At 38.6% G+C, this 51,515-nt stretch carries 51 protein-coding genes; 38 read left to right on the top strand and 13 right to left on the bottom strand.

Features of this window, described 5'->3' with window-relative positions:
- The first annotated feature begins 186 nt into the window (after nt 1-186).
- From F3H01_RS03005 to F3H01_RS02990, 4 genes are all read left to right on the top strand, one after another.
- Nucleotides 187-981 carry an HrcA family transcriptional regulator gene (locus F3H01_RS03005; protein ID WP_149724785.1) on the top strand — a complete coding sequence of 265 codons (795 nt, stop codon included), beginning with the start codon at nt 187-189 and terminating at the stop codon, nt 979-981.
- Complete coding sequence (gene grpE / locus F3H01_RS03000; protein ID WP_149724784.1) at nt 978-1,520, top strand: nucleotide exchange factor GrpE; 543 nt, start codon at nt 978-980, stop codon at nt 1,518-1,520. The genes F3H01_RS03005 and grpE overlap by 4 nt, the downstream gene beginning before the upstream one ends.
- 35 nt (nt 1,521-1,555) lie before the next feature.
- A complete protein-coding gene (dnaK, locus tag F3H01_RS02995; protein WP_087578979.1) occupies nt 1,556-3,430 on the top strand; it encodes a molecular chaperone DnaK in 1,875 nt (624 codons plus the stop codon).
- Nucleotides 3,431-3,556: 126 nt separating this feature from the next.
- Entirely contained in the window at nt 3,557-3,988 is a 432-nt protein-coding gene (locus F3H01_RS02990) for a trehalose-6-phosphate synthase (protein WP_103600624.1), read from the top strand.
- A gap of 50 nt (nt 3,989-4,038) precedes the next feature.
- Here the strand turns inward: F3H01_RS02990 and ppk2 are convergent, their stop codons facing one another.
- Nucleotides 4,039-4,848 (bottom strand): polyphosphate kinase 2, encoded by an 810-nt coding sequence (ppk2, locus tag F3H01_RS02985; RefSeq protein WP_021091543.1) that lies wholly within the window; start codon nt 4,846-4,848, stop codon nt 4,039-4,041.
- A gap of 105 nt (nt 4,849-4,953) precedes the next feature.
- Between ppk2 and dsbD the strand changes: the two genes are divergently transcribed.
- On the top strand, nt 4,954-6,684 hold the full coding sequence (dsbD, locus tag F3H01_RS02980; RefSeq protein WP_149724783.1) for a protein-disulfide reductase DsbD: 1,731 nt from the start codon (nt 4,954-4,956) through the stop codon (nt 6,682-6,684).
- Here the strand turns inward: dsbD and nth are convergent.
- Nucleotides 6,677-7,309: an endonuclease III gene (gene nth / locus F3H01_RS02975; protein WP_149724782.1), complete on the bottom strand. Its 633-nt coding sequence runs from the start codon at nt 7,307-7,309 to the stop codon at nt 6,677-6,679. The genes dsbD and nth overlap by 8 nt on opposite strands.
- 95 nt (nt 7,310-7,404) lie before the next feature.
- Between nth and F3H01_RS02970 the strand changes: the two genes are divergently transcribed.
- The 7 genes from F3H01_RS02970 (at nt 7,405) to F3H01_RS02940 (ending at nt 14,682) form a co-directional block, all read left to right on the top strand.
- Nucleotides 7,405-8,223: a peptidylprolyl isomerase gene (locus tag F3H01_RS02970; RefSeq protein WP_087577699.1), complete on the top strand. Its 819-nt coding sequence runs from the start codon at nt 7,405-7,407 to the stop codon at nt 8,221-8,223.
- 15 nt (nt 8,224-8,238) lie between these two features.
- Complete coding sequence (gene fbaA, locus F3H01_RS02965; RefSeq protein ID WP_149724781.1) at nt 8,239-9,303, top strand: class II fructose-bisphosphate aldolase; 1,065 nt, start codon at nt 8,239-8,241, stop codon at nt 9,301-9,303.
- Between the two features lie 4 nt (nt 9,304-9,307).
- Nucleotides 9,308-10,621, top strand: a complete 1,314-nt coding sequence (locus tag F3H01_RS02960) for a MotA/TolQ/ExbB proton channel family protein (protein ID WP_149724780.1) — start codon at nt 9,308-9,310, stop codon at nt 10,619-10,621.
- Between the two features lie 2 nt (nt 10,622-10,623).
- A complete protein-coding gene (locus tag F3H01_RS02955; RefSeq protein WP_410470349.1) occupies nt 10,624-11,709 on the top strand; it encodes an OmpA family protein in 1,086 nt (361 codons plus the stop codon).
- Entirely contained in the window at nt 11,702-12,553 is an 852-nt protein-coding gene (locus tag F3H01_RS02950; RefSeq protein WP_107686926.1) for a pyridoxal-phosphate dependent enzyme, read from the top strand. Before F3H01_RS02955 ends, F3H01_RS02950 begins: the two co-directional genes overlap by 8 nt.
- A complete protein-coding gene (gene hisD, locus F3H01_RS02945; protein ID WP_149724778.1) occupies nt 12,550-13,842 on the top strand; it encodes a histidinol dehydrogenase in 1,293 nt (430 codons plus the stop codon). The genes F3H01_RS02950 and hisD overlap by 4 nt, the downstream gene beginning before the upstream one ends.
- Before the next feature lie 84 nt (nt 13,843-13,926).
- Nucleotides 13,927-14,682, top strand: coding sequence for a flagellin (locus tag F3H01_RS02940; protein ID WP_084109339.1), 756 nt, complete (start codon nt 13,927-13,929; stop codon nt 14,680-14,682).
- 282 nt (nt 14,683-14,964) lie between these two features.
- On the opposite strand, the gene F3H01_RS02935 is transcribed toward F3H01_RS02940, so the two are convergent.
- Nucleotides 14,965-15,699: a HugZ family heme oxygenase gene (locus F3H01_RS02935; RefSeq protein ID WP_180378700.1), complete on the bottom strand. Its 735-nt coding sequence runs from the start codon at nt 15,697-15,699 to the stop codon at nt 14,965-14,967.
- A 234-nt stretch (nt 15,700-15,933) separates the two neighbouring features.
- Between F3H01_RS02935 and F3H01_RS02930 the strand changes: the two genes are divergently transcribed.
- Genes F3H01_RS02930 through F3H01_RS02910 form a run of 5 tightly spaced genes read left to right on the top strand, consistent with a single transcriptional unit; the run spans nt 15,934 to nt 20,251 of the window.
- Complete coding sequence (locus tag F3H01_RS02930; protein ID WP_084109337.1) at nt 15,934-16,917, top strand: FecCD family ABC transporter permease; 984 nt, start codon at nt 15,934-15,936, stop codon at nt 16,915-16,917.
- A complete protein-coding gene (locus tag F3H01_RS02925) occupies nt 16,914-17,681 on the top strand; it encodes an ABC transporter ATP-binding protein (protein WP_084109336.1) in 768 nt (255 codons plus the stop codon). Before F3H01_RS02930 ends, F3H01_RS02925 begins: the two co-directional genes overlap by 4 nt.
- 19 nt (nt 17,682-17,700) lie before the next feature.
- Entirely contained in the window at nt 17,701-18,510 is an 810-nt protein-coding gene (locus F3H01_RS02920) for an ABC transporter substrate-binding protein (protein ID WP_084109335.1), read from the top strand.
- An 8-nt stretch (nt 18,511-18,518) separates the two neighbouring features.
- Nucleotides 18,519-19,736 (top strand): radical SAM protein, encoded by a 1,218-nt coding sequence (locus F3H01_RS02915; RefSeq protein WP_084109334.1) that lies wholly within the window; start codon nt 18,519-18,521, stop codon nt 19,734-19,736.
- Entirely contained in the window at nt 19,733-20,251 is a 519-nt protein-coding gene (locus F3H01_RS02910) for a flavodoxin family protein (protein ID WP_084109333.1), read from the top strand. Before F3H01_RS02915 ends, F3H01_RS02910 begins: the two co-directional genes overlap by 4 nt.
- Before the next feature lie 275 nt (nt 20,252-20,526).
- Here F3H01_RS02910 and rpoD read toward each other — a convergent pair whose 3' ends face one another.
- On the bottom strand, nt 20,527-22,383 hold the full coding sequence (gene rpoD / locus F3H01_RS02905; RefSeq protein ID WP_021091519.1) for an RNA polymerase sigma factor RpoD: 1,857 nt from the start codon (nt 22,381-22,383) through the stop codon (nt 20,527-20,529).
- A 152-nt stretch (nt 22,384-22,535) separates the two neighbouring features.
- Nucleotides 22,536-25,475, bottom strand: a complete 2,940-nt coding sequence (locus F3H01_RS02900) for a TonB-dependent receptor domain-containing protein (protein WP_084109332.1) — start codon at nt 25,473-25,475, stop codon at nt 22,536-22,538.
- Nucleotides 25,476-25,664: 189 nt separating this feature from the next.
- On the opposite strand from F3H01_RS02900, the gene F3H01_RS02895 reads away from it, so the two are divergent.
- A complete protein-coding gene (locus F3H01_RS02895; RefSeq protein ID WP_084109331.1) occupies nt 25,665-26,474 on the top strand; it encodes a flagellar hook-basal body protein in 810 nt (269 codons plus the stop codon).
- Between the two features lie 15 nt (nt 26,475-26,489).
- Nucleotides 26,490-27,278, top strand: coding sequence for a flagellar basal-body rod protein FlgG (flgG, locus tag F3H01_RS02890; RefSeq protein WP_021091447.1), 789 nt, complete (start codon nt 26,490-26,492; stop codon nt 27,276-27,278).
- A 229-nt stretch (nt 27,279-27,507) separates the two neighbouring features.
- Here the strand turns inward: flgG and F3H01_RS02885 are convergent, their stop codons facing one another.
- Entirely contained in the window at nt 27,508-27,954 is a 447-nt protein-coding gene (locus F3H01_RS02885; RefSeq protein ID WP_149724777.1) for a tetratricopeptide repeat protein, read from the bottom strand.
- A gap of 103 nt (nt 27,955-28,057) precedes the next feature.
- Here F3H01_RS02885 and F3H01_RS02880 point away from each other — a divergent pair, with 103 nt between their 5' ends.
- The 7 genes from F3H01_RS02880 (at nt 28,058) to F3H01_RS02850 (ending at nt 33,262) form a co-directional block, all read left to right on the top strand.
- On the top strand, nt 28,058-28,720 hold the full coding sequence (locus tag F3H01_RS02880) for an AzlC family ABC transporter permease (RefSeq protein WP_149724776.1): 663 nt from the start codon (nt 28,058-28,060) through the stop codon (nt 28,718-28,720).
- On the top strand, nt 28,717-29,052 hold the full coding sequence (locus F3H01_RS02875; protein WP_149724775.1) for a branched-chain amino acid transporter permease: 336 nt from the start codon (nt 28,717-28,719) through the stop codon (nt 29,050-29,052). Before F3H01_RS02880 ends, F3H01_RS02875 begins: the two co-directional genes overlap by 4 nt.
- A gap of 85 nt (nt 29,053-29,137) precedes the next feature.
- Nucleotides 29,138-30,184, top strand: coding sequence for a type II asparaginase (locus tag F3H01_RS02870; protein WP_149724774.1), 1,047 nt, complete (start codon nt 29,138-29,140; stop codon nt 30,182-30,184).
- 109 nt (nt 30,185-30,293) lie between these two features.
- Nucleotides 30,294-30,893, top strand: coding sequence for a LysE family translocator (locus F3H01_RS02865; RefSeq protein WP_149724773.1), 600 nt, complete (start codon nt 30,294-30,296; stop codon nt 30,891-30,893).
- A 74-nt stretch (nt 30,894-30,967) separates the two neighbouring features.
- Nucleotides 30,968-31,327 (top strand): DsrE/DsrF/TusD sulfur relay family protein, encoded by a 360-nt coding sequence (locus tag F3H01_RS02860; protein WP_072594648.1) that lies wholly within the window; start codon nt 30,968-30,970, stop codon nt 31,325-31,327.
- A 19-nt stretch (nt 31,328-31,346) separates the two neighbouring features.
- The gene (locus F3H01_RS02855; RefSeq protein ID WP_149724772.1) at nt 31,347-32,243 is read left to right on the top strand and encodes a DUF4299 family protein; all 897 of its coding nucleotides are present in this window, start codon (nt 31,347-31,349) and stop codon (nt 32,241-32,243) included.
- A 167-nt stretch (nt 32,244-32,410) separates the two neighbouring features.
- Nucleotides 32,411-33,262 carry a hypothetical protein gene (locus F3H01_RS02850; RefSeq protein ID WP_149724771.1) on the top strand — a complete coding sequence of 284 codons (852 nt, stop codon included), beginning with the start codon at nt 32,411-32,413 and terminating at the stop codon, nt 33,260-33,262.
- Between the two features lie 20 nt (nt 33,263-33,282).
- Here the strand turns inward: F3H01_RS02850 and F3H01_RS02845 are convergent, their stop codons facing one another.
- The gene (locus F3H01_RS02845) at nt 33,283-34,242 is read right to left on the bottom strand and encodes an SLAC1 anion channel family protein (RefSeq protein WP_149724770.1); all 960 of its coding nucleotides are present in this window, start codon (nt 34,240-34,242) and stop codon (nt 33,283-33,285) included.
- An 83-nt stretch (nt 34,243-34,325) separates the two neighbouring features.
- Here F3H01_RS02845 and F3H01_RS02840 point away from each other — a divergent pair, with 83 nt between their 5' ends.
- The 12 genes from F3H01_RS02840 (at nt 34,326) to glyS (ending at nt 44,353) form a co-directional block, all read left to right on the top strand.
- Nucleotides 34,326-34,970 (top strand): Crp/Fnr family transcriptional regulator, encoded by a 645-nt coding sequence (locus F3H01_RS02840; RefSeq protein WP_103560655.1) that lies wholly within the window; start codon nt 34,326-34,328, stop codon nt 34,968-34,970.
- Between the two features lie 84 nt (nt 34,971-35,054).
- On the top strand, nt 35,055-36,392 hold the full coding sequence (locus F3H01_RS02835) for an NAD(P)/FAD-dependent oxidoreductase (RefSeq protein ID WP_149724769.1): 1,338 nt from the start codon (nt 35,055-35,057) through the stop codon (nt 36,390-36,392).
- A 10-nt stretch (nt 36,393-36,402) separates the two neighbouring features.
- Nucleotides 36,403-36,564, top strand: a complete 162-nt coding sequence (locus F3H01_RS02830) for a YgaP family membrane protein (protein WP_021091464.1) — start codon at nt 36,403-36,405, stop codon at nt 36,562-36,564.
- 4 nt (nt 36,565-36,568) lie between these two features.
- The gene (locus tag F3H01_RS02825) at nt 36,569-36,751 is read left to right on the top strand and encodes a YgaP family membrane protein (protein ID WP_107691679.1); all 183 of its coding nucleotides are present in this window, start codon (nt 36,569-36,571) and stop codon (nt 36,749-36,751) included.
- Between the two features lie 124 nt (nt 36,752-36,875).
- Nucleotides 36,876-37,355, top strand: a complete 480-nt coding sequence (locus F3H01_RS02820) for a 3-isopropylmalate dehydratase small subunit (protein WP_149724768.1) — start codon at nt 36,876-36,878, stop codon at nt 37,353-37,355.
- A gap of 3 nt (nt 37,356-37,358) precedes the next feature.
- Nucleotides 37,359-38,426 carry a 3-isopropylmalate dehydrogenase gene (leuB, locus tag F3H01_RS02815; protein ID WP_149724767.1) on the top strand — a complete coding sequence of 356 codons (1,068 nt, stop codon included), beginning with the start codon at nt 37,359-37,361 and terminating at the stop codon, nt 38,424-38,426.
- Nucleotides 38,423-38,668, top strand: coding sequence for a hypothetical protein (locus F3H01_RS02810; RefSeq protein ID WP_021091490.1), 246 nt, complete (start codon nt 38,423-38,425; stop codon nt 38,666-38,668). The genes leuB and F3H01_RS02810 overlap by 4 nt, the downstream gene beginning before the upstream one ends.
- A complete protein-coding gene (locus tag F3H01_RS02805; RefSeq protein ID WP_149724766.1) occupies nt 38,665-39,081 on the top strand; it encodes a CiaD-like domain-containing protein in 417 nt (138 codons plus the stop codon). Before F3H01_RS02810 ends, F3H01_RS02805 begins: the two co-directional genes overlap by 4 nt.
- Nucleotides 39,041-40,228 carry a tRNA nucleotidyltransferase/poly(A) polymerase-related protein gene (locus tag F3H01_RS02800; protein WP_149724765.1) on the top strand — a complete coding sequence of 396 codons (1,188 nt, stop codon included), beginning with the start codon at nt 39,041-39,043 and terminating at the stop codon, nt 40,226-40,228. The genes F3H01_RS02805 and F3H01_RS02800 overlap by 41 nt, the downstream gene beginning before the upstream one ends.
- A gap of 74 nt (nt 40,229-40,302) precedes the next feature.
- Nucleotides 40,303-40,782, top strand: coding sequence for a tRNA (cytidine(34)-2'-O)-methyltransferase (locus tag F3H01_RS02795; RefSeq protein ID WP_149724764.1), 480 nt, complete (start codon nt 40,303-40,305; stop codon nt 40,780-40,782).
- The gene (locus F3H01_RS02790; protein ID WP_149724763.1) at nt 40,779-42,182 is read left to right on the top strand and encodes an endonuclease/exonuclease/phosphatase family protein; all 1,404 of its coding nucleotides are present in this window, start codon (nt 40,779-40,781) and stop codon (nt 42,180-42,182) included. Before F3H01_RS02795 ends, F3H01_RS02790 begins: the two co-directional genes overlap by 4 nt.
- Nucleotides 42,183-42,334: 152 nt before the next feature.
- Complete coding sequence (gene glyS / locus F3H01_RS02785; protein WP_149724762.1) at nt 42,335-44,353, top strand: glycine--tRNA ligase subunit beta; 2,019 nt, start codon at nt 42,335-42,337, stop codon at nt 44,351-44,353.
- Nucleotides 44,354-44,398: 45 nt separating this feature from the next.
- Here the strand turns inward: glyS and F3H01_RS02780 are convergent, their stop codons facing one another.
- The 6 genes from F3H01_RS02780 to alaS all read right to left on the bottom strand — a co-directional run bounded on the left by F3H01_RS02780 (nt 44,399) and on the right by alaS (nt 51,479).
- Complete coding sequence (locus tag F3H01_RS02780; protein WP_223155342.1) at nt 44,399-45,526, bottom strand: phosphoethanolamine transferase; 1,128 nt, start codon at nt 45,524-45,526, stop codon at nt 44,399-44,401.
- 130 nt (nt 45,527-45,656) lie between these two features.
- Entirely contained in the window at nt 45,657-45,950 is a 294-nt protein-coding gene (locus F3H01_RS02775) for a ComEA family DNA-binding protein (protein ID WP_149724761.1), read from the bottom strand.
- A gap of 9 nt (nt 45,951-45,959) precedes the next feature.
- Nucleotides 45,960-47,888, bottom strand: coding sequence for a transglycosylase domain-containing protein (locus tag F3H01_RS02770; protein WP_149724760.1), 1,929 nt, complete (start codon nt 47,886-47,888; stop codon nt 45,960-45,962).
- Nucleotides 47,885-48,427, bottom strand: a complete 543-nt coding sequence (maf, locus tag F3H01_RS02765) for a septum formation inhibitor Maf (protein WP_149724759.1) — start codon at nt 48,425-48,427, stop codon at nt 47,885-47,887. Before maf ends, F3H01_RS02770 begins: the two co-directional genes overlap by 4 nt.
- Nucleotides 48,424-48,924 carry a 3-isopropylmalate dehydratase gene (locus F3H01_RS02760; protein ID WP_084042051.1) on the bottom strand — a complete coding sequence of 167 codons (501 nt, stop codon included), beginning with the start codon at nt 48,922-48,924 and terminating at the stop codon, nt 48,424-48,426. The genes maf and F3H01_RS02760 overlap by 4 nt, the downstream gene beginning before the upstream one ends.
- Entirely contained in the window at nt 48,921-51,479 is a 2,559-nt protein-coding gene (gene alaS / locus F3H01_RS02755; RefSeq protein WP_149724758.1) for an alanine--tRNA ligase, read from the bottom strand. The genes F3H01_RS02760 and alaS overlap by 4 nt, the downstream gene beginning before the upstream one ends.
- Nucleotides 51,480-51,515: the final 36 nt, after the last annotated feature.

Genomic DNA, 51,515 nt, shown 5'->3' with positions numbered 1-51,515 from the left:
GACTTTTAAGTTTATTTAATTGTTTATTATAATTTTATTTTCGGAAAGGCTTATATAATTAATATTAAATAAGCTTAGTTATATAGACTAAAAATACATAAATAAATTATTTTAACTTAAATACTTGACATTGATAAACTAAAGTTGTATAATCCGCTTAGCAATTAAAAAGAAAGAGTGCTAAAAGTGAGTAAAACAAATAAACGTGATTTGATACTAAATTCTATCATCGAGGCTTATTTGCAGGACAATATGCCTATTGGTTCAAATGAGCTTGGCTCTCGTATGAGCGCGGCTATTCCAGCTTCTACGATACGCGTTTATTTCAAAAAGCTTTCAGATGAGGGCGAGATCACAAAGCTTCACATTAGTGGCGGTAGGATCCCAACAATTGCTGCGATGAGAAGATATTGGAGTGAAATTTTTGCTATAAGTGATATAAATTTAGAGATAAATGATGCCGAAGGGCTGCAAAAACTATGTGATGAATTTGAGCTTTATTGTATGATTTTTGGCACAATCGATAATGAGTTGCTAGAAATTTTAAATTTAAATAATAGATATATGATCTTAAATTTTGGCGAAGATGAGATCGTTATCAAATTTGATGCTAGGATGTATAAATTTTTAAGTAATCTTGCTGGAGTTAGTTTAAACAAACTTGAGCTTATCTGCTCTCAAGTTGGTTTAAGCGAACTAAAAAGTAAAATAAGAGAGCTTAAAAGGACTAAAATTTACTTCCAAGAAAATGAAATTTTAGCCTTTGATATGTTTAAGGATAGACGTTTTAAGATGGTTTTTGACCCAAGTTTTAGTCTGCAAATGGATGAGAAACTTACATTTTCTCCTATGTTTGATGAAAATTTTATGGGGCTTAAATTTAGTACAAACTATCTTGGCAACGAAGCACAGATGATCTGTGCTGGCAGTATTTATACTGACTATGTGAAATTTATAAATTTAATAAAGGAGGCTGCGTGAGCGAAGAGGTAAAAGAGCAAAACCTAGCTGAGGTTGAGCCTGTGCAAGAACTAGCTAATGATAGTGTAAATTTGGACGCACTTGGCGATATTTCAAAGGTTGAAAAACTTGAAAAAGAGCTCGGGGAGATAACTGATAAATATTATAGAGCAAATGCTGAGTTTGAAAATATCAAAAAGCGTTATGAAAAAGAGAAGACGGACGTTGCAAACTATGCAAATGAGAAATTTGCTAGGGATTTGCTACCAGTCATCGATGCTCTTGAAATCGCTGCGAATTTTGATCCAGAGGATGATGAATTTGCCAAAAAGATCAAAGAGGGTATTTTGATAACTATAAATCAGTTTAAAAAATGCTTTGAAAAGCATGGCGTAAGTGAGATACCAACTGATACTGAGTTTGATCCAAGCGTGCATAATGCAGTTTTAAAGGTCGATAGCGAGGAGAAGCAGAGTGGTCAAATCGTGCAAGCTTTGCAAAAAGGCTATATGATAAATGGTAGGGTTTTACGCCCAGCTATGGTCAGTGTAGCAAACTAAATTTATAAAAATAAAATCTAATAAAAAGGAAAAATATGTCAAAAGTTATAGGTATAGACTTAGGTACAACAAACTCTTGTGTGAGCGTTTTTGAGCGCGGCGAGAGCAAGGTTATCCCAAACAAAGAGGGTAAAAATACAACTCCATCTGTTGTCGCTTTTACAGACAAAGGTGAAATTCTAGTAGGTGACGTTGCAAAACGTCAAGCAGTTACAAACCCTGAAAAAACGATATATTCTATCAAACGTATCATGGGTTTGATGAGCAATGAAAAAAATGCTGAAGAGGCAAAAAGCCGCTTGCCATATCATGTCGTAGATAGAAACGGCGCTTGCGCAGTTGAGATCGCTGGTAAGGTTTATACTCCACAAGAAATTTCAGCAAAAATTCTTATCAAACTAAAAGAAGACGCTGAAGCATATCTTGGCGAGAAGGTAACAGATGCGGTTATCACAGTGCCAGCATACTTTAACGATAGCCAAAGAAAGGCTACAAAAGAGGCTGGAACGATTGCAGGACTAAACGTACTTCGTATCATCAACGAGCCAACAGCTGCAGCGCTCGCTTATGGTCTTGATAAAAAAGAGGCTGAAAAAATTTTAGTTTACGACTTAGGTGGTGGTACATTTGACGTTACAGTGCTAGAGACTGGTGATAATATCGTTGAAGTTTTGGCAACTGGCGGTAACGCATTCTTGGGCGGCGATGACTTTGATAACAAGATAATTGACTGGCTAGTAAGTGAGTTTAAAAACGAAAATGGTATCGATCTAAAAGGCGATATCATGGCACTTCAACGCTTAAAAGAAGCTGCTGAAAATGCTAAAAAAGAGCTAAGCTCAGCTCAAGAGACTGAGATAAATTTACCATTTATCACAGCTGATGCGACTGGTCCAAAACACCTTGTCAAAAAGCTAACTCGTGCTAAATTTGAGGGTATGATCGACTCACTTGTAGGCGAGACTATCACTAAGATAAATGAGGTAACAAAAGACGCTGGTTTAAATAAAAGCGACATCAAAGAGGTCGTAATGGTCGGTGGTTCAACTCGTGTGCCACTCGTTCAGGAAGAAGTTAAAAAGGCATTTGGCAAAGAGCTAAATAAGAGCGTAAACCCAGATGAAGTCGTAGCTATAGGTGCTGCGATCCAAGGTGCGGTTATAAAAGGCGACGTTAAGGATGTGCTACTTCTTGACGTAACTCCGCTTAGCCTTGGTATCGAAACACTTGGCGGCGTGATGACAAAGATCATCGAAAAAGGTACAACCATACCAACTAAGAAAAGCCAAGTTTTCTCAACTGCTGAAGATAACCAAAGTGCCGTTACTATCATGGTTTTACAAGGTGAGCGTGAGTTTGCAAGGGATAATAAATCACTTGGAAATTTCAACCTCGAAGGCATCCCAGCAGCTCCAAGAGGCGTACCTCAAATAGAAGTTGAGTTTGACATCGACGCGAACGGAATTTTAACTGTTTCAGCAAAAGATAAAGCAACTGGTAAAGCTCAAAACATCACTATCTCTGGATCAAGCGGTCTAAGCGAAGAAGAGATAAACAACATGGTAAAAGATGCTGAACTTCACAAAGAAGAGGACAAAAAGCGCAAAGATGCAGTTGAGGCTAGAAATCAAGCAGATGCACTAGTTCACCAAACTGAAAAGAGTATGAGCGAGCTTGGCGAGAAAGTCCCAGCTGAAGATAGAAGTAACATCGAAGCTGCGCTAAACGATCTAAAAGAGGTCTTAAAAGATGAAAATTCTTCAAAAGAGCAGATCGATGCAAAAGTAGAAGCTCTAAGCAAAGCTAGCCACAAACTAGCAGAAGCTATGTATAAAAAAGATGAAAACGCTGGAGCAAACGGCGGAAACAACAAAAAAGACGACGACGTTATAGACGCTGAAGTCGAGTAAAACTCCTAGAGCAGGGCGCTTGCCTTGCTCTTTTATAAATTTATCTTCATAAATTCTTAAAATTGATTCAAAATAAGTAATTTAAATAGTTAAAATTTATATAATGCCAAACAAAAAGGCGAAAAAATGTACTTATTTTTTTTGATTACTCATTTAATTTGTGCCATTGTATTTATAGGATACGTATTTTTCGATGTTTGCATATATCCGTTTGCTAAAAAAACGGTTGATACTAAAACCCTTGAAATAGTTAAAAAAGCCTACACAAAAGGCAGCGCAAAGGTTTTTGGCACGGCATTTTTATTGCTTTTAATAAGTGGCGCTTATATGGCAAAAGACTATTTTGGAGGCGAGCTTGGCTGGTGGCAAAGCAACTTTCAAAAGCTACTACTTGTAAAAATTTTTGTTTTACTCATAATGTGCCTTGTAACTTTTATCTCTGTTTTTAATGTAGTTATTTTAAAAAAGCCTGATCCATTTGGTAAATTTTCACATTTAATAGCTCTAGTGCTTTGCCTAATAATGGTCATTTTAGCAAAAGTAATGTGGTGGGCTTAAAGTTTAGCTAGCAAATCTAAGCAAATCGCCAGCTAGAAGTTAAAAATTCTTTAATCGATACTCTTTAACTTATCTTTATTTAGCCCTTCTTCTATGCGCTTTATCTCTTCACTTCCATCTCTTACGACGTTTTTGTCAAATTCTAAGTAGTCATTTATCTTTTTTGGATATTCAACGTGACTTAGGATAAATTTAAAGACATTTAGCCTAGCTTCTTTTTTGTTATCGCTTGAGACGATGACCCATGGTGAAATGCTATTGTGAGAGGCAAGAAGCATCGAATATTTAGCGATAGAGTATTGATCCCAAAGTTCTTGTGCTTTTTGATCAACGGGTGAAATTTTAAACTGCTTTAGCGGATCATTTTGTCTCTCTTTGAAGCGTTTTTTCTGCTCATCTTTTGTGATTGAAAGATAAATTTTAAAGAAAATTATGCCGGAGTTTATGATCATCTCTTCAAATTTTGGCACTTCACGTAAAAATTCTTTATGCTCTTCTTGCGTGCAAAAGCCCATCACTGGCTCAACACCAGCTCTATTGTACCAGCTTCTATCAAAGATCACGATCTCTCCAGCACTTGGTAGATGAGTCACATATCTTTGAAAATACCACTGCGTTTTTTCGACATCACTTGGCTTAGCAAGCGCTACTATACGGCAACCTCTTGGATTTAGATGCTCAGTTAGGCGTTTTATCGTTCCTCCTTTGCCGGCCGCGTCGCGCCCTTCCATTAGCATAAGTACTCTAAGGCCTTTTTCTTTTACGTAATTTTGAAATTTTAAAAGTTCAATTTGAAGTAGTCTAAGCTCTTCTTCATAGCCAAGTTTCTCGCTTTTTTGGTGTTTTTTGTCTTTTGACATCTTTGCTCCTTTAAAATTTCACATATTTTCACGATTTTACAATAAAATAGAATAAATTTAGGAATTTAGACTAAAATCATCTTTTTAAATTTAGCAAGGATTAGTATGTTTTTAAAATTTCTTTTTTCGATTATTTTATTTGTAGGCTCGCTTTTTGCCGAGGTTTTAGATGTTAGCAAAGCCTTTGTTTTAACTCCAAGCGTTGATAGTCAAAATGTTGAAGTGAAGTTTAATTTTGGTGAAAATATCTATCTTTATAAAGAGAGTTTTGAGATTAAGCTAGCTGGCAAAAAGATAAATGAGCTATTAAATTTGCCAAGTAGTGAAAATACGGGAGAATACGAAATTTATCCAAAAGATTTTTCGATTTTTATCCCATTAAATTTAGTAAAAGAAAATCTTTCAAATGGCAAAGCGATACTTGACATTAACTATCAAGGCTGTGCTAAAAACGGCATTTGCTATCGTCCACAAAGCAGAATTTATGAGATAACTGACCAAGCTGGAAAATTTAGCATCGCCACTTTTAAAAAAGAGCAAAAAAGCGATACCGACATTCTTACTGAAGAATTTTCTAGCGAGCAAGATATTGCAAATGGGCTTGGAGATAAAAATTTCTTTATCTCACTTCTTACTTTTTTTGGTTATGGTCTCTTGCTTTCACTAACACCTTGTGTCTTTCCAATGATACCGATACTTTCAAGCATAATCGTCTCAAAAGGTGCTAATTTAAATGCAAAAAAAGGCTTTTTACTATCATTTATCTATGTTGTCGCGATGAGCCTAGCTTATGCACTAGCTGGAGTGGCAGCTAGCCTACTTGGCTTTGGTATCGCAGGAGCTTTGCAAAATATCTATGTGCTTGGCGCTTTTGCAGCCATTTTTGTCATTTTAAGCTTTAGTATGTTTGGATTTTATGATATAAAATTGCCAGCAAAATTTGAAAATTTGATAAGTAAAAAATCGCAAAATAGTTCAGGCTATGTTGGAATTTTTATTATGGGTTTTGCTTCAGCTCTCATCGTATCGCCTTGCGTTGCAGCACCATTAGCGGGCGCGCTTCTTTATATCGCTCAAAGCGGAAATATCTTTTATGGTGGCATTATGCTTTTTGCCATGGGGCTTGGTATGGGTGTGCCACTACTTATTATTGGGCTAAGCTCTGGAAAGCTCTTACCAAAACCTGGTAGTTGGATGGATGAAGTGAAAAAATTCTTTGGTTTTTTAATGCTCATAATGGCGATTTGGATCCTTTCGCGTGTGCTCGGAGAATTTTTTGAGCTATTAGGATATGGCATTATAGGCGTTTTTATGGCAGTTTATTTTGGGACATTTGAAGTAGCAGAGCAAAGCTGGGCTAAGTTTAAAAAAGCGTTTTTTATCCTAGTTTTTATATATTCAGTTATGCTAATAGTTGGTTCATTTTTAGGCTCAAAGGAGGTTTTTTCTCCACTTTCTGGACTAAATTTGGCAAAAAGCGATAGTGCGTTAAAATTTAATTCCGTTAAAAATTTAGATGAACTAAATGAGATAATAAAAAACTCAACCAAACCCGTTCTAGTAGATTTTTATGCTGATTGGTGTGTAAGCTGCAAAGAGATAGAAAAGATCACTTTTAAAGATAGTGATGTTATGGATGCTTTGGCAAATTTTGCACTTATTCGTATCGATGTAACAAATGGTGGATCACAAAATGATGAGATGCTAAGAAATTTTGGGCTTATTGATCCGCCTGCACTCTTGCTATTTAGTGGTGGCGATGAGCTAAAATTTCTTAGAACTATCGGCTTTATAGATGCTAAAAATTTTCTAGCAAAGCTTGAGAAAATTAAATAACCTTGTCCTTGCTGTTACAAAGATCATTTAAAATACACTCATGGCAAAGCGGTTTTTTGGCTTTACAGGTGTAACGTCCAAAGAGCACCATGGCTTGATGAAGCTTGCCAAGATCTGTTTTAAAGGCATGGCTAAGATCAGCTTCAGTAGCTTCTGGCGTCTTTGCATGGCTAAGATCAAGTCTGTGTGCCACTCTAAAAACGTGTGTATCAACAGCCATAACATTTGCATTTGTAGCTTCTAAAAGTACGACATGAGCGGTCTTTTGTCCAACTCCAGCAAGCGCTTTTAGCTTCTCTTCATCAAGCGGAATTTCTCCATTATAAAGCTCAACCACGCTGTTTGCCATTTTGATTAAATTTACCGCCTTGTTATTAAAAAAGCTGCACGAGTTTATCATGAGTTTTAGGCTTGCTAAATTTGCGCTAGCTAGCTCATAGACATCTTTATACGCTTCAAATAAAGCTGGAGTTATTAAATTTACTCTTTTATCAGTGCACTGGGCTGAGAGCATGACACAGACAAGTAGCTCATATAAATTTCTAAATTTAAGCTCACTTTTGGCGTCTTTAAACTCTTCTAAAAGTCTTATTTTTATCTCTAAAATATCTTTTTTTGTTCTCATTTTCGTATTTTACCTTATTTTCTTAAGTTAAATGAAAAGTTATCGCTTTATTTGATATAATCTTACCCATAAAATCAATTTTTTAAAGGATTTATATGAAAAAATTTTTGTTTCCAGCAGTTTTAAGTTTAGCAGCAGCTGTTACTCTAAATGCAGCAGTAGTTGCAACAGTTGATGGTGATGCTATAAGCGATAGCGATATTTCAAGCCTTTTGTCAGCAGCTATGCCAGGATTTGACGCTAGTAAGCTTCAACCAAATGAGAAAAAACGTATTATCGACGATCTAATAAACAGAAAACTTCTTTTAAAAGATGCTAAGTCAAGCGGTATCGAAAAAGATGTAGAGTACATCAAAGCTGTAAAAGCAGCGCAAGAAGGCATCGCAGTTGAGCTTTATATGAGAAAGCTTTTTGATGGCATAAAAGTAAGTGATAACGAGCTAAAAGATTTTTACAATAAAAATAAAGCAAGTATGAATGAGCCAGCTCAAGCAAAAGCTAGACATATCCTAGTTGAAGATGAAAAAACAGCAAACGATATTATTGCTCAGCTTAAAAATTTAAAAGGCGAGGCTCTAACTAAGAAATTTGCAGAGCTAGCAAGCCAAAAATCAATCGACAAAGGCTCAGCAGCACACGGTGGCGAGCTTGGCTGGTTTGGTCAAAGCCAAATGGTAAAACCTTTTGCAGACGCAGCATTTTCAATGGCTAATGGCACAGTTTCAACTAAGCCAGTTAAAACTCAGTTTGGCTACCACGTTATCTTAAAAGAAGATGGCAAAGCTGCTGGCACTGTAAGCTTTGAGCAAGCAAAACCAGAGATCGAGCAAGCTGTAAAAATGGAGAAATTCCAAGCTGCTGTTAGACAAAAAAGTGAAGCTCTACGCCAAAAAGCAAAGATAGAATATAAGTAAAATTTGGAGGATAAAATGGGCGTTTTAGATATCGTAAAACCTGGTGTTTTAAGCGGAGATGATGTAACAAAACTTTATGCTTATGCCAAAGAGCAAGGTTTTGCAATACCTGCTGTAAATGTCGTAGGCAGCGACTCGGTAAATGCTGTTTTAGAAGCGGCAAAGGTTGCTAACTCGCCTGTTATCGTTCAGTTTAGTAATGGCGGTGCAGGTTTTTACGCTGGTAAAGCCTGCGAAAACGCTGCCGTTCTTGGTGCGATCGCTGGAGCAAAACATGTTCATTTGCTAGCCAAGGCTTATGGTGTGCCAGTCATTTTGCACACTGACCACGCTGCTAGAAAGCTTTTACCTTGGATAGATGAGCTAGTAAAAGCAAGTCATGAGTATAAAAAAGCTCACGGCGTGCCACTTTTTAGCTCTCACATGCTTGATCTTAGCGAAGAGAGCCTGGAAGAGAATTTAAACACATGCGAGAAATATCTAAAAGAGCTTAGTGAGCTTGGTATCAGCCTAGAGATCGAGCTAGGCGTAACCGGCGGCGAAGAAGATGGCGTAGATAACACAAGCGTTGATAACGCGCTTCTTTACACTCAGCCAGAAGATGTCGCGCTTGCTTATGAAAGACTAAGTAAGATAAGCGATAAATTTAGCATCGCAGCTAGTTTTGGTAACGTTCACGGCGTTTATAAACCGGGCAATGTCGTGCTAAGACCAGAAATTCTTAAAAACTCACAAGCCTATGTGGCAAAGAAATTTAATACAAAAAGCGACAAGCCAGTAAATTTTGTATTTCATGGCGGTAGTGGCAGCGAGCTAAAAGATATCAAAAATGCTGTGAGCTACGGCGTTATCAAGATGAACATTGACACTGATACGCAGTGGGCTTTCTGGGACGGCGTACGCGAGTATGAGGCTAAAAATAGAGCATACTTGCAAGGTCAGATCGGCAACCCAGAGGGCGACGATAAACCAAATAAAAAATACTACGACCCAAGGAAATGGCTAAGAAGTGGCGAGGAGAGCATGGTTAAGCGTCTTCAGACTGCTTTTAGCGACTTAAACTGCCTAAATAGGAACTAATCCTATGCAAAATCAAAATGATTTTAGTGAGCTAAGCGTGCCAAAAGAGCGCCAAGCTCACTCTTTTTTTGTCTTTTTTAAAGTTATCTTTATCCCTTTAGCTATCTACATCTTGGCAATACTAGCGTATCTTGGCGTTATAAATTTTCAGATGAAGCTTCACACCATCGTGATGATGGGCGTTATACTCTTTGTCGCTTTTATCTTTTCACGTCACAGCGCCTTGGTAGCTTACTCAAATTTCTTAGCAAATGCCAAAGAGTACAAGATAAGGCTAAAAGAATTTATCATTGCTCACCTCTTTGAAATTTCAAGTGTCAAAAAGGCAAATGCTAAATTTGAAGATTTTTTTGAGAGCTATACAAGAAATTTTAGAAATGACAATCTAGCAAACATCGGCCAAGCAGTCTTTCCTATGCTTGGAATTTTGGGTACATTTATTAGTATCGCTATCTCCATGCCAAGCTTTAGCTCAAGTACTGCAAATGGACTTGAAAAAGAGATCGCTATACTGCTAAACGGTGTGGCTACGGCGTTTTACGTATCGATATACGGTATATTTTTAGCACTTTGGTGGATGTTTTTTGAAAAGATCGGCGTTAGTAAATTTGAGAAATTTTATATCGAGCAAAAAGAGTTAAGCCGTGAGTTTTTCTGGCAGGAAAATGAACTAAATGCAAATTTCATGAAAGCAAGTGTAGGCTACTTTAAAGATAGTCACGATGCCTTTAAAATGGTGCTTGATGATAAATTTGTAAAAGAGCTAAGCGAGCAGACAAATGAGAAATTTAACAGCCTAAAAGAGCTTTGTGAGGTTGAGAAAAATATCATCAATCAAAGCAAGGCAGAGCTCAGCGCAAGTTTAAAAATGCTAAATGAATCTGGGCTAAAACAAGATGAATTTGTAAAAATCCACTCCGATATATTAAAGGCAGTTGGCGCGTTTTCTAATGCCTTTAAAGATATGGAGGTTAAAATTTTAACCGAGCATGCAAAGCTTAGCGAAATTTTTAGCAGAAATTTAAACGCTACAAAAGAGAGCCAGCTAAAATTTGAGCAGACTATCAAGAGTTTTGATACTATTTTAAAAGAATTTTCTCTCTCTTTGATGGAAGAGCAAAACGACGCACTAAAGGAATTTAGAGCCTCGCTTGTGGAGAGTGCGACGATATTTAAGGCCGCATATGAGCAAGAGGGCAGGAGCTTGGAGCGTGAAAAAGAGCGCGAGAGCTTGATCGCTGAGCTTAAAAAGAACATAGACGAGATTGATAAAGAAGCAAATTCTGTAATAGAAAAAATCGAAAATCTAGTGCAATGAAAATGAACAAAAATAACGAGGATCAATCGAGCTTTTGGGTTTCGTACGCGGACTTGATGGCGGGCCTGCTCTTTGTTTTTATGCTGCTAATCGGTGCTGTCGTCGTAAAATACGTCCTAACTCAAAACACCCTTGAAAATAAAGAACAAGCCATCATCACAGCTTTAGCAAATTTAAAAGACGCTCAGGGTAAGAATTTCACCCTCGAAGAGCTAAATGACGCCCTAAAAAGCGAGCTTTCAAAGATAAGCGACGAAAACATAAATTTGAAAAAATCAAATGAAATTTTTGTCATCCAAATAGACGCCCTAAAAGAAAAACTAGCCCAGCTCATAGATGAAAACAAAGACGCAAATGCGAGCATAAAAGAGCTAAATGCTAGCATTTTTGATCTAAACCAAAAGATGATCGTGCTAAATGATGAAATTTCATCAAAAGATAGAGCGCTTAGCGACGCAAATGCAAGCGGCGAGAAAAATTTAGCCAAGATCGCCTTTTTGCTCGAGCAAGTAAGCAAAAAAGAGGCTAGATATGACGAGCTTTTAAGGGATCTAAACGTCACTCGCGATAGAGTTAAAAATTTAACCGGTATCAGAGTAAAAGTGATCTCAGCCTTAAAAGATAGGCTAGGATCTAGCATCGAGATTGATCCAAACTCAGGCGCGCTAAAACTTAGCTCCTCAGTGCTTTTTGATAAAGGTAGTGCGGTCCTAAAAGAAGAGGTCAAAGATGAGTTAAAGGCCACGCTTAGTAAGTATTTTGACGTGCTTTTAAATGACAAAGATATCTCCTCAAATATTGATCAAATCATAATCGAAGGCTTTACAGATAGCGACGGAAGCTATATTTATAACTTAGAGCTTTCGCAAAAAAGAGCTTATGCAGTGATGGAGTTTATAAATTCATTTAGTGGTGATACTCGCCTTAGAAAGCTACTTGTCGCAAGCGGACGAAGCTACAATGAGCTGGTTTTTAAAGACGGAGTCGAGGACAAGGACGCTTCAAGGCGCATCGAGATCAAATTTTCACTCTCAAACAAAGAGGCTATCAACGAGATAGAGAAATTTTTGGAGTTTAAGGGTGATTGATAAAATTCGCTTAAGAGGGCGAGAATTTTGGCTTTTAAGAGATGATCTGCTAGGCGAGTTTAACGGCAACAAAGCAAGAAAACTGGAGTATTTTTTAAAGGCCGATCTTAGCGGCATCAAAGCCATCGTATCTCATGGCTCAAGCCAGTCAAATGCCATGTATAGCCTAAGTCTTTTTGCCAAACTAAAAGGGCTTAAATTTTACTACGTCATCTCTCATCTAAGCTCAAATTTAGAGCAAGATCCAGTTGGAAATTTCAAATTTGCACTTGAAAATGGCATGGAAATTTTTGTGAAAGAGGAGCGCGAGAAATTTGCTAAAGAGCTAGCAAAGAGTCAAAATGCGCTCTTTATAAACGAGGGCGTGGCGCAGAGTGAGGCTGAGCTTGGCTTTATCACGCAAGCACGTGAGATCAATGAGTGGAGTAAAAAAAGTGGCATAAAGCCTGATATTTTCTTGCCCTCAGGCACAGGTACAAGCGCATGCTACCTGGCAAAACACACCGATCTTAGGGTCTTTACAGCTCCTTGCGTAGGGGATAGCGACTACCTAAAAAAGCAAATTTATGGGCTAGATAAAAACAGCAAAGTGCAAATTCTAAATCCGCCAAAGAAGTATCATTTTGGAAATTTATACAAAGAGCTTTATGAAATTTGGCTTGAAGTGTGCAAAAGTGGTGTGGAGTTTGAGCTTATCTACGACCCAGTGGGCTTTATGACGCTTTTTGCAAATTTAGATAAGCTTAGTAATGAAATTTTATATATCCACCAGGGCGGAATTTTAGGTAACATTACACAAAAGCAAAGATATGAGAGAAAACTAAAAATAAAGGATAATAGATGAAGTTTTTACACAGCAGCGACGCTGACTTTGAGAGTAAATTTTCGCAGCTTGTTAGACGAAGTGATAATGATATGAGCGCTGTAATGCCAGTGGTTGCGGGCATAATAGACGAGATAAGAAAAGATGGCGATAGTGCACTTTTTGCCCAGATAACAAAATTTGATAAATTTAGCGTCACAGGCAAAAACGACATAATAATCGACGTAAAAGAGATGGAAGCGGCCTATAACTCTCTAGATAACGCCCTAAGAGTAGCTTTAAATTTAGCTCACGATAGGATAAAAAGCTATCATGAGCGCACAAAGCCAAGTGACTGGACCTACAAAGATGAGCACGACATATTACTTGGGGCAAAATACACTCCGGTTGATCGTGCCGGCCTTTACATCCCTGGCGGTAAGGCAGCATATCCTAGCTCACTTCTTATGAACGCTGTGCCTGCTATCGTGGCTGGCGTAAAAGAGATTGTGGTTTGTACACCTGCACCAAATGGCAATGTAAATCCTTTGCTTCTTGCGGCAATGCATCTTTGTGGCATAAAAACAGCCTTTAAAGTAGGAGGCGCAAGTGCGATCGCAGCGATGGCGTACGGCACAGCGACCGTGCCAAAGGTCGATGTCATCACAGGACCTGGTAATATCTACGTGGCGGCTGCTAAAAAGTTAGTTTATGGCGACGTAAATATCGATATGATCGCTGGTCCAAGTGAGATAGGCGTGATCGCTGATGATAGCGCTGATCCTCGTCATATAGCTATTGATATGCTTTCTCAAGCCGAGCACGACGAGATAGCAAGTGCCTTTTTGATAACACCGGTAGAGGCTTTTGCAAGAGCGGTGCAAAGACACATCGAAGATGAGCTAAAGACACTAAAACGTGAAGCGATTGCAGGTGCAAGCATAAGAAATAAAGCCGCAATAATAGTAGCAAAAGATCTAAAAGAGTGTTTTGCTCTCATGAATGGGCTTGCTGTTGAGCACCTAGAGATCGCTACAAATGATGCTTTAAGCTATATGGATGAGGTGACTCATGCAGGCGCTATATTTTTTGGGCACTTTACACCTGAAGCGATGGGAGATTATATCGCTGGACCAAATCATACATTGCCAACGGGCGGAAGCGCGAGATTTTACTCACCGCTTGGAGTTGAAAATTTCATGAAGCGAAGCTCTATCATTTCAGTGAGTAGAAAAGGTATCATGCATCTTGGCAAATCATGTATGCAGCTAGCTGAAGCTGAAGGACTAACTGCTCATAAAAAATCAGTCGCAGTGAGGCTAGAAGAGTAAAGAAAAATGGATTTTATAGAGATTTTGCAACTTTTTATAGAATTTATAGTAGAATCCATAGCGAATTATTAAAAAGGAGTTGTTATGAAGTTAGGAACTTATACTGCAAACCAGGCTTCAGGAAACTATTATTTAGATCAAGCAAAAAATAGCGAGAAGAAGGCACTGAATGCCATCTCTGCAAACAGCAAGATCAAAGCATCAGGTGCAAATTTGCAAATCGCAGAGAGTTTGCTTTCACAAACAAATGTCTTAAACGAAGGTTTAGCAAATGCAAACGACATGATTGGAATGCTTCAGATCGCTGACTCAACACTTTTAAATTTAAGTAAAAATACAGATAAAATAGGTGAACTTTCAAGCAAACTCACAAATCCTGCTCTTTCGGCGAATGAACAAAAAGGCATAAAGGGCGAAATCAATGCACTAAGAAATGCTATGAGTGATAGTATAAAAGAAGCTAAATTTAACGGCAAAAACGTATTTGATACTGAGCTTGGATTTTTTACAGGCGAGAGTGCAAAAAATATAAATTTGGGCACAAATGCTCTTTTAAATGTCAAAGATGACGGCTCAAATACAGGTGAAATTTTAAAAAATATAAATTCACTTCGCTCAGAGATCGGATCAACACAAAATGCTGTATTTAGAGGCATAAATGCTCTAGCCGCAAGGAGCGTGGCAAATGCTAATAGTGTAGAAAATCTTGATAACAGCGATATCGCAAAGAGCTTGGAAGAAAATTTACAAGCAAATTTAAAGCTACATGCTGCGAGCTTAGCCAAAGCTCATGATACTACGAGCTTGGCTGCAAAACTAGATAAACTTCTAGCTGAATAAATTTTTACCGGTCTTGCACCGGTAAATTCTTTTTTAGTTTCTAATAAATTTTTATAATGATTCTATCTTGTTTGGATGAAATATGTTTATAGTTTAGATTATAGGTATAGGCATATTGAGGAATTTTGATGCTAGATTTTCTCGAGTTCAGGCAAACCCAAACCATTTTTATGATAACAAGCAAAAATATCACGGCTTGTATCTTTTAAAATTTTACAGCAACGCAAAAAATAAATTTTATGAGGTATAAATTTGTAAGACCAAACGGTCTTACAAAAGTGACTATTTTTTAGTGTGAGGGTTGTTTACTCTACCACTATCGACAACTTGGAGTCCTACTGTGTCATATGCTGCGCCAAAGCCTTTTACATATCTACCTTTTGTTGGGGTAAGTTTTACTATATAGAAGTCTTTCATCTCTTTAATAAATGCAAGTGCTGATTCATTTGCAAAGGCACTCTCAAATTTTGATATAAATTCATCTCTTACACTGTCGCTTATAAATTCAGCTTTTGCTTCAAAGCTTACTCTTACACGAGCAAATAGACTTTTTGCATCTTTTTCATCCTGAATAAAAAGGAGTGAAATTTTATCCGGGTTTTGTTTTATTGAGTGGTAGTGATCTGCTACTGATGATATGCAGATATAAAACTCATCGTTTTCTTTTATGAAAGGTGAATACGACGAAATCGCTTGCCCGTCAAGAACGCTTGAGATCACAACAGTCTTAAAGCTATTTATAAATTTCATCATTCCGCCTTGCACACTAGAGTTGTTTGTGTCGCCCTTGATGCTCATATAAAGCTCGATGATCGACTCTCTAAAACCATCTCCGCCTGCTTTGCTTAAAAATGGTACAAATGTTTTTGCCTGATCGCATGTTATTTCCATGCCATCTTCGTTTATATCAGTCATTTTGACATTTGTAGGCTCAGCTACACCACTAAATTTCTTACAAAACTCGATCACTATATCCAGATGATCCTTATTCATGTGGTCTAATGCTCTTTGTTTCAAAACCATTCTCCTTATAAAAATAAAATTGAAAATCGCAAAATCATACTAAATAAAATCTTAAAATTGATTAAAATTATCATTAATATTTTTAAAGCGAGAATTAAGCTTATTTTTTTAAAATTACGAGTTAAAAATAATATTTTAGAAAATTTATATCTTTTATTTAAAATTATATTTTCTGCTTATTTTTATGCTTTTTTGTTGTCTTTAGCTATTTGTATTAAAAGGAAATTTATGCAGGGTAGTACCAAGCTTGCCATTTTGCTTATTATGCTTATTTTTTTGCTCTCTTTTATCTCGCTTAGTATAGGCGGTTCTGACATAAGCATGAGTGAGATTTTAAATTTTATATTTAATAACAAAATAGACGAGATGAAAGAGACCATCTTGTTTGATATTAGACTACCAAGGCTTGTAATGGCTCTGCTTATAGGTATGCTTTTGGCTAGCTCGGGTGTTGTAACGCAAAGCGTCTTTTTAAATCCGCTTGCAGACCCATATATCATCGGCATAGCCGCATCTGCGACATTTGGAGCAGTAGTGGCATATCTTCTTGGCTTATCTGAAATTTATTATGGCATCTTTGCTTTTTTGTCTTCTAGCTTGCTTACCCTTGCTATTTTTGGAGTTTACAACCGTAGTCGCTCTATTGCTACACTTCTTATAATTGGTATCGCTTTTTCATCATTTCTAGGAGCATTTACGAGTTTTGCAACATATCTTATCGGTGAAGATAGCTTTAAGATAGTAGCGTGGATGATGGGCTATTTAGGTTCTGCCACGTGGCAAAAGGTCGGTATTATCGCTGTTCCGCTTATCTTTTGCATAATATATTTTTATCTAAAACGCTTTGAATTAACGATACTTTTAAGCGGAGAGGATGAGGCAAAAAGCCTTGGTATAGATGTCGATTCTCTTAAAAAGCGCCTGCTTGTTATAGCTTCGCTCACGGTTGCTTTTTCAGTCGCATTTACCGGTATGATAGGCTTTGTTGGGCTCATCATTCCACACTCTTTTAGAATGCTTTTAAACACCTCAAACAACGCTATTTTGCTACCACTTTCTACTCTTGGAGGAGGAGCTTTTTTGCTAGCTTGTGACGTTGTGGGCAAGAGTGTTTTAAGTCCGGTTGAAGTGCCAGTTGGTGTTATTAGTGCGTTTTTTGGAGCGCCATTTTTTCTATTTTTAGCACTTTATCTAAAAAGGAGTGTGCATTGAGCGTAGAAGTATCAAACTTAAGCTTTTCATACGCGCAAACAAGTGTGCTAAAAAATATAAGCTTTACTGCCAAAAGTGGAAAATTTATAGGTCTTTTGGGCTCTAATGGATGTGGCAAATCAACACTTTTAAAATGTATCTTAAATTTGCTTTCTCCAAGCGCTGGAAGTGTCAAAATTTTAGAAAAAGATGTACAAAGCTACAGCAAAAAGGAGCTTGCGAGAACGACTAGTTTTGTACCTCAAAAAAGCGCACTTACGATGCCATTAAGCGTTTTTGAGCTTGTTTTGATGGGTAGATATGCTCATCTAAAAAGCTCTTTTAGTGGTTATAGCTCTCACGATATTGCCCTAGTTGATGAGGCTTTGCAGACTTTTGGGCTGGCTAAATTTAAAGACCGAGTAGCAAACTCACTAAGTGGTGGCGAATTTGCTAGAGCTTTGCTTGCTCGTGCAATAGTTAGCGAGCCTAAAGTTTTGCTTCTTGATGAGCCTACATCAGCCCTTGATCTAAGCCACGCTATAGAGGTTTTAAAGCTTTGCTCGCATCTTACTCGTGAGCTAAATTTAGTCACCATAGCAGTACTTCATGATCTAAATTTAGCCTCACTGATATGCGATGAAATTTTAATGCTAAAAGGTGGTGTGATAGCTCATAAAGGGAGTGTCAGAGAGCTTTATAATCCAGAAATTTTAGATGAAATTTACGGCCTTAAGGCAGATATCATATATAAAAATGATATGCCATTTGTTTTACCGAAATGATAAATTTAAAGGAGATTTTATGAAAAAATTGTTTTTGATTTTTGCATTTTTGCTTGGTTTTAGCGGTGTTAGTCTAAGTGCTAAAAATATCGTTGTGCTTGATCCTGCGGTGGTTGAGATGATGTATATGCTGGAGGCTGAAGATCAGATCGCAGCTATTTCTACTCTTGAGTTTGGTAGGATTTGGCCTGAGGATAAGACAGAAAAGCTAAAGAGCGTTGGCACTTATACAAAGCCAAATTTAGAGCGTATAGTCGAGCTAAAGCCTGACCTTGTAGTTACTAGCTTTCACTCTGATGGTGTAAACGCCGACCTTGCTAAATTTGGTATAAAGACACTTACGATGCAGGCAAATAGTGTAGACGATATTTGCAAAAATATAGAAAAAATGGGCGATATCACAGGTAAAAAAGAGCGTGCCAGCGAGCTTGTGGCTAAGATAAAGCAGGACTTTTTAAAATTTCAAAACTCAAAGCTAAGCGGTAAGAAAATTTTAGGCGTTTATGCAGCTACCCCACTAGTTGCTTTTAACGATGCTAGCTTGCCTGGGGATATGTTTACTAAATTTGGTATGAAAAACGTAGCAGGTGGGTTGGCTGGAGCGATGCCGATCGTTCAAAATGAATTTATCCTAGCGCAAAATCCAGACTTCATAATAGTTGTAGGCATGAAAGATGGTAGTGATTTTTTATCGCAAAATCCAGTGCTAAAAGCAACTAGTGCGGCCAAGAACTCTAAAATTTTAAACGTCCCATCAAGTCTTGTCTTGCGCGGTACACCTCGCATAAATGAGGCCGCAAATGAGCTATTTAACACGCTTAACAAGTGAGTATACAAATGTTTAACAAACGTATAAAAGGTCATAGCGTAGCTCCTTCAAAAAGACCTGATATGGTGAGTGAAGATGAGCTGTGGGAATTTTTAGAGAGTGCACCAGATGAAAATGAAGGAGTCATCTATATCCATGTGCCATTTTGTGACAATATATGCTCGTTTTGCTCGATGAATAGGACAAAGCTTGAAGACGAGCTTGATGAATATACAAAATTTTTACTAAGCGAGATAGAAAAATACTCCGCCACGAACTACTTAAAAAGCAAAAAAATAGGTAGTGTCTATTTTGGTGGCGGCACCCCAACGATATTAAAAGAGAGACACTTGGAGCAGGTGATAAACGCACTTAAGGACAGCTTTAATATCCTGCCTGAGTGCGAATTTAGCTTAGAAAGTACGCTTCATAACCTAAATATAAGCAAGCTTCGCCTTTTAAACGAGCTTGGCGTAAATCGATACAGTATCGGCGTGCAGACATTTAGTGAAGCTGGTAGAAAGCTGCTAAATCGCACGCATAGCTCGGAGGCAGCGATAAAACATCTACGTGATCTGCGTGAGAAATTTAGTGGAATGCTTTGTGTAGATATCATATATAACTATCCTAATGAAAGCATCGATGAGGTGGTAAGAGATGCTAAGCTAGTGCGTGAGCTCGGCATTGACAGTGCGAGTTTTTATTCGCTTCAGTTTTTAGATGGCTCGGTGCTTAGCAAGACCATAAGCGAGGATTACTATGACGTAGAAGTCGATAAGAGCTTACACCACGCATTTCTAGACGAAATTTTAAGTCAAGATGACTATGAAATTTTAGAGTATACAAAGGTGGCCAAAAAGGGTAGGGACCAATATAAATATATAAGACTATCTCACGTGGGTGCTGATGTCTTGCCTCTTGGAAAAGGAGCTGGCGGCAGGCTAGGTGAGTTTGGTATCTATAACATGAGCCAAAAGATGAAAGTTATGGGTCGCATGACTGCTAGGCAGATGGAGTTTGATAGATTTGTAAATCTTTTTCAGTATCCACAAATAAGCCTTGAGCGTGTTTTTAATTTTGTGAGCCAGACGTGTGCTAATGAGCTTATGGATCTTTTTAAAAAATGTGAGGAAAGTGGATATCTAAAAATCGAAAACGACTCTTTAAATTTTACAAAAGATGGCGTATTTTGGGGAAATTCTATCGCAAATGCAGTGATGGAAATTTCTAAGAAGGAGTTTTTATGAAAAGTATTGTGATATATACATCAAAAAGTGGAAATACAAAAAAGATAGCAGAGGCTATTGCTGGTGAGCTTAGCTGTGAGGCGATAAATTTTGCCAATGCAAGTGAGATAAATTTGAGCGAGTTTGACTTTATCGCGCTTGGATACTATATAGATCAGGGCTCACCGGAGAAGGAATTTAAAAAATTTATCTCTCAAAGTGTAAAAAATAAAAAAGTGGGTTTTTTTATAACCCTTGGTGCTGATGTACCAAGTGCGCATGCAACACAGGCCATAGATCAAGGCAAAGAGCTATTTATGCAAAATGGCAATGAAATTTTGCGCACGTTTATCTGTCAAGGTGCGATTGCCCCTGAAGTAATAGAGCAACTAAAAAAACTTGGTAAAGCTATGCCTGATGATCCGAGATTTGCTCTAACGCCTGAGCGACTAGAGCGATGGGAGCGAGCCAAAACGCACCCAGATGAGGCTGATGTAAAAGCCGCAAAGGAAGCATTTAGAGGGGTTAAAATTTAAACTCATTTTGTGCCTATTTTTGCTCTAAAATTTTTAATGAGCCTGTAAAATCTTATTTTCATTAGTGAGTGTGCTGTGATTATAAGATTATAATCAATCCTTGCTAGTAAATAGAAAGCTAAAATTTACTGCAACAATATGCTCTAAAAGTTAACTAGCTTTGTTGCTCTTATAACTAAAATTTATGTGGGAGATATTTGCTTTAATGTGAGTATAAAATTTTGATTTTAGCTTCTAGCTCAAATTTGTGTGAAATTCGAGCTAGATTAAGGCTTTTAGCCTTCGATGTAGTTTTTGAGTTTTCTACCAACTTTTGGGTGTTTTAGTTTTTTGATAGCTGAGCTTTCTATTTGGCGGACGCGCTCACGAGTGACATTTAGGGCCTTGCCGATCTCCTCAAGTGTGCGGTCACTCTCATCCTCAAGCAAGCCAAATCTCATCGAAATAACCGCTTTTTCACGCTCATTTAGTTGCGAAAGCACATCGTCAATTTGCTCTCTAAGGTCACTTTTTAAAATTTGCTCTATCGGAGAAAGAGAGCTTTTATCCTCTACAAAATCTCCAAATTTACCGTCTTCTTCGTTTGCGATAGGAGCTTCAAGACTGATAGGCTCTTTTGTTATTTTGATGACTTGTTTTACCTTATCAACGCTTAGCCCAACCTCTTTTGCGATAACGCTTACATCAGGCTCTTTTCCCTCTTCTTGGAGGTATTTGCGGTTTATTTTGTTGATACGATTTATCGTCTCTATCATATGGATAGGTATCCTAATCGTCCTTGCCTGATCGGCGATCGCACGCGAAATAGCTTGGCGGATCCACCATGTGGCGTAGGTTGAAAATTTATAGCCTTTTCTATATTCAAATTTATCAACCGCTTTCATAAGGCCAATGTTACCCTCTTGGATGAGATCCAAAAATGGCAAACCCCTGTTTGTATAGCGTTTCGCGATACTTACAACTAGACGGAGGTTTGACTTAGCCATTCTAGCTTTTGCCTCGTCAGAAATTTTCTTTCCACGTTTGATCTGCTCTAAAATTTCTTTTAGCCTTGTTGGCTCAAGATCAAAGCCTTGCTTGCTCGCCTCTTTTGTAGTAAATAGCTTTTTGATCTCGACATAAGTTGAGACCATTGTAGCTTCTGGCACACGAGCTGCGATCTCTTCTTTGCTAAGCTTTATGATATCTTTTAAGATACTTTTGTGATTTTTCTTAAGCTCGTCGCTAAACATCGGTAGGCGATACTCCAAACGTTTTAGCTCTCTGTCAAATTCGTCGTCGCTTTTTAGTGCTGTCTCCATTGATTTTACGATCTCGCTAATTAGCTTGCTTGTTGGGCCAAGATCCATTAGCTTCTCTTTTAAAATTTTCTTTTTAAATGCAAGAGTCATCTTTGAAGCTGTGTCATCGCTCTCAACTTTATCTTGTTTGTTTGCAGTCTTTAGCCACTCTTTTTTTGCCTTTTCGAGGGCCTTAAAGCTCTCTATAACTTTTTCAGCGCGCTTATCGTTTTTGGCTGATTTTTTAGGAGCTTCGTTTTCTTCGTTCTCTTCATCTTCCTCGTCTATATCGTCTTCACTATCTTCATTTTCTTCGTTTTCACTCTCGTCTTCAAAGCTCTTAAAAAGCTCTTTTACACGGCGTTCTCTATTGATGAGCGGCTCTTTATAGTCAAGTATAAAATCGATCAAAAATGGCACAGAACAAAATGCATCGATAATGATATCTTCGCCAAGCTCGATCCTTTTGCTGATCTCTACCTCTTCATCTTTTGTAAGAAGCGCGATCTGCCCCATCTCTCTTAGATACATCCTGACAGGACTATCAGATCTTGACCACTCTAAAAGGTCACTTTCGCCTGAAAGATCGAGATCCTCGTCGATATCTTGATCACTTTTTTGAGCGTTTTCTTGACGCTTTTTAGCATCGGCTAAATTTCTAAGCTTTGCGGCCTCAGCAGATGTGATGAGCTGGACTTTATTTGTTTTTGCTAGTTGTTCTATCTTTTTTACTATCGTAGCAGTCGGAGCTTTGTCTAATAATTTTACTAATTTTTCGTATGTTAAAAAGCCTTTTGCATTTTCAGCGAAAAGCTCTTCTATCTGAGAAAAAGAGTCTTTTGCGGCGCTCATAAATTTCCTTTCGAATCGTCTAATTGTGATTTAAGTGTTGTTTAAAAGAAAGTGGATTATACCCAAATTTTTTAAAAAGTGCATCAAAACAGTGAAATTTTATCTATACAAAGCTACCGCAAAAGTCTAAAATTGCGGTAGCTATAAAATTATTAAAACGTCATTTCAAATGTTAGCTTGAAATTTCTACCAGGTGAGTAAAATCTAGCAAGGCCCCTGCCAGTTTCTTTATTTACCATATTATTTGTGCCAAAAGTTCTTATACTTCTTGCACTATCCCAGCTTGTGTATTTTCTATCTGTGATGTTATACACACCTGCTGTAAATGTGAAATTTTTCATCGGTCTGTAAAATGCTACAAAATCAAATAGACTGTATGTATTACTGACATATCTAACATAAGTATTTTTTGCATCTGGATCGTCTTTGGCATAGATATTGTAAGTATCTTCTGGACGTTTTGCTTTTACGTGCGTCATATATAGATTTGCTCCAAATTTATTATTTTTGGTGTGATATCCGACGTTATAGACAAATTTTGCTGGCTGGATGGCATTCATTGGAGCGTCTAGCTTGCCACTTTCATCTACTGACATTCGTCCTTTTTGGTATAGGTATTTATAGCCGACATTAAAGCCACTTAGTCCACTATAAACTTGCTCTAGGTCTAGATTTGCACTTAGCTCAACACCTCTTACGCGAGCCTTTGCTCTATTTACGTTTTGATATTTTTCTACTGGCATTCTACTACCGGCGTTACCGTATGTTAGCGTACCACGACCGATGTACTTTAGATCGATGAAATTTTTATAGTCAGTTTGAAAGAGATTTATCGTAAAAAAGCTAGGCGAGTTATGAAGAGTTACAGCAAATTCTTTTGTTTTTGCGATCTCAGGCTGAAGGGCTAAATTTGGAAATATCGTAAAATCAGGATGCTGAAAAGTAAAATAAATTTCATCAGATGTTGGAGCTCTAAAGCCATTTGCGTATTTTGCCTGAAGTCTTATGTGTTCAAATGGGTCAAAATTTGTCGCAAGTGAATACGAATGATGTGTAAAATCTCTCTTTTGACTTGCTAGATATAGTGCATTTTCTTCAGCGTTTTTGGTTTTTATCCTTTTTGCTTCTTCTGGGCTAGTGCCAGGTGGTATGGTAAAAGGTATAAAAACACCAGCAAAAAGATCAGTTGGTAACTTTGGTGTTTTGCCTGGTATGTAGCTTGGATTGTGTGTTATTTTGTCAAATCTATAGTTTAAATCAACGCTTAAAATTTCAGTCAAAGATATATCATCACCTAGATAAAATGCCTTTGTCTTCGTCTCAACAGGTATCAAAAAGCTAAATTTATCATCCTCATGTCTACAAAGCGTACTGTACTCATTTCCGCCGTGAGGCATACATTTGTCTGGTTGCCAGTTTTGAGATAAGCCTGTGCCTTTGTTTGCCATGCCAAAGAAATATTTCGCCCACCATGCCTTATTATACGCCTCATAGCCTTGCCTATTTACCATGCTTTTATCTGTTTGATTATAAAGCCCACCGTATTTTAAGGCGTGATCCATTTTAAATAGACTAAATTCCTTTGTTGCATCTAAATTTAGCTGTTTTGTATCGGTATTTAGATCCCTGTCTTTCCAGTTATTTTCAATGTATCCTGGAGCTCTTGGCAAAAGTAGTTCCTCAAATCTATTTTTTGGAGTAAGTTCTGCATATTTTCCATTGCCATCTGGCATATTTTGTGGAGTTAGATCGTAGGTTTCATATTTTTTAGTTGTTTTATTAAAAAGTGTTAAAGGTTTGGAACAATCATACTGGTTGCAATCAACAAGAAGTTTATCTACTCCACGATGTGTTCTTCCATAGAATGTTTCGTCTACTTCGTTTCCATGACTATCAAACACGATATCTTGAGGAAAAGTGAAGCCAGCTCCAGGCCAAGGCTCTTTTTCTACTTGTCTCATTTCTAAGTCACCACCATATTTATCTACCAGTTTACCTTCGTTATTTAACTTTAATCCTGATGGATTTAGCAGGCCCTGACAGTCATTTTTATCGCAGTACTCATCAGTCCTTGCTTTTAGCTGGATCTTTTGTTTTGAGTAGGTTAGCTTCATGCTATCCCAAAGTGGATTTTCATCGTAGTTTTCGTATGTGTAAAAGATATTTTCGCGCTTATTTTTGTCATTTACGTGCCTTGTGTCGGTACTATAGACTATGTCATTTGTATTACCACTTTGAAAAAGAGCAAATTTATACGACCAGTCAGTACCTACTGTCTCTTTTGTACTTCTATCGATTCCTACGCTAAAGCGGTTCGTTTCATTAAAATTTACACCAAATTTAAATAGCCTACTATCTGTATTTATGGTATAAGGATCTGGTTTTTCTCTCTCTTTGCCAAGCACGCTATCATCGTATGTCTTGTAACCCCAGTTTTTCATCTCATGACCATCTCTTTTTGTAGTGATAAAGAGAATATCAAACCATTTTGCTCGTGCGGCCATCGTATGAGAAAATAGTTTTTCATCGTTGGCTGATGATTTTTGTGCTTTAAAGCCGTAAAACCAGTCTTTTTCTGTAAGATAGTCTCTGGCGTCTTTTGTTTCAAACATTACAGAGCCACCAAGTGCACCTGAGCCGGTTTTTATACTATCTGCTCCTTTTGTAATATTTACTTGCTGGATGTTTTCTATCTCTACGCCATTTCTTGTATTGTTAAAATTTCCATATCCTTCAAAGAGATCCTTAAATCCCTGTGATGAAAGTGTTTCAGCTTGATTAAGTCCATCGATACTGATAGCCACACGGTTTTCGTCAACGCCTCTTATAGCATATCCGCTAGAGCCAAAGCGACCAGTCTCAACTACGCTTACACCAGTGTCATAGCGCACCATATCTCTAGTATCGCTTACTTGTTGTTTGGTAAGCTCACTTGCTGTCTTTTTTACTTCACTAATCTTTTTATTCTTTACGTTTTCTTCTTCCGCAGTTACCTCTACTCCGCCAAGTTCAACTTCTTTTATATTCTCACTTTCTTGGGCCAACAAATTTAAGCCAGCACAAAACAAAACAACTAGTGAAGTCTTTTTCATAATAGTATGTATCCTTTTTTGTATTTTTATTGTTTTTAATAGTCATTATCTATATTGAAGTCGCAAATCTTAACATTAAATAAATAAATTATTTATTAAACTTTATGAAATATTTAATAATTAAAAAATTAAAATTTTGGAACAGCTATTGCTTTAAAACCGTGACAATAATTAATTTTAGGAAAATGCATGCAAAATGGTTATTATCAAGCCACTGCTGGCATGGTAACGCAGTTTAACAGACTAAATGTGATCTCAAACAATCTTGCAAATGTAAATACGATCGGCTACAAGCGAAATGACGTAGTTATCGGAGATTTTGCGAGAATTTTTAAAGAGACACAAGATGAGCTTCCACTTAAAAATCACACAAAAGATGGAGCAAAATTTTTAAATAGAACGCTTAATCGCGTGCCACAAGTGAGCGAAGAATACACCGACTTTAGTGCTGGTGGCTTTAAATACAGCTCAAACACGCTTGATTTTGCGATAAAAAGAGATGACGCATTTTTCTTAGTTGATACCCCAAATGGTGTAAAGCTTAGCAAAAACGGCTCTTTTAGCCTTGATGGCGACGGCTATATCGTCACAAAGGAGGGCTATAAGGTTTTACCAAGTGGCTATGAGGCACAAAGCCCCGGTCAAAGAGGCATTCAAGTACCACAAGGTGAGGTGCTAACTGCTGATAAAAATGGAAATTTATACTCAAATAATAATCAATTTTCTAAATTTTTTATCGCTCAGCCAAGAGAGATAAGAGATCTTAAAAAGGTCGGCGACAACCTCTTTGAAACTAGAAATTTTAACGACATCACAGAGCTTGATGAGGCTGATAGCGTAATGCAAGGATATGCTCAGATGTCAAACGTAAACCCAGTTTTAGAAATGGTTGGTCTTATAGAAACCCAGCGCTTAGTTGATATGTATCAAAAGGTTATGACAAGCCACATGAACGATCTTAACCAAGATGCTGTTCAAAAACTAGCTCTAAAAGCTTAATAAAAGGATAAAACTATGATGAGATCACTTTACACTGCGGCCACTGGCATGATAGCTCAGCAGACGCAGATAGACGTAACCTCACACAACATCGCAAACGTAAATACCTATGGATACAAGAAAAATAGGGCTGAATTTGCTGATCTTATGTATCAAGTCATGGAGTATGCAGGTACGGCTACAAGCCAGACTACCACAAGCCCAACAGGCATTGAAGTGGGTCTTGGCGTGCGTCCAACGGCGATAAATAAAATTTTCTCCCAGGGCTATTTCAAAGAGACCAGCAACAACCTAGATATGGTAATAGCGGGCAATGGATTTTTTCAGATTCAGCTGCCTGATGGCACAACAGCCTATACTAGAAATGGTGCATTTAAGCTTGATGCAAACGGCACTATTGTAAATAGCGATGGCTATCAGCTCATCCCTCAGATCACAGTCCCTGCAAATGCGACGCAAATTTCTATCGGCACAGATGGCACCGTATCAGTGCTCCAAGCAGGTGAGAGAGAGATGGCTCAGATAGGTCAGATCGAGCTAGCAAATTTCATAAACCCAGCTGGCCTTCACTCAATGGGTGATAATAACTATCTAGAAACAAGCGCTAGTGGTAACGTGGTGGTAGGTGTAGCAGGACTTGACGGACTTGGTACGATCAGACAAGGATTTGTCGAGATGAGTAACGTCCAACTGGTCGAAGAGATGACTGATCTTATAACTGGTCAGCGCGCATACGAGGCAAACTCAAAGGCTATAACTACGAGTGATTCGATGCTTGAAATAGTAAATGGGCTTAAAAGGTAGGTAGTATGAACGCGACTCTAGCTATTGTTGGGCTTATACTACTTTATAAAACAGACGCATTAATTTGGTCTAAATTATAAATTTGGCAGTACTATTGTTGCTTGATGAATTATAAATTTTTGAGGCATCTTTGTAACTGCCTGTAAAATTTTCTCTTATCCTGCTATCACTTTGATACATTTCGTCTAAAATTTCTGCTTTTAAGAGCAAGAATAAAAGCATCTTTTGTTTAATTAAAAATTTTTAAGCTACTGCATGCTTCTTCCAAATCAAGCTCGCAGGCTTTTTTATAGTAGTTTTTTGCTCTATTTTTATCTTTTGGTATATCAGCATCTCCTGTTTCATAGATAAGTGCAATGGTATAGCAAGCAAATGCATTTTTTAGTTCGCAAGCCTTATTATAAAGCCCAAGCCCTTCTTCTTTCTCCTGTGCTAGGGTGTCTTTTTGTAGATATATATTTCCTAAAAATAGACAACTGTGCGGATTGCCTAGCTTGCAGGCCTTGTTTGCCATAGCTGCCATTTTATCGTGCTCATTTTTGTCAAGGTAGATATATATAAGATCGGTGCAGCTTTCTATGTTGTTTAAAGCGCATTCATTTTCAAGCTTAGTGGCATCAAAATTTTTACCCCAAGAAAATAGAACACAAAATAAAATTAAAATTACTTTTTTCATCTTTTGGCTCCATAAATTTTTATTATTTTATAAAATTAGCTCCATTTTTACTCTAAATTTTTCAAATTTTGCTAACATTTCGGCTTTTTATGAAGGTAAAAATTTGACATTTAACTACGTTTTTAAACTATCCATTCCTATCTTTATGGGCTATTTTCCCCTCGGCGTCGCTTTTGGGATACTGGCAAAAAGCATGGGCGTTAGCGCATTTATCGCTGTGGCGCTTAGTACGCTGGCATACGGCGGCGCAGCGCAGTTTATGATGCTCTCACTCTTTAGCGTTGGCACGAGCTACGTTGAGGTCTTTATCGTGAGCTATCTTGTAAATTTGCGCCATACTTTTTATGGAATTTCACTTTTAAAAGAGTATAGTGGGGTCAAATTTAGGCTTTTAAACATCGCTTTGCTAACAGATGAGACCTTTGCCATATTTAAAAATTTAAAGCTAAAAAAGGCAAGTGATCGAAGTTTTGTCTTTACCTGGCTAAATATCCTTTCTTGGTCTTACTGGGCGACTGGAACACTGCTTGGTGCGATACTTGGTGATCTTATAAAGGCCGATACAAAGGGGCTTGAGTTTAGTTTGACCTCGCTTTTTATTGTTATTGTGATAGAGATGTTTAAAAATGATAAAAACTACTGCGTGCTCTTTGCGGCGATCTTTTTTGGCGTGCTTGGAGTGAGTCTATTTCAGGCTAAATTTGTGCTTGTTGGCTCGATGGCGCTTTGTTTTATATTTTTACTTTTGTTCAAGGATAAAATTTGATAAGTGTAAGCTCAAGCGAGATGATACTGTTTATAGCGGTGCTTTTAAGCGCCCTGGCTACTTTTATAACGAGAGCGACGCCATTTTATGCGTTAAGAAACTATAAACCAAACCCTTACTTAGACGCTATCGAGAAGCATATGGGTATGATGATAATGGTCATTTTGGTCTGCTACGGCTTAAAAGATACGAAATTTAGCGAATTTCCATATGGACTAAGTGAGATAGTAGCGGTTTTTACGGCTATCTTGGCGCATTTAAAGTTTAAAAATGCCCTTCTTAGTATAGTTATTTCAACCGGAATTTATATGCTTTTGATAAGAATTTTTTAAATAAATATAAATTTTTAAAATTAATAAATTTTTTAAATAAAGGACGTTATAATTGCTTTGCAAATTTTAATGCAAAGGAGTTAAAATGCGTTTAATCTTTAAGGCGGTGTTACTCATGATTTTAGGTGCTACTTTAGCAGTTGCAAAGCCAACCATCTACATTCTAGCCACTGGTGGAACGATAGCAGGAAGCGGCTCAGGTTCGCTTGACTCTAGCTATACTTCTGGAACTGTTACGGTCGATAAACTAATCGCAGCCGTGCCAGATATCAACAAGATCGCTACCATAAAAGGTGAGCAAATTTCAAATATCGGCTCACAAGATATGAACAACGAAGTTTGGCTAAAGCTTGCAAATAGAATCAACGAGCTTCTAAACAGCGGCAAAGCTGATGGTATCGTCGTTACTCACGGCACAGATACTATGGAAGAGACAGCTTACTTTCTAAATTTAGTAGTTAAAAGCGAAAAACCAGTTGTCCTTGTAGGTGCGATGAGAAATAGCGGCTCACTAAGCGCAGACGGCCCACTAAATTTATTTAACGCTGTAAACGTTGCTATCAGTAAAGATAGCGTAGGCAAGGGCGTTGTAGTTACTATGAATGATGAAATTCACGCTGCAAGAGAGGTGACAAAGACCAACACAACAGGCGTTGATACATTTAAATCACCAAATAGCGGCAAAATCGGCACAGTCTTTTATGGCAACGTAAAATACTATATGAATCCGATCAGAAAACACACAGCAAAATCAGCATTTGACCTAGAGGGTGTAAAAGAACTTCCAAGAGTCGATATCATCTACTCTCATGCAAATGACAACCCTGACTTTGTAAATATAGCTGTTAAAAACGGCGCAAAAGGTATCGTTAGTGCCGGCCTTGGCAACGGCAACCCTTACTTTAGCGTACTTGAGGCACTTGGTGAGGCTTCAAAAGCCGGTGTAGTGGTAGTTCGTGACTCGCGTGTAGGAAGTGGCGAGACGACTATGAACGGCGAAGTAGACGACGCAAAATACGGCTTTTTAACAAGCGATAATCTAAACGCGCAAAAAGCTAGAGTACTTTTAATGCTTGCTCTTACAAAAACAAGCGATAAAGCCAAAATTCAAGAGTATTTCTTAACTCACTAAAAAAAGAGGCGGCTTAGTCCGCCTTTTAAATTTAAGCTATAAATTTGATCGCTGGATCTGATCTATAGATTAAATTTTTATATTTGTTAGCTAAATTTCAAGGCTTTTTATGGACTTCTTACTCTTTTTCGCCACGCTTGCTCCTATCTCGCTAATGCCGGGCATCAATATGACCTATGCGATGAGTATCGGTATGAGCTTTGGTTATAAGCACTCGCTTATTATGATGACCGGACAGCTTCTTTCGCTTGCTTTCGTGGCATTTTGCTGTATGCTTGGCGCGGGTGCGGTACTTCATCATTTTGAGTACGCATTTAAGGCGCTAAACATCATCGCAGGGCTTTATATGCTCTATCTTGGCGCGATGCTTCTTTTTGGCAAGGGCGAGCTTAGCATAACGAACGTCTCAAATTTGCCAAGCAAAAAGCAGATGTTTATAAACGGCCTCATCGTTTGCGTCACAAATCCAAAAGCATGGATATTTTTCTCGGCTTTACTGCCTACGTTTTTGGACAAAGACAATCCCTTTAGTCTCGCTCGTATGTGCGCGATCGCGGCAACGCTCGTTTTTATCGAGTTTTGTTCGCTAAATATCTACGCGCTTGGCGGAGCTATGCTAAAGAAATTTTTACAAACGCACCTAAAGCTACTTGAAATTTGCACCGCCATTATCGTTTGTACGATCGGTGTACTTTTACTTTTTAGATAAATTTAGCCTCTTTTTATATAGCTTGGCTAAAATTTGCCCGGTTTGCGCTACATTTTTGGCAAAAGGAGAAAAAGATGAAAAAATTTCTATTTATACTTACAAATCAACCATACAACGGTACCGACAATGCTTACAACGCATTAAGGCTAGCTAAAACGCTAAAAGAAAAAGGCGAAGAGGTTAGAATTTTTCTAATGAACGACGCGGTCGATCTTGCGCGAAATAGCACCAAAAAGCCGGAAAACTACGACGTAGATCTAGTAGCGATGTTAAAAGAGCTATACGCTAGCGGCGCTATGTTAAAGGTTTGCGGTAGCTGCCAAACGAGGTGCGGTTTGCATGCGGGAGAGCCTTATTTCGAGGCTGAGGTAAAAGGCAGCATGGATATCTTGTCCGAGTGGGTTAGGCAGTGCGATCAAGCGATGACGTTTTAGAGTAGGCGAAAGAGAATTTATGAGCGTAACATTTAAGGTAAAAAATAAAAAGAAGCTTTTAGGCGGATATGAAAAGGCGCTAAGCGAGCGTGAAATTTCAGAGGTTATAGAGGGATTTTGCTTTTTTAATGGTCAAAACGACGAGCAGAGCGAGCTTTCGCTAAATGAAAACGTGATGATCGCAGGCGTGCGGCAAAAGAGCGCTCGCGGGTTTGAACTAAACTATGAAGACGGCAAATATATCGTTCGAGTCTGCACTCCAAGCGGCGTTGGAGACTGGCAGATCGCGCTTGAGCTACTCTCAAAGCTCTCAGCCAAAACCGGCTCACCAATAGAGTGTGACAACGAGGAAATTTACGATGAAGAGCAAATTTTAAAATTTGATTATGAAGCCGACATAATGTGGGGACTTGAGGCTCTAAAGGAGGCAAAAGAGAAAAATCAAACGCTTTATATCTCTGGCTTGGAGCGCGACGTGGCGTTTGACGCGGTTATGATAGATGAAATTTTTGCAAGCGCTAGCCCTGCGGCTAAATTTGATGAGATGATGAGGCGGGTGCAGTATCTTGACGCTTATAGCGCAAGAGAGAATTTATACGAAGATAAAGACGGCAACGAAATTTTTGGCGCATATACGCTTAGCGAAAATTTACCGACCATCTTGCCTTACGCTCCCTCTCCGTCGTGGCAGGCGCAAGAAGTTCTAGGAGAGAGAAAGGTCTCGCGCTGGATACTTACGCTAGTAGTCGGCGTAGACGATAGGGACGCGCACGTGCTCGGCGAATGCGAATATGGCGCTTTTATGGCAAATCTGCCAAAAGAAAAATATCGCTTTATAGACGCCGCAAATATACTGGTTGAGCCGCTTAGCGAAGAAGAGATGAGAGAAATTTTTAAAAAGGCAAATGCAGCTTAGGTTTAAATTTGATAAACCGCCCGGAAATGAAAATTCGCCTCAGGCTTGCTTATAAATTTAAGCTCATAAAAGCTAGGATTTTACCGGTATTGCCGCTTTTGGGCTAAATTAGGTGAAATTTTAAACTAAACTAATCTAGGCTTTGCGTGATTTGAAAAAGGATAAAAATGAAAATTTTAAAAGCTATTTTCGCGGCGGCATCGGCGGTTTGCTATCTAAACTCGGCCGTTTTACCGCAAAACGACTGGAGCAAAAGAGAGCTAAAAGGCGAGGTCAAAAGCATGACGGCTACGGAGCACGAATACTCTACGGACGGCTCGGGCGCGCTAGAAAATACGCGCGTGAAGCGGACGGAGTTTAACGAAAACGGCTATATACTGCAAGAAACCGAGCATATAAACGGCGCGCCAAACGGCTCGGTCTTGTTTGAGTACGGCAAAGACGGGCTAATACGCAAAAAATATCAAGATAGCGCCGTTTATCTCTACGAATACGAATTTGACGGCGAAAATTTAGTCGCGACGGCCAAAGAGCAGCATGTGGAGGATAGATTTTACCCGCGCACGGAGAAAACCACTTACGGCAAGGACGGCAAAATGATCGCTCGGGCGGCGTATTCGGGCGGGACGCTAGTGACGGACGATAGCTATATCTACGACGAAAAGGGCGTTTTAACGCGGATAGAAAATAATATGGAGCCGCGCAACGGCATAGAGATAAGCTTCGAGCGCAAGCCAAACGGCGAATACGAAAAAATCACGCAAGCCCCGAACTCAAAATGGGTTTATTACTACGCCGCAAACGGCGACGAGATGGAGTATGCGTCGGTAAATTACTTCGGCTCTGAGGCAAAAATCGGGCAAATCTTGCAGTTTAAAGATATAACGAGGGACGAGCGGGGAAATTTGACGCATAAAACCTCGGTCAAATTTAAGCCTGCGGAAAAGTACTACGAAAACGGCGATATAACGGAAATCGACCTATATAAAAAGCTAGAAATTAGCTACGAATACTACTAAAGTAAATTTTTGAGCTAAGGCTATTTTTCCGAAAAAATTTCGCCGTTTATTATAGATTTAATCGTTAAAAATCCGACTATCAAAATCGAAGCGACTAGAGCCGCAAAAGCGCCGACTCCTAAAACTAAGTAAAAATCGCTTTGCGTAATTTCGTAAGCTTTTAAAAACGCTATGGAGCTAGCGGCCGTCGGGAAGGTAAAAGCCCACCACGATAGGGCGAATTTGAGTTTAATAAATCTTTTATACGAAAAAAGTATAAGCGCTGCGAAAAATACGTTTATATTAAGTAGTATCGCCGCAAAAGCGTCGAATCGCTCGGTTAATTTTACGTATCCTAAAAACGCCATAGCCGGCGGCGCTAGCGTAATGACTAGCGTCGGGACGAATTTGTCGGCTAACTTATCGCAAAAGACTAATCTGTAAAATATAACGGCGAATAAAATAATCCAGAAAAATAGCCCCAAACTAAAATAATACCAGATTGCTTGAGATTTTTCGGCTATGATCGGGATTAGCAAGTTGCCCACTACGGGGATAAACCATGCTGGATTTAGCATCGCGATATCGAATTTTTCGTCGATCCAAAAAGAAATTACGTAAAGCGTAAAAATCGTTTGCAAGCCTAAAGCCGCGTAAAAAAGCGAGTAGTATAGTCGCGGCGCGTCTTTGTAGGCTAGAGCTAAAAGAAAAAGCGAGATGATAAATCCGCCGAAAAAATTTATCCTTATAGGGTGCGAAAATTCGGCCTTTACCTCTTCTTTAAATTTTAAAAGTTTAAAGAGGTAAAACGCCGAAAGTAGGCAAAATACGGTGCAGTCTAGCGCTCTAAGCGCCGAGAATATCTCGCCGGGTAAAACAAATATCTCGCTTAATTTCTTATAAGCCGCACAAAGCCCTCCAAGCCCCATAGTACCGGCAAAAAGCATAATCGGAAGCGATTTTATTTTGCTTTGCGAGTCGTTTTGCTTAACGTCGTGCATTGTTTTTCTTTTCGTATTAAATTTTTATGCAATATTACCTATAATAAGGTTAAATTTTTGTAACGAAGTCACGAAAGGGCAAAATGCTAAGCGAAGAGTTAAAAGAAATTTTGCGCGAGAGATTTACGAATAATTTCGATCTAGCAAGCGAGGATCTAAATGCGATCTTTGCTAACGCGTATCTAAAAACCGTAAAAAAGGGCGATATATTTTACTCCGGAAACGATTGCTTCGGATTTATCCTTATACTAAAAGGCGTTTTAAGGGCGTTCGTGTCGTCTAGCGCAAAGGAAATAACGATATTTAGGCTAACTAAAGACGAGAGTTGCGTGCTGTGCGATACGTGTTCTATAAATTCGCTAGAAAATAAGGTAAGCGTCGAAATCGAGCAAGATAGCGAGATTATCGTTATTCCGGCGCGAATTTACAAACCTCTTAAAGAAAAATATCCGAGCATTTTAAATTTTACTCTAAAAATCGTAGCCGATCGGTTTGCCAGAACGATAAACGTTATGGAACAGGCTTTGTTTTCGCCGCTTTCGGCGCGGATTATGAATTTCTTATCCCAAAGCATCGAAAATCTAAACGAAAATTTTATAAAAATAACTCACGAAGAGCTTGCGAATCATCTAGGAAGCGCTAGAGAGGCGGTATCTAGGGTACTAAAAGAGCTTGAGAGAAGCGGGCAAATAACGCAAAGCCGCGGCGAAATAAGGCTTGTTTCTTAAAATTCTCGTTTTAAGGTAACTTTGTTACGGAGAGAGCGGTCTTTTTTAGGTAGCATTTCATAAACTCGTTTGAAAGGAGAATTTATGAAAGGACTGCAAAGAAGAGACGCTTTAAAGCTAATGGGGGCCGCGGGACTAGTCGCGAGTATGAGCGGTTGCTCGGTAACGGGTGGCGAAAACGACGATATAAATTCTAAAATCATTATAATGGGCGCGGGACTTAGCGGTATCGCGTTGGCGGCTAAACTTAGAAGAGATATGCCTAACGCCAAGGTAATTCTCGTGGATAAAGACGAGAAATTTTACTACCAGCCGGGCTTTACGCTAATCGCCGTCGGAATTTACGAAGCTAGCGACGTCGTTTACGAAAAAGCGGATTATATCCCGCAAGGAACCGAGTGGATACGCAAAAACGTATCGGAGATAAAGCCCGAAGCCAATCTACTCGTCTTAGACGACGGGAGCGAGTTGGGGTATGATTATCTAATCGTAGCAAGCGGCGTGGAATACGACTTTGAAGCCGTTAAGGGGCTGAACTTAGAGGATATTAACGATACGAGCGGCAACATATCCTCCGTCTACACTCTACAAGGCGCCGTAAAGAGCAACGAGCTGATGAAGAAATTTTCTCAAAACGGCGGTGCGGCGGTATTTTGCGATCAAAAAACCCCGATGAAATGCAGCGGCGCTAATAAAAAAGTAACATGCATGAGCGAAGATAGGCTGAGGTTGGCCGGCAACCGCGATAAAGGCAGCGTTAATCTTTACGTCGGCGGCGGCAAGCTTTTCGGCGATCCGACTTATGCCGCGGCGATGACTCAAATAATGATAAAAAGAAAGATAAAATTTAATCTTCGCCACCAAATCGTAGCCGTCGATAAAAGCTCAAGTACCGCTACCTTCGAGTTTTGGACGGCGTATAGACAAAACGGCGAAGATAAAATCGCGTCCGAGCTAATCGACGTAAAATACGACTGGCTTCACCTGCCGCCTAAGCAAAAAGGAAGCGAAATTTTAGCTCGCGCCGGCCTAACCAAAGAGGGCGACAAGCTAAATTTTCTAGCCGTCGATAAATACAGCCTACAAAGTACAAAATTTAAAAATATATTCGGTATCGGCGATATTTGCGGATTTGCGTCCGGCAAAACGGGGGCTAGCGTTAGGAAAATGTATCCGATCTTAGCTAAAAATTTAGCCGATACGATAAAAGGACGAGAACCTAGCGAGAAATTTACCGGATATACGGCTTGCCCTTTTATCACCAAATACGGCAAGGCCATAATGGTAGAGTTCGACTGGGAGGGAACGGCTCCGACGTTAGAGTGCTTCGGCGCTACCAGAGAGAGCTACATGAGTTGGCTGGTTAAAATTTACGGATTTAAACCTATGGTTATGAACGGAATGCTAAAAGCTTTGGCTTAAAGGAGATAAAATGAGCGTTTTAGATAAAACTATACGTTTGATTATAGCGGCGATTTGGTTTTTTATTTTCGGATTTATTTGCGACTGCTGGTTATGGACGGTCGGGCTAATTCCGCTTTTAACGGGATATTACGGCTACTGCCCGCTTTATAAAATTTTCAAGAAAAGGTAAAAATATGGTAAGCGTAAAAAGTAGAATTATTAGGGTCGTACTGGGGTTAATTTTTATGGTAGCGGTTTGGTATTTTTACGAGAGCTACTGGGCGTTAATCGGGTTAATCCCGATTATTGTCGGCGTTACGGGTTTTTGCCCGGCATGTAAATTCTTGGGTAGGTGTTCTTTAAATTTAAAAAAATAAAAGGGGCGTTTAACGCCCCTTTGCCTTGCCCTTTAGCCGTTTGGGCCGCAAATTTTATTCGCCGTTTGATGAATTATTTAGCTACTTTTGGCTAAAATCTCGAAAATTTAAAAAAGGCGAAACGATGAATAAAGTTTGGAAATTCGGCGACAATATCGATACCGATATAATTATCGCCGCCAGATACTTAAATACTTCCGACGAAAATATCTTAGCAAAACATATAATGGAGGATGCCGATCCTAATTTTAGCGCCAAGATAGATAAGGGCGACATTATCGTAGCGGGCGAAAATTTCGGCTGCGGTAGCTCTCGCGAGCACGCTCCTATCGCGCTTAAAGCTGCAGGTATAGGCGCGGTGATAGCTAAAAGCTATGCGAGAATTTTTTATAGAAATAGCTTTAATACGGGACTTTTGATACTTGAGATCAAAGAAACGGACGAGATAAACGAGGGCGACGAACTAAAAATAGACGTAGATAACGGTACGGTCGTAAATTTAACCAGCGGTAAAGAGTATAAATTTAGCCCTATACCGCCGTTTATGCAAGAGCTTCTAAACGCCGGTGGACTTATAGAATATGCAAAAGTAAAGTTGGATTAAATAATGAGAGAATATAAAATTTGTGTTATAAAAGGCGATGGCATCGGCCCTGAGATCATAGATGAGGCGATAAAAATTTTAGATGTTGTTAGCGCTGAGTTTGGGATAAAATTTGAGTACGACTACAAGCTTATGGGCGGTGCAGCTTATGATGTATTTGGCGTGCCTTTGCCAGATGAGACGCTTAACTCTGCTCTAAACTCTGATGCTGTGCTTTTTGGGGCGATCGGCGGCGAGAAGTGGGATAGTTTGCCAAGACATCTAAGGCCAGAGAGTGGACTTTTAAAGATTAGAAAAGAGCTTGAATCTTATGCAAATTTACGCCCCGCCATTGTTTTTGATGAGCTAGTGGATGCTAGCACGCTAAAACCAGAGGTTTTAAGAGGCGTTGATTTTGTCGTGGTTCGTGAGCTAACTGGAGGGCTTTATTTTGGGCAGCCACGTGAAAAAGGCGAAGATAGAGCGTTTAATACGATGGTTTATTCTAAATTTGAGATCGAGCGTATAGCAAAGATCGCTTTTGAAACAGCAATGCTTCGCAAGAAAAAGGTATGTATGGTCGATAAGGCAAATGTGCTTGAGACAAGTCAGCTTTGGCGTGAGGTGACTAGCGAAGTGGCTAAAAATTACCCTGAAGTAGAGCTTAGCTTTATGTATGTCGATAACGCAGCTATGCAGCTAGTAAGAGCGCCAGCAAATTTTGACGTCATACTTACTGAAAATTTATTTGGCGATATTTTAAGTGACGAAGCGAGCATGGTTTGTGGCTCGATAGGACTTTTACCAAGCGCTAGCATGGGTGGCAAAGTGGGAATTTATGAGCCAATTCATGGCTCAGCACCAGATATCGCAGGGCAGGGCATAGCAAACCCAATCGCAACAATTTTAAGTACAGCGATGATGCTAAGATACGCATTTAGTGAAAATGACGCCGCAGATGCGATAGAAAATGCTGTGAAAGAGGCACTTGCAAAAGGTTATAGAACAAAAGACATAGCTGCTTTTAATGCAGTTGAAATTTGCTCAACTAGTGAGATAGGCGATGTTATCGCGGGATTTATCAAAAAATGAAAAACACAATCACTGAAGCACTGATCTACGAAGCTCAGGGGCTAAAAGATGATGCACTTGAAATTTATAAAAATATCTTAAAGCAAGATCCGTCAAACAAAGACGCTCTTAGCGCGATAAACCGCCTGAGTGGACTTCGCAAAGAGCGAGCGATAAAAAACGAGCAGATGAAAGAGTTTTTTATAGCGATGAAAAGTGATGAAGAGATAAATGAATTTAAAAGGTGGTTGATAAGATTATGAAGCTTGATGATATCGCTAGAATGGCAATCAGTGAGGTTAGCGCTGAGCTTGAAAAAATAGAAGCATTGCAAAGTAAAAAGCAAGAAGAGCTTGAGCGAGAGAATTTAAAAAAAGAGCTTTTGGCCATAGAGAATAATGAAAATGCACTAAATAATGAGCTAAAAGTTGAGTCAAATTTACAAAATGAGCAAGTGTTTGAGGTAAAAGAGGAGCCAGCAAGTCCAATAAAAAGTAGAGAGGTGAGCGAAGAGAAAATTTTCTTAGCAAACCTTGCTGAACGCATAGAAGTGCTTTTTGAAGGGCTTAAACAAACTAGTGAACAAGATCTTGCTTCAAGGCTTGAGCTAACTACAAAATTTTTAGAATTTACCCTTGCAAATATCGAAAATAGACTCCAAAATCTCTCAAAATAAGCCATTAGACGGCTTAAAAAATGAGATAAAAATCAAAAATGAAATTTATAAAAATAGCGAGCTAGACTTTTTTAGATCGCTATTTGCCCCATTTACTTCACGTGTCTATCTAGTTGGTGGCTGCGTAAGAGATGCGTTCTTGGGGCGAGAAATTTATGATTATGACATCGAGGTTTATGATATTGAGCCTACTAAATTTAATGAGCTAATGGCTAGTATAGGTGCTAGCGGTGTTGGCAAAAGCTACTTCATCTACAAATACAAAAACTACGATATTGGGCTTCCAAGAAGCGAGAGCAAAACTGGAAATTTACACAAAGACTTTGCGGTAAGCTATATTAATGATCCAAAAATGGCGAGTCTTAGGCGAGATTTCACGATAAATGCCATGATGATGAATATCTTTAATGGAGAAATTTTAGACTTTTACGGTGGGAAGCAAGATTTAGCAAACAAGATATTAAGGCACATTGACAGTGAAAAATTTAAAGAAGATGCACTAAGGGTGCTTAGAGGAGTGCAGTTTAGCGCGAGGCTTGATTTTAGCATAGCTGATGGGACGCTAGCTCTTATGAAAAGCCTTAGTTTGGAGCATCTAAGCAGAGATAGGATAAATACTGAGCTTATTAAATTCTTTCGCGCAAAGTATCTAGAAAAAGGAGCTTACTATCTTTTTGAGCTTGGACTTTTTAAAGAAATTTTTGGTATGCAAATTTATAAAGATGATGGGTTTTTAAGCGATCTTAAGAGTGCTAGAGAATTTGTGGATGATGAGAGGCTATTTTTGTATCTTTTGTTTGGCAAATTTGAGCTTGACGCAAAGGAAATTTTAGAGAAAATGCGTCTACCAAAGAGCTACTTTTCTATCTTAAAACAGCCTTATTTTAAGGATATGCCAAGCGATAAAGATCTAATGCAAATTGCTCTAAATATGCCTATAAAATCATGGCTTGGAGCTTATAATAAAGAGCGGATAGAGCGTGCTGTGAAGCTTGGAATTTATGAGGCAAAATTTGACGCGAAAGTTGATGTGGCAGAAATTTTATCAGCTGGTTTTAAAAACGAAGAGATCGCAAAAGAGATAAAACGTAGGCAAGAGTTTGAAATTTCAAAATATCTAAGCGAGCGTAAGCCTAGAAAAGATTAGTCTTTAAAACTCTTAAAAGCCCATTTTGGCTAAAATAGGCTAGTTTATAACACTTTTTAAGGCAAAGAAAGCTTATGTTTAACATAGTCTTAGTTCATCCTCAGATACCGCAAAATACTGGAGCTATCGGTAGAATGTGCGTTAATGCAAATTTAAAGCTACATATCGTTAAACCCACCGTGTTTGATCTGAGTGAAAAGGCTGTTAGACGAGCAGGGCTTGACTACTGGAAAATTTTAAATCCAAAAATTTGGGATAGTTTGGAAGAATTTTTAGAAGCAAACTTAAGCCACAAGGATAGATTTTTCTTCGCTACCACAAAGACAAATAGGCTTTACTATGAGGCTAGGTTTAAACCAGGAGATTTTATATTTTTTGGTGGTGAGAGTACTGGGCTGCCAAGAGAATTTATGGATATAAATTTTAAAAACGCCATAACCATACCAATGGGAAAAGAGGGCAGGAGCTTAAATTTAGCTATGAGTGCTGCCATTATCGCTTATGAGGCGATCAGGCAAAATATCGCTGAATTTGACTTTAGGAGTGAGATTTGAGAGTAGTTTTTGCTTTGTTTTTTACCATTTTAGTGGTATTTGCGAGTGAAATTAGCATCGCAACTTATAATGTGCAAAATTTATTTGATTGCAAAGATGATGGTAGCGAGTATCTTGATTTTAAAGTAGGGGTATCAAAGTGGGACTGCGAGGCGGCTGATTCAAAACTACAAAGGACAAGACAAGTCATAAATGCACTAAATGCAGACATTATCGCACTTCAAGAGATCGAAAATGAGCAGGTTTTAAAAGCTCTGGTAAGTGATAGCGAGTATAAATTTATAAGCTTTACAAAGGAGAAAAATTCGCCTGTTGGGCTCGGGCTTATTTCAAAGTTGCAGCCAAGTGGCAGTGAAGTTTTTAAAGTTCCAAACGTAAAGACGAGAAATATTTTAAAGGTTGTTTTTGAGACGGAAGGTAAGAAATTTAGCATATTTGTAAATCACTTTCCAACTTATAAAAATGGTATAAATATGCAAAAAAAGGCTGAAAAAACGTTAAGAACAGCTCTAGGTAAAGAGAAAAACGCGATTATTTTGGGTGATTTTAACTCGCCCTTTGGACAAAAATCCATCCTAAATGACATCATTGCAACGAGAAATTTTTATGATCTTTATAAAGAGATTGAGCCAAAAGATAGATATTCTCACGCAGTACATGGCAAAAAAAGAGCAATCGATCATGTTTTACTTTCGCCTAGTTTTATGGAAAATGGCGATCTAAGCTATGTTAGTGGTAGTTTTGAAGTCTTTAAACCAAGCTTTGCAGTCGATGAAAAAGGCTTTGCAAAGAGCGACCTTTACTCAGATCACTTTGCGTTAAAGTTTAAAATTTCAACTGATCCAAGCCCAGTAAAAAAAGGCTTTGTGAGTAAAATTTTTAAAAAAGATGAAAACAAAGCCAATAAAAAAACAAGCGAACAAAACTATAAGACGGCTGATGCGGATACGCTTTTTGATCACCCAGAGGCAGTGCCAGCAGTTATTGAAAAAGTGGTTGTTATCTTAAAAGATAAGCATGGCTTTATTATCTCGAAAAATCACCGCGGAATTTATGTCTATGATCCTAAAAATAGTGTTATTGTAGGCGAGGAGCTAGATGTTTTAGTAAGACGAATGAAAATTTATAAAGATGCGCTTGAAGTCAGCTCTTATGAGATCATAAATGAGCATGGCACAAAAGATATTAGCGAAAATTTACTAGATGCATCGCAACTAAGTGAAGCTAGAAGTGGCGATGTCTTTGCTAAAATTTCGGGCAGGCTTGAGAGAGGCTACCTGCATACACCATACGGTAAGATCAGGGTTTATAGCAAGAAAAAGCTAAAAGATGGCGAGTATAATTTTGAAAATGCGAGAGTTAAAATTTATAAGAGAGAAAACCAAATCGTTGTGGAGTAGAGAGTGCAAATTTTAGATATTTTTATGATTACGGCGTTTGTTTTATTTCTTATTTTTATGATAAGAGGCGTCATTTTACAGTCGCAGGAGAAGGAGAGAGTAAGAAAAATGGTAAGAGAAAAAAGAGAAAATTTTAATAAAAAGAGTGAAATATGAAAGAGTTATTATTAGAAATCGGAGTTGAGGAGCTTCCAGCGATACCGTTTTTAAGGGAGCTGCCAAATATCAATACTAAATGGCAGGCTGTACTTGAAAAATATAATCTTGTAAGCCCTTTTAAATTTTATTATACGCCGCGTCGTTTGGTCTTTTTTCATGAGAAATTTCCACAATCTCAGCCTGACAGCGTGGCTAGCTTTATCGGTGCGCCAAAGCAAGTGGCACTAAAAGACGGAGTCTTTACAAAGGCGGCACTTAGCTTTGCAAATAAATGCGGCATAGATGAAAGTGAGCTTAAATTTAAAGAGATAGACGGCAAAGAGGTGCTCTACTACGAAAAAGAGGTAAAAGGTGAGCCGGTTGCTAGGATAATGGGCGACATGGTTGAAGAGTTTTTAAAGAGTCTTAACTTTGGCAAGTCTATGCGCTGGGGCAATGGTGAGTTTGAGTTTATCCGCCCGATAAGATCGTTTTTGTGTTTGCTTGGCGATGAGGTCATAAAATTTAATAAATTTGGCGTAGAGAGCGGTGATTCAACCTATCCACACAGAAGCATTAGCTATGACAAGATAAAAATTTCAAATATAAAAGAGTATTTTGAAGGCTCAAAGAGCCGTGGTATCGTGCTTAAAGCAGGCGAGAGAGAAAAAATAATCCTTGATGAGTTTGAAAAGATAAGCCAAAAAAGTGGGCTAAAGATCGAGATCGATAAAGACTTGTTAGCTGAAGTCGTGGCGATCACTGAGTACCCAACAGCACTTCTTGGCTCATTTGAAGAGGAATTTTTGGAGGTGCCAAGCGAGGTTATTATCACTTCGATGAAAGAAAATCAGCGCTACTTTCCAGTCTTTAAAGATGGCAAGCTAGCAAATTGCTTCATTGTCGTTAGCAACGCCATAACGCAGGACTACTTACTCATCATCAAAGGCAACGAAAAGGTGCTAAGAGCAAGGCTGAGTGATGCGATGTTCTTTTGGCAAAGCGACCTAGCACACGAATTTGGTCCAGAAAAACTAAAAAATATAACTTATCTAAAAGAGCTTGGAAGCATCTACGAAAAAGAGCTTAGAGAGCTACAAGTGGCTAAAAAGCTTGCTGGCAACTATGACGAGCTACTCAAAAAAGAAGCTGGCGAGTACGCGGCTAAGCTAGAGCGAGCCGTGATGTTAAGCAAGGCCGATCTTACAACTCAGATGGTTTATGAGTTTACCGAGCTTCAAGGTATCATGGGCGCTTACTATGCAAAGGCTAAAAACGAGGATAAAGACGTCGTTTTAGCCATAAAAGAGCAGTATTTGCCAGATGGTGAGGAGGCGGAGTGCCCAAGCAAGGTCTTTAGCTCGGTTGTTGCGCTTTCAAATAAGCTTGATACGCTAATGGGGCTCTTTAGCATCGGCAAAATCCCAAGCGGCACAAAAGATCCATACGCTCTAAGACGCGCAGCAAATGGCGTGATAAAGATCGTTTTGGCGCATAATCTGAAATTTAACGTAAAAGAAATTTTAGAAGATATCGCAAAAGAGTATAAGAAATTTGACATTGAAGTACTAATAAATTTTATCCTTGATAGGCTCTACACCTTCTTTGACGTAAACGCTTCTATCGTAAAAGCGTGCATAAAAAGCGGCGAAAAGGATATCTTGGAGCTAACCAAGATGATAGAGGCACTCGCTAAAATTTCTAGCGAGCTAAGCTTTAGAGAGAATTTCTCTACATTTAAGCGCCTTGCAAATATCATCAAAGACGATAAATTTAGCAAGGTGAACGAGAGCCTCTTTGAGATAGATGCTGAAAAAGCCCTAAATGATGCATTTAAAGCGGTCGATAAGAGCCTAGCGTATGAGCCAAGACTAAAAGCACTATTTGCTCTAAAACCGCAGATCGATGAGTTTTTTGACAAAGTTATGATAAATGTTGAAAACGAGAAAGTGCGAAATAATCGCATTGCTATCATCGGCCAAATTTATAGCGAGATACTAAAAGTAGCTGATATAAAAGAGATCAGCTTTTAAATTTGCGCCAGCTTCAGGCTCTTGCCTAGGCTGGCTTTAAATTTACTACCTAAAGATATCAAATTCTGGCTCATAGGCCTTAGTTTTTATTCCAAAATATCCAAGAACTGAGCTAAATATAAAATCATGCGAAAGAGTTTCGTTTTTTCTAGCTTTTAGCCTTTTTAAAAGTTCGCTATCGCTTGAAAAGACGATGGCTGGGATGTGTTTTTGCTCGTCTGGAGCGATGGAGTAAGGTAGACCATGTAAATATATACCGTTTTCACCTAGGCTCTCTCCGTGATCTGAGAAAAAGAACATGGTGACTTCAAATTCATCTTTTCTTACTTCAAGAGCGTTTATTAGCTCACTTTGTAGATAGTCCTCATATAAAATGGTGTTGTCGTAGGTATTTGCTATCTCATCTGGTGTGCATTTATTTAGCTCGGCAGTATCGAAAGTTGGGGTAAATTCTTTAAATTTGCTTGGGTAGCCTTTGTAGTAGATAGGGCCATGTGAGCCTTGCAGATGTAGCACGATAAAGGTGGTGGAATTTGCATCTTTGATGACCTTTTTGGCCTCATCAAATATCACTTCATCAAAGCCTTCTGCTCGATGATCTGAAGTATGGTTTTGATCAAGATTGTTACAAACGCCCTTGCAACCGCCGCTATTGTTGCCAAAAAAGTATGTTTTTATGCCAAGTTTATTGACGATATCAACTAAATTTTCACGAGCTTTCGCTTCACGGTTACTAAAATTTTCTCGCTTTAAGTCTGAAAATAGGCAAGGCACACTAGTCTCTGTGGCTGTTCCACATGAGTAGAAATTTGTAAAACTTACCACATCTTTTTGTTTAGTAAATTTATTCGTATCGTTTTTGGCGTAGCTATTTAGTGAATAGTTTCTGCTTCTTTGCGTCTCGCCAACTATCAAAACTAAAATTTTCTTTTTATCATTAGTAAGCGTTGCGCCATCTGCCACGTAGGTAAAAGGGAGCGGTTTTTGTGTGAGTGATTTTACTAGTTTTGCAGCCGAGTAGATGGGATAGTATGGGAGCAATGCGGTTCTTAAATTCGAATGTTCTCTAAAAAAGGGTATAAAAATTTTAGACGTTAATGAAAATATGATAGCTATCGCAACTATAGAAAATGAGATAATTTTTGCTCTTAATTTAAACTCATTAAATGCCAACAAAAACTAAGATAAAGACAATTGCAAATATAAGAAAAAGAGTATAGAAAAAAGAGTGGATTATTTTATAAAAAGCCATAATAATAGGACTCAAATGTAAATGGCTAGAAATTTCAAATAAAAAATAAGATTATTTTTTCTTTTTCTTGCCTTTAGAATTTTTTGCTTCAGATTTTTTGACTTTCGCATTCTCTTTTATGCTAAGTTTTTCTTTAACTTTTTGCATATCGTTAAAACCAATACCTTGGACTTTTTCAAGCTCATCGATGCTTTTAAATTTATGGGCTTTTCTGTATTTTATAATGTTTAACGCTTGGCCTTTACTTAGCCCAAGCTCCATTAACTCGTTTTTGCTGGCTGTATTTAGATTAGCGCCATATGTAATACTTGCGACTACTAAACAAAGTAAAATTTTAATCCTCATCTTATCTTCCTAAAATAATAATCCATCGTTTTCTTGATCTTGTATGATGTCATTTGCTGGTATATTTTGAGGTAGTGGCGAGTCATTTGTGTAGTATTCGTCACTGCCACCATAATAGCCTTTATAAACACCATCTGGCTGCTCAAATGCACGTCTTAAAGTAGGATAAAGCTTAATGTAGCCTTCCATAAATTTCTTAAACACAGGTGCGGCTGTTCTACCACCACCCTCAATCTTTTTCATAGGGCTATTGTCGTCATTTCCGTACCAGATTATCGCTTCGATATCAGGTGAGTAACCACAAAACCAAGCATCAATGTTATTATTTGTTGTGCCGGTTTTGCCTGCTATTTGGATGCCGTTTATTTTAGCGTTGCGTCCAGTGCCGTTATTTACGACATTTTGAAGAAGTGTCGTCATCAAAAATGCTTGTTCTGGTTTTAGCACTTGCTTTCTTTGTGGTTCATAGTCCATCGACGCACCAAAACTATTTTCTATATGCTTAATAAGTGTCGGCTCAACCATCTGGCCCTCATTTGGGAACATCGAGTAAAATTTCGCAAAGTCAAGTGGCGAAATCCCAAAACTTCCAAGTGCGATAGATAAATTTTCTGGGATATCATTAAAGCCCATATCTGTAAGCTGTTTACGAACCGAGCTAAGACCAAGATCGTTTAGCAAATTTATGGTTGCGAGGTTACGCGACTGGGTTATTGCTGATTTTATAGTGATATAGCCTTGAAAACCGCCGCTATAATTCTTTGGCGTCCACTCTTTGCCATTGCCCATGTCAAATGTCCTGGCGATATCAGCCACTTGAGAAACGACTGAGTAACCGCTATCAAGTGCTATTTGATAGATAAACGGCTTAAAGCTAGATCCTGGCTGGCGCTTGCTTTGAGTGGCACGGTTATAACTGCTTTTTGCGTAGTCAATACCGCCAATTAGAGCTAAAATTTGACCACTTTGTGGATGAGTAACTACTATAGCTCCATTTAGGATTTCTGCATTTGCTTTTTTATCGCGTTTTAAAATTTCATTATAGCCATAGACTAGAGCTTCTTGAGCGATCTTTTGAACATTTAGATCAACTGTGCTTTGTATCTTATAGCCGCCAGTTTTTATATCGTCAAATTTCTTTGAAGCCTCTTTTATTATCTCATCGACTACGTAAGGGGCTTTATTTCTTGTGAGTGTATCGTCAAAGACCGCTGGCTCTTCAAGCACGCCCTTGCGGTACTCATCCTCATTTATCCAGCCGATGCTATACATTCTCTCAAGTACTCTATTTGCACGGCTAAGCGACAAGTCAAGGTGCTTTGTAGGATCATAGGTACTTGGAGCCTTTGGCAAGCCAACTAGCATGGCAACCTCTTTTATGCTTAGCTCATTTAGATCTTTTCTAAAATATCCCTCAGCTGCTGTTTTTATGCCGTAGTAGCCATGTCCAAAATAGACGTGATTTAGGTATCTTTCGATGATATCTTCTTTGCTAAGCTCGCTTTCAAGCTTCATAGCAAGCACGATTTCTTTTATCTTTCTTGTAAATTTCTTCTCACGGCTTAGAGCTAGGTTTTTTATGAGCTGTTGTGTTAGTGTTGAAGCTCCCTCGACTAGTTTTCTGGCCTTGATATCTTTTATGGCAGCTCTTGCCATAGCTTCTACGTTTATGCCGCCGTGCTCAAAGTAGCTTGTATCCTCGATAGCCACGAGTGCTTCGATGACACGCGGCGGGATGTCGTTATATTTTACGTAAATTCTATTTTCTTCAAAGATATTTGCGATGAGTTCGTTGTTTCTATCAAAAATTTGCGTTGTAAGCTTTGGTTTATAATCAATAATAGCGTAAGCATCGAATCTAACTTGTGAATAAAAATATAAAAATGCTCCGCCAAGCGAAATGGCAACTATAAAGATAAATGCCAGGATATATTTCATAAAAATGCCTTTAATATTTTTAAATTTAGTCCCATGGCCGTGCTAGTTTCGCCGTGTTGGGAGATGATGTATTTTTTATTAAAATTTTCTATCGTCATGGCTCCAGCCTTGCCTTGCCACTCATTATTTTTTATGTATTCATTAAGGTCATGCTCGTCAAATTTTTTAAATTTATACGTAGTCTTACTTACGTTTATAAGCTCAAATTCGCCTAAAAATATCATCGCTGTATAGACACTGCATTCGTTGCCACTTTGTAAATTTAGCATGGTAATCGCTTCTTTTTCATCCTTTGCTTTACCTAAAATTTTATCTCCACACGCCACACAGCTATCTGCAAATAGTAAATTTTTAAGACCTATATTTTCTTTTAAAAATTGCTCTTTTTTGGCTTTTACGACGTTTTGGACATAAATTTCAGGCTTGACATTTTTTTCTATCTTGCTCTCATCAAACTGGAAAGAAATTTGAGTGAAATTTATACCAGCATCTTTTAATAAATTTGCCCTTGTTGGCGAGCTTGAAGCGAGTGTTGTCATAAAAACACCTTATAGCTTATACCAAGATAAATAGCTGCTAGCGAAGCTAATAAATTTAGCGGTGTGAAGTAATAAATTATAACGATCAAACTCTCGTTTAGCTCGATCATTTCATGCGATCTTAGTGCTTTTAAGGCCTTTTTGTATCTATAAAATATATAGCTTAAATTTAATAGCAAAAATAGTTCTATTGCGCATTTTGTTGCCACCATTGCACTTGCCATAGGATTTGTCAAATTTGCATCATAAAATCCAAAAATTATAACCACACTTGTCGCTATCACGCAAAGGATTAGTATGAAAATCGCAATGCCAAAGCGTCTTATAATGTGAAGTAAGATGTGATAGCGTTCCTTGTCTTCAAATTTATTTTTTATAAAGTAACTTCCAACAAGTACAAGACCGGCTTGTAGCCCCACAAAAAGAGCTACAAAGCACACATGCAAAAATAGTACTACTTGGTCAAATTTTATAAAAGCTATATCGTAATGACTCATTTTTCTAAGGCTTGCCTTGCGTACTCAAGTGAGTCTTTTATCGCATCTTCTATCATTGATGCATCTTTGCCACCGGCTGTCGCAAAGTCATCTTTGCCACCGCCATTGCCACCTAGGATTTGCGCTGCAAATTTTACCCAAGCGCCTGCCTTTAAAGGAGCGTTTTTAACGCCAGCTGCAAGAGAAATTTTGCCGCTCTCATCAGCTTGGATTAGCAAAATAGCAGCACTTTCATGCTCGTTTTTAAACTCATCTATCAAAGTTTTTATATCTCCACCATCTACGCTTGTGACGCAAAGTTTGGTTTTATTTATATCTAAATAGACTAGCTCATGAGAATTTTTAGCATTTTTTAGTTTGTCTTTTAAAACTCTTAGTTCATTTTTTAGCTTTTTGACCGCATTTAGTGGCTCGGTGCTTTTTAGCTCATCTTTTAGCTCGTCAAGCTCGGCTCTAAATGACTTTGCTAAATTTAGCGCAGCTCTTGAGCAAACAGCCTCTATACGCCTAACACCAGCGCTTACGCCACTCTCTTTTGTGATGAAAAACGATCCGATCTCATCTATATTTTTCACGTGTGTGCCACCGCAAAGCTCTTTGCTGACGTCGCCAAAGCTAACGACTCTTACATTATCAGCGTATTTTTCATTAAATAGTGCGATAGCTCCACTATTTTTAGCATCTTCAAGTTTCATAAGTTCTGTTTTTGAGTTAGCACCATTTAGTATCCACTCATTTACTAAATTTTCAATCTTTGAAATTTCTTCGCTAGTAAGCGCTTTTGGATGTGAGAAGTCAAACCTTAGCCTATCTGCTTCTACGCTTGAGCCAGCTTGAGCGATATGCGTGCCAAGCACGTTTCTAAGGGCCGCATGAAGTAAGTGTGTAGCGCTGTGATGACGTGCGATCTGGGCTCTACCGCTGCCAACTTCAAGCTCTACTTCGTCGCCAACTTTTAGCGCCGCGCTAGTTTTTACTAAAGATAAATTTAGCCCATGAAATTTTTGCGTATCAATCACATTTGCTTTGCCTACTATCTTACCGCTATCGCCGCACTGACCGCCACTTTGAGCATAAAATGGAGTGACGTCAAACATCACCCAGCCATCTTTGCCAGCGTCTAGACTATCTACATTTTTAAATTCTTCATCAAGTAGGGCTAAAATTTTACTTTTACTCTTAAGCTCTTCGTAACCTATAAATTTATTCTCGCCAAATTTCTCAAGTAGCTCTTTAAAATCGCCCTTCGCACTCTTGTCGCCACTGCCTTTCCAAGCAGCTTTTGCGCGTGCTTTTTGCTCACTCATAAGCTCGTCAAACCTTGCCTCATCGACCTTTAAGCCCTTTTCTCTAAGCATATCAGCTGTTAGATCAAGCGGAAAGCCAAATGTGTCATAAAGCTTAAACGCAGCCTCTCCGCTAAAAATTTCTTTTGTATTTTTAAGCTCGCTCTCAAATAGCTCTAAGCCACTAGCGATTGTCGCCAAAAATCTCTCTTCTTCAAGCTTGATCTGCTCTTTTACGGCCGCTTTTTTCTCATTTAGGTATGTGTAGTGCTCGCCCATTAGCTCGCAAACTTTATCGACAAGCTTATACATAAATGGCTCTTTTATGCCTAGCAAGTATCCATGGCGGATCGCACGGCGTAAGATGCGGCGAAGCACGTAGCCACGGCCTTCTTTGTCAAATGTTGTACCTTGAGCCAGCAAAAATGTAACTGAGCGGATGTGATCGCTTATGACGCGGTAGCTAGCGCCACTTTCATAGACGTATGGCTTGCCGCAAAGCTTTGCCACTTCGCTGATTAGTGGCATAAAAAGCGTGCTGTCGTAGTTGCTAAATTTACCCTGCAAGATAGCAGTAACGCGCTCAAGTCCCATACCTGTATCGATGCTTGGCTTTGGTAGCGGGCTTAGTTTGCCATCAGCGCTTCTTTCATACTGCATGAAAACAAGGTTCCATATCTCTAAAAATCTATCGCCATCGCCGCCCATGTAGTCCTCAGGCGTGTTAAAGTGTTCAGCCCCTTGATCGTAAAAAATTTCGCTGCAAGGACCGCATGGTCCAGTATCGCCCATCTGCCAGAAGTTATCGTGGTCGCCAAAGCGGTAAATTCTCTCTTTTGCGATGTGAGTGCTCCAAATTTCAAATGCTTCATCATCACTTTCGTGAACGGTCACATAAAGCTTATCTTTTGGTAGTTTTAGCACCTCTGTGACAAATTCCCAAGCGTAAGCGATCGCCTCTTTTTTGAAGTATTCGCCAAAGCTAAAGTTTCCCAGCATCTCAAAAAATGTGTGGTGGCGCGCTGTGTAGCCGACGTTATCAAGGTCGTTGTGCTTACCACCAGCTCTTATGCAGGTCTGGCAGCTAGTGCGAATAGGTGGTGTTGGGCGTGGCACTTCGCCTGTAAAAATACTCTTAAATGGCACCATGCCGGCATTTGTGAAAAGTAGTGTTGCATCGTTTGGCACGAGTGGTGCTGAAGCTACGACTTCGTGACCTTTTGATTTAAAAAAATCAAGATATGCCTTTCTTATATCTAAATTTTGCATTTTTATCCTCGTTAGTTTTAAATTTTGCTCGATTTT

The sequence above is a fragment of the Campylobacter concisus genome (genome assembly GCF_902460875.1).
In the GTDB taxonomy this organism is placed as follows: domain Bacteria; phylum Campylobacterota; class Campylobacteria; order Campylobacterales; family Campylobacteraceae; genus Campylobacter_A; species Campylobacter_A concisus_AA.
This window is presented reverse-complemented; position numbering and strand designations above follow the sequence as displayed.

Excerpts from the sequence above, each read along its gene's own strand:
- F3H01_RS02910 (WP_084109333.1), top strand. The coding sequence starts at position 19,733 with ATGAAAAGTATTGTGATATATACATCAAAAAGTGGAAATACAAAAAAG.
- fbaA (WP_149724781.1), top strand. The coding sequence starts at position 8,239 with ATGGGCGTTTTAGATATCGTAAAACCTGGTGTTTTAAGCGGAGATGAT.
- F3H01_RS02955 (WP_410470349.1), top strand. The coding sequence starts at position 10,624 with ATGAACAAAAATAACGAGGATCAATCGAGCTTTTGGGTTTCGTACGCG.
- F3H01_RS02775 (WP_149724761.1), bottom strand. The coding sequence starts at position 45,950 with ATGAGGATTAAAATTTTACTTTGTTTAGTAGTCGCAAGTATTACATAT.
- F3H01_RS02915 (WP_084109334.1), top strand. The coding sequence starts at position 18,519 with ATGTTTAACAAACGTATAAAAGGTCATAGCGTAGCTCCTTCAAAAAGA.
- dnaK (WP_087578979.1), top strand. The coding sequence starts at position 1,556 with ATGTCAAAAGTTATAGGTATAGACTTAGGTACAACAAACTCTTGTGTG.
- F3H01_RS02940 (WP_084109339.1), top strand. The coding sequence starts at position 13,927 with ATGAAGTTAGGAACTTATACTGCAAACCAGGCTTCAGGAAACTATTAT.
- F3H01_RS02960 (WP_149724780.1), top strand. The coding sequence starts at position 9,308 with ATGCAAAATCAAAATGATTTTAGTGAGCTAAGCGTGCCAAAAGAGCGC.
- flgG (WP_021091447.1), top strand. The coding sequence starts at position 26,490 with ATGATGAGATCACTTTACACTGCGGCCACTGGCATGATAGCTCAGCAG.
- F3H01_RS02830 (WP_021091464.1), top strand. The coding sequence starts at position 36,403 with ATGAGCGTTTTAGATAAAACTATACGTTTGATTATAGCGGCGATTTGG.
- F3H01_RS02970 (WP_087577699.1), top strand. The coding sequence starts at position 7,405 with ATGAAAAAATTTTTGTTTCCAGCAGTTTTAAGTTTAGCAGCAGCTGTT.
- ppk2 (WP_021091543.1), bottom strand. The coding sequence starts at position 4,848 with ATGTCAAAAGACAAAAAACACCAAAAAAGCGAGAAACTTGGCTATGAA.
- F3H01_RS02835 (WP_149724769.1), top strand. The coding sequence starts at position 35,055 with ATGAAAGGACTGCAAAGAAGAGACGCTTTAAAGCTAATGGGGGCCGCG.
- F3H01_RS02990 (WP_103600624.1), top strand. The coding sequence starts at position 3,557 with ATGTACTTATTTTTTTTGATTACTCATTTAATTTGTGCCATTGTATTT.
- F3H01_RS02760 (WP_084042051.1), bottom strand. The coding sequence starts at position 48,924 with ATGAGTCATTACGATATAGCTTTTATAAAATTTGACCAAGTAGTACTA.
- alaS (WP_149724758.1), bottom strand. The coding sequence starts at position 51,479 with ATGCAAAATTTAGATATAAGAAAGGCATATCTTGATTTTTTTAAATCA.
- F3H01_RS02865 (WP_149724773.1), top strand. The coding sequence starts at position 30,294 with ATGGACTTCTTACTCTTTTTCGCCACGCTTGCTCCTATCTCGCTAATG.
- leuB (WP_149724767.1), top strand. The coding sequence starts at position 37,359 with ATGAGAGAATATAAAATTTGTGTTATAAAAGGCGATGGCATCGGCCCT.
- F3H01_RS02810 (WP_021091490.1), top strand. The coding sequence starts at position 38,423 with ATGAAAAACACAATCACTGAAGCACTGATCTACGAAGCTCAGGGGCTA.
- F3H01_RS02920 (WP_084109335.1), top strand. The coding sequence starts at position 17,701 with ATGAAAAAATTGTTTTTGATTTTTGCATTTTTGCTTGGTTTTAGCGGT.
- F3H01_RS02840 (WP_103560655.1), top strand. The coding sequence starts at position 34,326 with ATGCTAAGCGAAGAGTTAAAAGAAATTTTGCGCGAGAGATTTACGAAT.
- F3H01_RS02870 (WP_149724774.1), top strand. The coding sequence starts at position 29,138 with ATGCGTTTAATCTTTAAGGCGGTGTTACTCATGATTTTAGGTGCTACT.
- F3H01_RS02825 (WP_107691679.1), top strand. The coding sequence starts at position 36,569 with ATGGTAAGCGTAAAAAGTAGAATTATTAGGGTCGTACTGGGGTTAATT.
- hisD (WP_149724778.1), top strand. The coding sequence starts at position 12,550 with ATGAAGTTTTTACACAGCAGCGACGCTGACTTTGAGAGTAAATTTTCG.
- F3H01_RS02820 (WP_149724768.1), top strand. The coding sequence starts at position 36,876 with ATGAATAAAGTTTGGAAATTCGGCGACAATATCGATACCGATATAATT.
- F3H01_RS02770 (WP_149724760.1), bottom strand. The coding sequence starts at position 47,888 with ATGAAATATATCCTGGCATTTATCTTTATAGTTGCCATTTCGCTTGGC.
- F3H01_RS02855 (WP_149724772.1), top strand. The coding sequence starts at position 31,347 with ATGAGCGTAACATTTAAGGTAAAAAATAAAAAGAAGCTTTTAGGCGGA.
- dsbD (WP_149724783.1), top strand. The coding sequence starts at position 4,954 with ATGTTTTTAAAATTTCTTTTTTCGATTATTTTATTTGTAGGCTCGCTT.
- F3H01_RS02805 (WP_149724766.1), top strand. The coding sequence starts at position 38,665 with ATGAAGCTTGATGATATCGCTAGAATGGCAATCAGTGAGGTTAGCGCT.
- F3H01_RS02930 (WP_084109337.1), top strand. The coding sequence starts at position 15,934 with ATGCAGGGTAGTACCAAGCTTGCCATTTTGCTTATTATGCTTATTTTT.
- nth (WP_149724782.1), bottom strand. The coding sequence starts at position 7,309 with ATGAGAACAAAAAAAGATATTTTAGAGATAAAAATAAGACTTTTAGAA.
- F3H01_RS02845 (WP_149724770.1), bottom strand. The coding sequence starts at position 34,242 with ATGCACGACGTTAAGCAAAACGACTCGCAAAGCAAAATAAAATCGCTT.
- glyS (WP_149724762.1), top strand. The coding sequence starts at position 42,335 with ATGAAAGAGTTATTATTAGAAATCGGAGTTGAGGAGCTTCCAGCGATA.
- F3H01_RS02895 (WP_084109331.1), top strand. The coding sequence starts at position 25,665 with ATGCAAAATGGTTATTATCAAGCCACTGCTGGCATGGTAACGCAGTTT.
- F3H01_RS02900 (WP_084109332.1), bottom strand. The coding sequence starts at position 25,475 with ATGAAAAAGACTTCACTAGTTGTTTTGTTTTGTGCTGGCTTAAATTTG.
- F3H01_RS02860 (WP_072594648.1), top strand. The coding sequence starts at position 30,968 with ATGAAAAAATTTCTATTTATACTTACAAATCAACCATACAACGGTACC.
- F3H01_RS02850 (WP_149724771.1), top strand. The coding sequence starts at position 32,411 with ATGAAAATTTTAAAAGCTATTTTCGCGGCGGCATCGGCGGTTTGCTAT.
- F3H01_RS02885 (WP_149724777.1), bottom strand. The coding sequence starts at position 27,954 with ATGAAAAAAGTAATTTTAATTTTATTTTGTGTTCTATTTTCTTGGGGT.
- F3H01_RS02795 (WP_149724764.1), top strand. The coding sequence starts at position 40,303 with ATGTTTAACATAGTCTTAGTTCATCCTCAGATACCGCAAAATACTGGA.
- rpoD (WP_021091519.1), bottom strand. The coding sequence starts at position 22,383 with ATGAGCGCCGCAAAAGACTCTTTTTCTCAGATAGAAGAGCTTTTCGCT.
- maf (WP_149724759.1), bottom strand. The coding sequence starts at position 48,427 with ATGACAACACTCGCTTCAAGCTCGCCAACAAGGGCAAATTTATTAAAA.